The following is a 56,860-nucleotide window of genomic DNA, read 5'->3' as shown; positions in this document are numbered from 1 at the left end:
TTAAACCTAACTTACAAAAAGTTCGCGTATTGATTGACGGCAAACCTAAAAAAGTTTGGGTGTCAACTCGTGCGTTGAAATCAGGAAAAGTTGAACGCGTATAATTGAATGAAATGATTTGAACCGTTCAACAAAATGAACGGTTTTTATTTTTTGCGAATCATTATCAAATGAGAGACATTTCCTCAACTACATGAAACTTAAGAAGAAAAAATAAAAAAGGCTTAAAACAATCAATCACCCAGATAATTGTTTTAAGTCTTCTTTTATGTGCCACTATCCCTCAGATAGTGATAGGTATATGTTTTTTTATAATTGTTACAAATAAAACATAACGTATTTGCAAACGCCTGTCAACACTTTATTTTAAAGTAGAAAGTGTTTTCTTATTTTGTGTTATTTTCTTAATGTAAATGTAATTTAAACTCACGAATGTTATTTAATTTCAAATGTAATTTTTTTATGAATTTGGTTGTATTTTCAGCAAGTAAAATCATGAATGTGATAAACTAATGATAACTTCAAATAGAAATTTGGTGACTGAATTGTAATGAAAACAACATTGAAAAAATTCTTAAAAGAAAACGGCCGCTATGCAGCTGCTAGCTTCTTTATCCCTTTGCTGATTCTTTTATTGGTTTATTTAAGTATCGGTATTTATCCAGGAAGTGATCGGAGCATCTTGGCTAGTGATGCTTTCTCACAATTTTCAAACTTTCATGCAAGCTTCCGTAATATGTTGTTAGGGAAACAAAGCATTTTTTACACGTGGAATGCCTCACTTGGCTTAAATTATCTATCATTGATTTCTTATTATTTAGGTGGACTTTTCACACCACTCGTTTTATTGTTCCCGAATCAATTGATGCCAGATGCCTTGTATCTCATCACCTTACTAAAGGTTGGTTCAGCAGGTTTATCCTTCTGGTTTCTAGCGCGTACCTATCGCATTCCACATTGGGGGCAAGTCGCATTAAGTGTCAGTTATGCGTCGATTTCATTTATCACTGCCCATTCAGAGATCATCATGTGGTTAGACACCTTCGTCTATCTTCCTCTGATCATTTTAGGTATCCATCGTGTGATGGACCAAAAGAAACCTATTTTATTGTTTGTTAGTTACTTGCTTTTGTTCTTATCCAGTTTTTATATGGGCTTCATGGTCGGGGTCTTCTCCTTTTTATACTTTGTTACACGACTACTGACGAATTGGCGGAGGTACAAAGGAACGATTTTACCTTATGGGATCACCTCTTTATTAGCAGGAGGTGCATCGATGGTGATCATCCTGCCTGCCATTCTCGATCTACGTGCCAATGGCGAAGCGTTGACGCAGATCACTTCATTGAAGACGGAAGCAACTTCTTATTTAGATTTATTGATGAAAAACATGGTGGGTGTTTATGACACGACGAAATATGGATCGATCCCATTTATCTATGCTGGGTTGTTTCCTTTAGCATTATGCCTCTTGTATTTTGTCAGTCGCAAATTCCCCTTGAAAAATAAGTTGTTGTTCGGTGGGCTATTCGCGATCTTGATTGCTAGCTTCTATTTCGTTCCTTTGAATTTATTCTGGCATGGGATGCACGCACCAAATATGTTCTTATTCCGTTATGCCTATCTCTTTTCATTTCTCGTACTCTTGTTAGCGGCTCATAGTTGGGAACAGCTACAGGAGAAGGATCAGAAGCGATTGCTAGGCGTCATCATTGTACTAGCGACTGCTTTTGCTACAGCATGGGGAATCAAACCAGATGGCAGTTACACGTATGTCACGCTCACATCCTTTGTTTTGACGTTAGTCTTTTTAGCGCTCTACGCATTGACGATTGGTTTATTCCAACAACACCCATTTGATCTGAAACGTTTGAGTATTCTTCTGTTACTATTGATGACAGCAGAAGCCGCAGTCAATACCAACAGTATGATCCATGGCATTCTCGATGATTGGAATTATGCCTCAAGAAGTTTGTATACCGAACCTTATCCTGAAATCAAAACGTTAGTTGATGCCTCGAAAAAGGATTCCGATACGTTTTATCGATTAGAAAACCTTGATCCTGTTTCACCGAATGATTCGATCAATTATGGTTATAGTGGAATCAGTATGTTCTCCTCAATCAGAAATCGTAACTCTTCCTCTTACTTGGATACTTTAGGCTTCCGTTCTAGAGGAACAAATTTGAACATTCGCTACAATAATAACACCTTGTTGATGGATGGATTTACGGGAATCAAATACAATATTGCTAAAAACGACAGTAGCTTTAATAAATACGGCTTCCAATCCGTCGAACAAACGGACAACTATACTTTGTACGAAAATAGTAATGCTGTGCCATTAGCCTTTAAAGCACCTTTGACGATCAATAAGATCGAACAGCCGATAGGTGATAATCTAACTAGTCAAACAAATTTGATGAATGCTCTTTCTGGGTTGAATCAATCATTCTTTACGTTTTACAAACCAACCCTAAAAAGTCAACAGAACACGAAGATCACAACAACGACAAATGGGGTCACTTATAGTGAAACAGCGAATAATCAACCAAAAGAATTGACTTGGGAAGTCCAAGTACCTGCGAATACCCAAGCATATCTCAGCCTGTTTCCAACGAATTTCGCACAGTTAGAAAGCTCTACAGCAACTATTACCGTCAATGGCGTATCTAGAAAATCTCAAATTAACATTACTGGCCAATATTATGATTTAGGTTATTACCCACAAGACACAACAGTTACCTTCACTGCAAGCTTCTATGGGACCAAAGAAGTCAGCTTTATGGAACCACAAGTGGTCGGACTTGATGTCGTAGCGTATCAAGCCGCAATCAACCAAATCAGAAATAACGGTGTAGAGATGACTACTACCGGTCGAACAGCTACAGGAAAAGTAACCGCGACTGAAAAAACGATGATAGCCACGACTATCCCTTATGATGGTGGTTGGACCGCTAAAATCGATGGCGAAAAAGTTCCTGTGAAGAAATTCCAAGATGCCTTTTTGATGGTGGAAGTTCCTGAAGGTGAACATACGATTACTTTTAGTTACATGCCAAAAGGATTCATTCCTGGCTTACTTCTCTTTATTGGATGTATTGCCTTGTTTATCTTGTATCTATGGTACCTTCGTAAACGTCAGCCGTTTCGCGGCGTTATTGATCCTATAAACGAAAACGATGATCACCGTCCAAGACGTGAACGTCGTCGCGTAAGATAAAAAAAGCGTTTCGGTGATTGCCGAAACGCTTTTTTCTTGTATGCTATTCATATTTTACTTCGTATAGGTATAACCCTTCCGGATGAGCAGTCGGACCTGCTGCATTGCGGTCTTTTTTTGCAATGATTTCCGGCAGACAATCTTCTGGCAAACGATCGTTGCCTATTTTTAACAACGTTCCAACTAAAATGCGAATCATTTTATAAAGGAAGCCATCACCACGAAACGTAAACGTCAACTCATCGCCTGCTTCATTGACCTGTAAACTGGCTTCATAGATAGTCCGTACTTTATCTTCAATAGAACTTCCAGAAGCACAAAACGAAGTGAAATCATGCGTACCAAGTAAATCAGGCAATGCTCGTTCAATCTTTGCTACATCTATTGGATAAGGAAAATAGCTTGCATAATGTCTACGGAAGGGACTACGTGGTTTTCCGATATCTACTTTGAATTGATAGGTTTTTTCTTTCACTAGATAGCGTGCGTGAAAAGTTTCTGGCACAATCTCCACACTTTTTACAGCAATATCTTCTGGCGACTGCGTATCTAACCCAAAACGCATACGTTCCAAAGGTCGCTCTTCTGGATAATCAAAGTGGATGACTTGACCGATTGCATGAACCCCTGCATCTGTCCGTCCAGATCCAAAAATCGTGATTTCTTTTCCATTTGCCATCTTCTTTAAGGTTTTTTCCAGTTCTTCTTGGACCGTTCGTCCGTTAGGTTGTTTCTGAAAACCATTGAACTGGGTACCATCATAGGCAATGATTGCTTTATAGCGTACCATTCATCTTCCCCTGTTCTCATTCATCTTTGATAAGTTTAGCTACGGATAAACACCAGTACGATGGTCATAAGCCCAAAAGCAACCATAACAATAGTATCTTGTAAGTGCCAGTGAAGGATACGGTATTTTGTCCGACCTTCCCCACCTTGGTAGCCTCTTGCTTCCATCGCTGTAGCTAGATCTTCCGCACGATTGAAACTGCTGACAAATAGCGGAATCAGTAAAGGAATCACCGCTTTCATTTTTTGCACTAGACTTCCTTCGCCAAAGTCAACACCACGCGCGCGCTGTGCATTCATGATTTTTTCGGTTTCGTCCATCAATGTCGGCACAAAACGTAAAGCGATCGAAAGCATCAACGATACTTCATGTACTGGAAAGCGAACAACTTTCAATGGTCGTAACAAATATTCGATCGCATCGGATAATTCTAAAGGCGGCGTTGTCAGTGTCAATAAAGTGGACATAAAGATGATCAAAACAAACCGACAAAAAATAAATAGTCCGTTCATGACACCAAATTGAGTGATATTGAAAATCCCCCAACTCCAATACGTTTCTCCACCACTTGTAAACAGTACTTGTAAGCCTACAGTGAATAGGATCAACCAGATCAATGGACGGATACCTCGAATAAAGAATTTGATATCTACTTTTGACAAGAAAACAGCAAATAAGGTAAACGCCGCTAATAAGGCATATGTCTGCCAGTTATTGGCTAAGAAGATAATGCCGATAAAATAGAAACTTGCCAATAACTTTGCACGTGGATCTAACCGATGGATAAATGAGTCTCCAGGCATATAACGACCAAAAATCAATTTATTCATCATGAGCAGTACCTCCCACCAGTTTGACCAATTGGTCCGCTAATGCGTCTGCAGTAATCGGCAATTCATCAAAATGGATGCCTTTTACACGTAGTTCCTCTGCAAACTCAGTGGCTGTTGGTACCCCTAACTGCCGTTCTTTTAACCATTCAAGATGTTGGAAGACTTCTTTTGGTTCTCCGCACTTAACAATGCGACCTTTCTCCAATACATAAACAAAATCGGCATAGTTTGCCACATCATCCATCAAATGGGTGACTAATACAATCGTGATTTGCTGTTCTTTATGCAAACGCCAGAACATATCCATCATTTCTTTTCTTCCTTGTGGATCTAACCCAGCTGTTGGCTCATCTAAGACGAGAACTTCGGGTTTCATAGCTAGAACACCGGCAATCGCTACACGTCGCATTTGACCACCTGACAGCTCGAAAGGCGAGCGTTCTAAATACGTCTCATCTAAGCCGACTTGTTCTAAGGTTTCCTTTGCCAGTAGAGTCGCCTCTTCCTCACTTACACCAAAGTTTTTTGGGCCAAACGCAATATCTCTTGCGACCGTTTCTTCAAACAACTGTGCCTCTGGAAATTGAAAAACAATACCGACTTTTTTTCGAATCGGTTTCAAATTTTTATTATCTGTATCGGGTTTGATCTGACGATCGCCGATTTGGACGGTTCCTTCCGTCGGTTTGATCAACGCATTCAAATGCTGAAGCAAGGTGGATTTCCCACTTCCAGTATGACCCACTAATGCAGTGTAGCTGTTTTCTTTGATCAACAAGTCAATATCAAATAAAGCTCGTTGCTCGAATGGTGTGTTCGGTTGGTACGTAAAGTTTACTTTTTCAAAACGGATGTCCATAACCAATCCACCATCCTTTCTTCTGTCATGTATTCTTTAGGCACTTCAATGCCACGTTCTTTCAAGGCACTTTTTAGTTTTTCAGGAAAAGGCAAATCTAACCCTAGATTGATTAGTTCAGGTCCGGCAGAGAAAATCTCCTTCGGTGTTCCTTCATTCACTAGTTCGCCTTCTTTCATCACGAAAATACGATTTGCATTAGCTGCTTCATCAATATCATGCGTGATTGAAATAACGGTCAGTTGACTTTCCTCTTTGATTTCTTTGATCGTTGTGATGACTTCTTCACGACCTTCAGGATCTAACATACTTGTTGCTTCATCCAAGATGATGATTTCTGGTCGGAGGGCTACAACACCGGCAATCGCCACACGTTGTTTCTGTCCACCGGAAAGACGAACCGGTTCTCTTGTCGCAAAATCAGACATTCGAACTTTTTCAAGAGCATCTTTCACTCGAACGATCATTTCTTCTCGAGGAATTCCTTGATTCTCTAAACCAAAGGCCACATCATCCTCTACTGTTGATCCAACAAATTGATTGTCCGGATTTTGAAAGACCATGCCGACTTTTTGGCGGATCGTCCATATATTCTCTTCATTTAGTATTTGATTACCAACTTTGACCGTCCCAGACTCAGGAAGGAGTAAGCCATTGATCGTTTTTGCAAGCGTTGATTTACCAGAACCATTGTGCCCGATAATCGCGATCCATTCTCCTTTATTGATCGTGAAAGAAACATCTTTCAATGCTGGTCGTAAATCTTCTGGTTGGTATTTGTAATTAATCTTTCCTAATTCAATAATCGGCTCCATAAGTACTCCCTCTTCATCCTAAAGTTCCTATTAACCCTATCAAAAAACTGCTTAGTTTTCAATCATTTCTGATTTTTAAAATGTTTTTTTATACCTTCAAGACTGTCTTGACAGTTAATTGAAGGTACAAAAAAACACTTTATGATGAGTGCATACTCCCCAAACGAATCGCTTGGGGAGCAGCGCTGAGCTAGACTCGGAATAAGTAACTTCCAACATCATAACACTCTAAAAGAATCATCCATAAAGTGATGTTATTAGTGTGATTTTAGACAAGTTCTAAGACAACCATTGGTGCTCCGTCTCCGCGTCTTGGTTCTGTCTTCAAGATACGAGTGTAGCCACCTTGACGTTCAGCATAACGAGGTGCAATATCGTTGAATAACTTTTGTAAAGCTGATTCGATAACGATTTCCTCATTTTCTTCACGCACGCTAGCAACTTCATTACGTACGAAAGCCGCAGCTTGACGACGTGCATGTAAGTCTCCGCGTTTGCCTAAAGTGATCATTTTTTCAGCAGTTGAGCGAACTTCTTTCGCACGAGCTTCTGTAGTCACAATACGTTCATTAATTAATAAGTCAGTTGTTAAATCACGCAACATCGCTTTACGTTGGCTAGATGTGCGTCCTAGTTTACGATAACTCACGTTGGTTTCCCTCCTTCGTAAAAGGTTTAATCTTCTTTACGTAAACCTAAACCTAAGTCATGCAATTTTGCTTTAACTTCTTCCAATGATTTACGTCCTAAGTTACGGACTTTGATCATTTCTGGCTCAGATTTATTCGTAAGTTCTTGTACAGTATTGATTCCTGCACGTTTTAAGCAATTATAAGAGCGAACAGATAAGTCTAATTCTTCAATCGTCATTTCTAACATTTTTTCTTTTTGTGTTTCTTCTTTTTCGACCATGATTTCAGCGTTTTTCGCTTCATCAGTTAGGTTGACAAAGATGTCTAAATGTTCAGTCATGATTTTTGCAGATAAACTCATTGCTTCCAATGGTTCGATTGAACCATCTGTCCAGATCTCCATTGTCAATTTATCAAAATCTTCACGATGTCCAACACGTGTGTTTTCTACTTGGTAGTTGACACGACGTACAGGCGTGTAGATTGAATCGACTGGAAGAACACCAATTGGCATATCTTCTTTTTTGTTTTCATCTGCTTGAACATAACCACGTCCTGGTTTCACCGTTAGGCGAGCATGGAACGTAGCACCTTCAGATACACTGCAGATGTACATATCTTTGTTAAGAATTTCTACCTCACTATCAACGATAATATCGCCAGCAGTTACTGTAGCAGGTCCGGTAATATCGATCTCAAGGGTTTTTTCTTCTTGACCATACATTTTCAGTGCTAAACCTTTAATGTTCAAGATGATTTGAGTGACGTCTTCTCTAACACCTTTGATGGTAGAGAATTCATGCAGTACACCATCGATTTGAATATTAGTGATGGCAGCACCTGGCAAAGAAGATAATAAAATACGACGTAGGGAATTCCCTAAAGTAGTCCCATACCCTCTTTCAAGAGGTTCAACGATGAACTTGCCATAATCTTTTTCTTCATCAATTTTTGCGATTCTTGGTTTTTCGAACTCAATCATTCTTATCTTTACCCCTTTCAAAACGAAAAGTGTCTTGTTCAATGACGTTACTAATAGAACTCAAAATGAGAGGCACTCATTAAACACGACGGCGTTTTGGAGGGCGGGCACCATTATGAGGAACTGGAGTCACGTCACGAATTGCAGTCACTTCTAAACCTGTTGCTTGTAATGAACGAATTGCTGCTTCACGTCCAGAACCAGGTCCCTTAACTGTTACTTCAACAGTTTTTAATCCGTGTTCCATTGCTGCTTTTGTAGCTGTTTCTGCTGCCATTTGAGCGGCAAAAGGAGTTGATTTTTTGCTTCCTTTGAAACCTAATGAACCAGCTGATGACCACGCTAAAGCATTTCCGTGAGTATCAGTGATCATGATGATTGTGTTGTTGAATGTAGAGTGGATATGTGCAATCCCAGCTTCTATATTCTTTTTCACACGGCGTTTACGATTCACTTTTTTTGCTACCATGAAGATTTAACCTCCTTCACTTAAGAATTATTTTTTCTTGCCAGCGATAGCGCGAGCTGGGCCTTTACGAGTACGTGCATTGTTTTTCGTGTTTTGTCCACGAACAGGCAATCCACGACGGTGACGGATTCCACGGTAAGAACCGATTTCCATCAAGCGTTTGATGTTTAAGTTCACTTCACGACGAAGATCCCCTTCAACTTTTAATTTATCTACTTCTGCACGGATAGCATCTGTTTGTTCATTCGTTAATTCACGAACGCGAACATCTTCAGATACGCCAGCATTAGCTAAGATTTGTTTCGCAGTAGTGTTACCAATACCATAGATATAAGTAAGTGAAACTACTACACGTTTATCACGAGGAATATCTACTCCTGCAATACGAGCCATATTTAGTGCACCTCCATTTATCCTTGACGTTGTTTATGTTTTGGATTTGCTGGGCAAATCACCATAACGCGTCCTTTACGACGAATTACTTTACAATGTTCACACATTGGTTTTACTGATGGTCTTACTTTCATGATAATACCTCCTGTAGTTTTACGGAGTACAATTATTTAAAGCGATAAGTAATACGGCCACGGTTTAAATCATATGGAGACAATTCAACCGTCACTTTGTCACCAGGTAGAATACGAATGTAGTGCATACGAATTTTACCTGAAACAGTAGCAAGAACTTGGTGTCCGTTTTCTAGTTCAACTTTAAACATTGCATTCGGCAAAGTTTCGACGACTGTACCTTCGACTTCAATCATATCTTCTTTTGCCACGCACAGTACCTCCTTGTACTTGTTTCGCATTTTCACACGATAAAATGGCGGAAACTGCAGTTCCCACCTCAAAATTCTCAAAATGGATCATCTAGAGGATTCTCTAGAAGTCGGACTGACATATTCTATCATAATTTATTGAACTTGACAAGAGTAACTGCTTAATGCAAGTCGGCTACGGGCAATCGTGCTATTTTTCAATGATTTTTTGGACATCAGTAAATACAGCATCGATTTCACGATCACCATCGATAGTGTGTAGCAAACCTTGTTCTTTATAATAAGCCAAGATTGGTTCACTATTTTTGATGTTGATAGCCAGACGATTTTTAACCGTCTCAGGTTTATCATCTTCTCTTTGATAGAATTCATGCCCACCACAACGATCACATGTGTCTTCAACTTTTGTAGGGTTGAAAATTTTATGGTAAGTTGCTCCACAGTTACGGCAAATGAAGCGGCCTGCTAAACGCTCAACCAAAACTTCTTCACCCACGTGGATATCGATGACAGCATCAATTTGTTTATTTAAATCTTTTAACATTGCATTTAGAGCTTCTGCTTGCTCGATTGTACGAGGAAAGCCATCTAATAAGAAGCCTTTCTCTGTATCGGGTTCTGCTAAACGCTCTTTTACGATTCCATTTGTTACTTCATCAGGAACTAATGCACCTTTATCCATATAAGACTTTGCTTCCAAGCCAAGAGCTGTTTCATTTTTGATAGCTGCACGAAACATATCTCCTGTTGAGATGTGAGGAATCCCATAAGCGTCAATGATTTTTTCAGCTTGTGTTCCTTTACCTGCACCTGGCAGCCCCATTAAAATGAGGTTCATTGCTTTCCCTCCTAATAAATGTGAGAACGTGTGTTGAGGAAAAACCTCAACACGCTTTCTTACTCAATAAAGCCAACATATTTACGTTTCAGCATTAAGCCTTCTAACTGTTTCGCAGTTTCTAAAGCCACACCGATCACGATCAACAGACTTGTACCACCTAACCCGATTGATTGTGGCAGATCCCAAATCATTTGTGCAATGATTGGTAATAACGCCACTAAACCAAGGAATAGTGCTCCGACTGTACTTAATCGCATCAATAAGCTTGAGACATACTCTTCAGTTCCCTTACCAGGGCGTACACTTGGTATATAGCTTCCTTGCTTTTGTAAGTTCTCCGCTAATTTCTCAGGGTTTACTTGAACAAAGGCATAGAAGAATGTAAATGCGACGATCAATACCGTATAAATCGTTGCGCCAGGCACCGTATTATAGTTAAAGATCTCCATCATTATTTTATACCAATTTTCAGATCCGAATCGGCCACTTAACGCTTGTAACACAGCATTTGGTGTCGCAATAAATGAACTTGCAAAGATAACCGGAATTACCCCAGCAGCATTTACTTTCAACGGTAGATAACTACTTGTTGGCGCACCTGCTATACGTTTTGTGTACTGAATCGGGATCTTACGTTCAGCTTGTTGGAAAAATGTTACGAATGTCACGATTGCTAGAACCGCAACTAGTAAGATGGCAACGAAAATTGCAGATCTCCAGATATCGGAAGAATTGATATTTACGAAGTAATCTTCATAAATTTCACGTACACTTTCCGGTAATCTCGAAATGATCCCTGCAAAGATGATCATTGACACACCGTTACCGATACCTTTTTCAGTGATTTGTTCACCCAACCAAGTAACAAACATCGTTCCTGCAGTTAAGATCAAACCGATCGTTACATAAGTAGAGACATTTGGATTGTTGACAAAACCTAATTGAGCGTATTGGTTAAATCCTGCTGTGATACCGACAGATTGGATAAATGCCAATACTAACGTCAAATATCTTGTTGCCTGATTCAACTTTTTACGACCAACTTCACCTTGTTTCGACCATTCCACAAAACGTGGCACGATATCCATTTGTAATAATTGGATAACGATCGAAGCAGTAATGTAAGGCGAAACCCCCATCGAAAAGATCGAGAAGTTTTGCATTGCACTACCACTTACCAAGTTCAACATGTTGAAAAACGGTAAGCTAGATAGGTCTTGTAATGAGCTTGCATTTACGCCGGGAACAGTGATATGTGCCCCTAAACGAAAAACAAAGAGAACAAATACAGTAAAAAGGATTTTCGATCTAATATCTTTGACCTTAAAAGCGTCTTTTAATAGTTTAAGCATTAGATCACCTCAACAGAGCCACCAGCCGCTTCGATTGCTTCTTGTGCTGCTTTTGAGAATTTAGCTGCTTTCACAGTTAACTTTTTGTTCAATTCTCCGTTAGCTAAAACTTTGATTCCAGCTTTTTCGTTTTTCACGATTCCAGCTTCTACTAAAGCAACAGGAGTTACTTCAGCTCCGTCTTCAAAGCGATTCAAGACATCTAAATTAACGACTGCGTAGTCCTTACGGTTAACATTTGTAAATCCACGTTTTGGTAAACGACGGAACAATGGTGTTTGTCCCCCTTCGAATCCTAGACGTACACCACCGCCTGAACGAGCTTTTTGTCCTTTTTGACCACGTCCGGCAGTTTTTCCGTTACCTGAAGAAGTACCACGACCAACACGGTTACGTACTTGGCGTGAACCTTCAGCGGGTTTTAATTCATGAAGTTTCATAGGTTTGGCACCTCCTTAATTGTCCTAGTTCTTATTTTATTTGTTTAATTAAACTTCTTCAACGTCCACTAAGTGAGAAACAGTGTTGATCATGCCTTTGATTGCTTCATTAGCAGGCTTAACCACAGAACTGTTAATCTTTGTAAGACCTAACGCTTTAACAGTATCGCGTTGGTTTTGAGGACGTCCGATAATACTGCGTTTTAAAGTTACTTTTAATTCAGCCATTATGTTTGTCCTCCTTATCCGATTAATTCTTCCACTGATTTGCCGCGTAGAGCTGCAACTTCTTCAGCACGTTTTAATTGTTTCAAACCTTCAACAGTTGCGCGAACAACGTTGATTGGTGTGTTTGAGCCTAAAGATTTAGAAGTGATATCTGCTACCCCTGCTAATTCTAATACGGCACGAACTGGTCCACCAGCAGCAACCCCAGAACCTTCAACAGCAGGTTTCATTAGGATTCTACCACCACTAAAAGCACCGATTACTTCGTGTGGGATTGTTGAACCAACCATAGGTACTTCAACTAAGTTTTTCTTCGCATCTTCAATTGCTTTACGGATCGCTTCAGGTACTTCTTGTGCTTTACCAGTACCAAATCCTACGTGTCCGTTTTTGTCACCGACAACAACTAAAGCAGCAAAACGTAGACGACGTCCACCTTTAACAACTTTTGTTACACGGTTAATTGCAACAACGCGGTCTTCTAATTCCAAATGTTTTGGATCGATATAAACCATGAATGGTATTCCTCCTTCTTCTAAAATTCTAGTCCATTTTCGCGAGCAGCTTCAGCTAAAGCTTGCACACGGCCATGGTAAAGGTATCCACCACGGTCAAAGACTACGACTTTAATGCCTTTTTCAGTTGCGCGTTCAGCAACTAATTTACCGACAGCTTGTGCTGCTTCTGTTTTTGTTCCACCTGAAATTTCTTTATCCAAGGTAGAGGCACTTGCTAGCGTTACACCCGCTACGTCATCAATAAGTTGCGCGTAGATGTTTTTGTTAGAACGAAAAACGTTCAAGCGTGGGCGCTCAGCAGTACCAGAGATAGTGTTACGTACACGACGGTGTCTCTTTTGACGTGTTTTGTTCTTATCTGGTTTTGTAATCACAATTGTCACCTCTTTATTTTTATTTTTTCTACTGTCAGACAGTAGAAATGATCAGTTTTGAAAAAATAGAAGCTGCGGCACAAGTAAACTCTCTCTTAATGAAGAAATACTTCAGCAAAATCCTTTTTTCCTGCTGCTGGCTTCTATGAAATTTTTCGAAACGATTATTTACCAGTTTTACCTTCTTTACGGCGTACGAATTCGCCAACATAACGAATACCTTTACCTTTATAAGGTTCTGGAGGACGAGTACCACGGATGTTCGCAGCTAATTCGCCAACTTCTTCTTTGTTCGCACCCTTCACAATTACTTGTGTGTTAGATGGGACTTCAACAGTCACGCCAGCTGGTGGTGTGATTTCTACTGGATGTGAGTAACCAACGTTCAATACAAGTTTTGTTCCTTGCATTTGCGCACGGTACCCAACCCCGATTAATTCTAATCCTTTTTGGAAACCTTCACTAACACCTACAACCATGTTGTTGAAGTTAGCACGAGTTGTTCCATGGATAGTTTTCATTTCTTTACTGTCATTTGGACGAGTGAATGTCACTTCATTTCCTTCGATATTCATTTTGATATCAGCAGAAAATGTACGAGTCAATTCCCCTTTTGGTCCTTTAACTGTAACGTTGTTTCCATCTTGAGTGATAGTTACACCTTCAGGGATCACAACGATCTTATTTCCAATACGGCTCACTTAAAGACACCTCCTTGTAGATTCTACTTGATTACCATACGTAAGCGATAACTTCGCCGCCGATGTTTTTCTCACGAGCTTCTTTATCAGTGACAACACCTTCAGAAGTCGAAATAATAGCGATACCTAAGCCATTTAAAACTTTTGGCACTTCGCCAGCTTTAACATAAACACGTAAGCCTGGTTTAGAAATACGTTTTAAGTTTGTAATAACACGTTCGCCGCTTTTACCAAATTTTAGGAAAACGCGGATCACGCCTTGCTTGTCATCTTCGATATATTCAACATCACGGACGAAACCTTCACGTTTCAAGATTTCAGCGATGTCACGTTTAATTTTTGATGCAGGAACTTCTAAAGCCTCATGTTTAACCATGTTTGCATTACGGATACGAGTTAGAAAATCTGCAATTGGATCTGTCATGACCATTGAACTTTTACCTCCTTCTTATGCGAATTTACTTTTTTACCAGCTAGCTTTCTTCACGCCGGGAATTTGACCTTTATAGGCAAGTTCGCGGAAGCAAATACGGCAAAGATGGAACTTACGATAAACTGAATGTGGACGTCCGCAACGTTCGCAACGAGTGTAAGCTTGTGTTGAGTGTTTTGCAGGACGTTTGTTTTTAGCAATCATTGATTTTTTAGCCACGTAGTTCGCCTCCTTTAATTATTTTTGGAATGGCATGCCTAATTGTGTCAACAACTCACGAGATTCTTCATCTGTGTTCGCTGTCGTTACAATGACGATGTCCATACCACGTACTTTATCTACTAAATCATAATCTACTTCTGGGAAGATCAATTGTTCTTTAATACCTAAAGTGTAGTTTCCACGACCATCAAAGGCTTTTTTACTTACACCATGGAAGTCACGTACACGTGGTAGAGAAACTGATACTAATTTATCTAAAAATTCGTACATTCTTTCTCCGCGTAAGGTAACTTTTGCTCCAATTGGCATTCCTTCACGTAAACGGAATCCAGCGATTGATTTTTTAGCTTTTGTGATCATTGGTTTTTGTCCAGTGATCAAAGTTAGTTCTTCAACTGCTTTGTCTAAGTTTTTAGCGTTTGATACCGCATCACCAACACCCATGTTGATGACGATCTTTTCAACTTTAGGTGTTTGCATAACAGAGCTATAGTCAAATTTTTCCATCAATGATGGAGTTACTTCTTTAAGATATTTTTCTTTTAGGCGGTTCATTCAGTAAGACCCTCCTTCCTTAAACTTTTTATTTATCTAAAACTTCACCGGTTTTTTTAGAAACACGGACTTTTTTTCCGTCTACTTCTTTGTAGCCAACTCGGCCAGCTACACCAGTAGAGTCGATGACCATCACGTTAGAAACGTGAAGTGGCGCTTCCATCTCAACAATTCCACCTTGAGGAGCAGCTTGAGAAGGTTTTTGGTGTTTTTTGATCATGTTCACACCTTCGACAACCACTTTATCCTGTTTAGGAAACGCTGCTAATACAACGCCTTCTTTGTTTTTGTCTTTACCGGTGATCACTTTAACTTTATCGCCTTTTTTAACAAACATAACTGTTTCGCACCTCCTTTGTTAAGTGTCTCAAGATTATAAAACTTCTGGTGCTAGAGAAACGATCTTCATGAAGTTGTTTTCACGTAGTTCACGTGCAACTGGCCCAAAGATACGTGTTCCACGAGGGCTTTTATCATCACGAATAATCACTGCAGCATTTTCATCAAACTTGATATATGAACCGTCTGCACGACGAGCTCCTGATTTTGTACGAACGATAACGGCTTTAACGACGTCACCTTTTTTGACAACCCCACCTGGCGTTGCTTGTTTAACCGTAGCAACGATCACATCACCGATATTCGCAGTTTTGCGACCAGATCCGCCAAGGACTTTGATCGTCAAAATTTCACGTGCGCCTGAATTATCAGCGATTCTTAAACGACTTTCTGCTTGGATCACGTTGTGTATCCTCCTTTCAGATTTTGCATTCAATCTATATAGGAAAATCTCGTGTTATTAGATAATAACTGCTTCTTCGACTATTTCCAACAAACGGAAACGTTTTGTAGCTGATAATGGACGAGTTTCCATAATTCTCACGATGTCGCCAACTTTTGCTGTGTTGTTTTCATCATGTACTTTGTACTTCTTAGAATAGTTCATACGTTTACCGTAGATAGGGTGGTTTTTCTTTGTTTCGACAGCAACGGTAATTGTTTTATCCATTTTGTCTGATACCACGCGACCTTGATAAACTTTGCGTTGATTTCTTTCTTCAGTCATACGCTTAATGGCCTCCTTCCATAATTACTTAGCTTGTTCACGCAAAACTGTTTTGATGCGTGCAATCGATTTACGTACTTCTTTAATACGTGCAGTGTTTTCTAATTGACCTGTTGCTAATTGGAATCTAAGATTAAACAATTCTTCTTTTAATTGTTTTTCTTGATCAAGCATTTCGGCAGTGGTTAATTCTCTGATTTCTTTAACCTTCATTCGATTCACCACCCATTTCCTCACGTTTTACGATCTTAGTTTTCATTGGTAATTTGTGGGAAGCTAAACGTAATGCTTCACGAGCTACTTCTTCAGAAACGCCTGCAATTTCAAACATGATTTTACCACGTTTTACTGGTGCAACCCATCCTTCAGGAGCCCCTTTACCTTTACCCATACGAACGCCGATCGCTTTAGATGTATATGATTTATGAGGGAAAATTTTGATCCATACTTTCCCGCCACGTTTCATGTAACGAGTCATAGCAATACGAGAAGCTTCGATCTGACGGTTTGTGATCCAGTGTGATTCAACAGCTTGTAAGCCGTATTCACCGAATGCTACTTCTTTTCCGCCTTTTGCTTCACCGCGCATTTTTCCGCGGAATTCACGACGGTGTTTTACACGTTTAGGTACTAACATGTTTATTTCCCTCCTTTCTCAGTGTTTTTTTTAGTTGGAAGAATTTCTCCACGATAGATCCACACTTTAACTCCTAGTTTTCCGTATGTTGTATCTGCTTCTTCCCATGCGTAATCAATATCCGCACGCAAAGTGTGAAGAGGAACTGTTCCTTCTGAGTATCCTTCTGAACGAGCGATATCCGCACCGTTTAGACGTCCAGATACTTGAGTTTTGATCCCTTTAGCGCCAGAACGCATTGAACGTTGGATCGCTTGTTTTTGAGCGCGACGGAATGCAACACGGTTTTCTAATTGACGTGCAATTCCTTCACCTACTAATTTAGCATCTAAATCTGGTTTTTTGATTTCCACGATGTTGATATGGATTCTTTTACCAGTTAATTTGTTTAATTCTTTTCTTAGGTTTTCGACTTCAGATCCGCCTTTACCAATAACCATACCTGGTTTAGCTGTGTGGATTGAAATGTTTACGCGGCCAGTTGCGCGTTCGATTTCAATTGTTGATACAGCAGCATCAGCAAGTCTAGTTGAAATAAATTTACGGATTCTTAAATCTTCGTGTAAGAACTCTGCATACTCTTTTTCAGCAAACCATTTTGCATCCCAGTCGCGGATGATGCCTACACGCATTCCAATTGGATGTACTTTTTGACCCACAGATTATCCCTCCTTATTTTTCTGATACGACTACCGTGATATGACTTGTACGTTTGTTGATTGGTGAAGCTGAACCTTTTGCACGTGGACGGAAACGTTTCATTGTTGGTCCTTCGTTAACAAATGCTTCAGATACTACCAAGTTCTCAACATCTAAGTCAAAGTTGTTTTCTGCATTTGCAATTGCTGACATCAATACTTTCTCGATGATCCCAGCAGATTTGTTTGGTGTGAATTTCAAAATTGAAATTGCATCCGCAACACTTTTACCTCTGATAAGGTCAATTACTAGACGCGCTTTACGAGGTGAAGTGCGAACTGTTTTTGCAGTTGCTTTAGCTGATGTGATTTGTTCTGCCATTTGCTTTTATCCTCCCCTCGAATTAGCGTCTCGTTTTCTTGTCGTCAGCGACATGCCCACGATAAGTTCTAGTTGGTGCGAATTCACCTAATTTGTGTCCTACCATATCTTCTTGGATGTAAACTGGTACGTGTTTACGTCCATCGTATACTGCGATGGTATATCCAACAAAACTTGGGAAAATTGTCGAACGACGAGACCAAGTTTTGATTACTTTTTTCTTTTCGGCCCCTGCTTGAGCTTCAACTTTACTCATTAAATGCTCATCAACGAAAGGCCCTTTCTTTAAACTACGACCCATGGTGAACCTCCTCTCAAAATGTGCGACACATGGTCAAAGTAATTATTTATTTTTACGACGAACGATAAGTTTGTCTGATTTAGCTTTCTTGTTACGAGTTTTGTAACCAAGAGCTGGTTGACCCCAAGGAGAAACTGGAGCTTTACGTCCGATTGGAGCTTTACCTTCACCACCACCGTGTGGGTGATCGTTAGGGTTCATTACGCTACCACGTACAGTTGGGCGTTTACGCATCCAACGAGAGCGGCCAGCTTTACCAATATTGATAAGTTCGTGTTGTTCGTTACCTACAGAACCGATTGTTGCACGGCATGCAGCTAAGATCATGCGAACTTCACCAGAGTTCAAGCGGATCAATACGTATTTGCCTTCTTTACCAAGTACTTGAGCACTTGTACCAGCAGAACGGATCAATTGTCCACCTTTACCAGGTTTCATTTCAATATTGTGGATCACAGTACCAACTGGAATGTTTTCTAAAGGAAGAGCATTTCCGACTTTGATATCTGCTTCAGGACCTGAAACAAGTTTCATTCCAACTTGTAGTCCTTTTGGTGCTAAGATGTAAGCTTTCACTCCATCTTCATAATGTACTAACGCGATGTTAGCTGAACGGTTTGGATCATATTCGATCGTTTGAACAGTAGCAACAACGTTGTCTTTGTTACGTTTGAAATCGATCACGCGGTATTGGCGTTTGTGTCCGCCACCTTGATGACGTACAGTGATGCGGCCGTTGTTATTACGTCCAGCATGGTTTTTCAATGGCTGTAACAATGTTTTTTCAGGTGTTGATGTTGTGATTTCAGCAAAATCAGAACCTGTCATGTTACGACGGCCATTTGTGGTAGGTTTGTACTTTTTAATCGCCACGTTTTCCCCTCCTAATTTAATCAGTTATCGAGTGTTGCTTATTCAGCAGCTTCGAATAATTGGATTTCTTTTGAATCTTCAGTCAATGTAACGATCGCTTTGCGACGTTTTTTTGTATATCCTGCATATTTGCCCATACGTTTGAATTTCGCACGTACGTTCACGATGTTCACGTTTTTGACTTTCACGTCAAAAGCAGCTTCAACCGCTTGTTTTACTAAAGTTTTGTTTGCGCGAGTGTCTACTTCGAAAGTATATTTCTTGTCATCCATGGCAAGCATTGATTTCTCAGTGATCACTGGGCGTTTGATTACGTCTAGTAAGTTCATTATGCAAGCACCTCCTCAATTTGAGTAAGAGCAGTTTGTGTTGCTAAAACTTTTGTATTTGATACAACATCTAGAACGCTAACGTTGTCAGAAGTTACTACAGAAACGTTTGATAAGTTACGTGCAGATAAAGCTGCAAAGTCGTTACCAGGTTCTAGTACAACCAATACTTTAGAGTCAATAGATAATTTAGCAAGAACTTCTTTGAATTCTTTTGTTTTTGGTGCATCAAAGCTTAATCCTTCGATTGCTACCAAGTTGTTTTCTGCAACTTTTTCTGATAATACAGATTTCATTGCTAAACGACGAACTTTTTTAGGAAGTTTGTAGCTGTAAGAACGTGGTGTTGGTCCGAAGACTACGCCACCTCCACGCCATTGCGGTGAACGGATTGATCCTTGACGAGCACGACCAGTTCCTTTTTGACGCCATGGTTTACGGCCACCGCCTCGAACAGCGCTACGGTTTTTAACCGCATGTGTTCCTTGTCTTAATGATGCGCGTTGCATAACGATTGCGTCGTAAACAACACTTTCATTTGGTTCAATTCCGAAGATTTCTTCGTTAAGAGTGATTTCACCGTTTTGGCTTCCATCTTGTTTGAATAATGCTACATTCGGCATTCCTTAGTTCCTCCTTTCTTCCTACTATTATTTAGCTTTCACAGCTGATTTGATAGTGATTAATGATTTTTTCGCTCCAGGAACGTTACCTTTGATCAAGATTACGTTTCTTTCAGCATCTACACGTACAACTTCCAAGTTTTGGATAGTTACGCGGTTGCCACCCATACGGCCAGCAAGACGTTTGTTTTTGAATACACGGTTAGGTGCAACTGGACCCATTGACCCAGGACGACGATGGTAGCGAGAACCGTGAGCCATTGGTCCGCGGCTTTGGCCGTGACGTTTGATAACCCCTTGGAATCCTTTACCTTTCGTAGTACCTGTTACATCAATAATGTCTCCTGCTTGGAAAACATCAACTGTAATTTCTTTTCCTACTTCATATTCTCCTAGCTCAACATTTTTGAATTCACGAATGAAGCGCTTAGGAGCCGTGTTTGCTTTTGCAACATGACCTTTCGCAGGTTTGTTTGATAAAACTTCACGTTTGTCTTGGTAACCAACTTGAATAGCTTCGTAGCCATCAGTTTCCATTGTTTTTACTTGTAGTACTACGTTTGGCGTAGCTTCTACAACAGTAACTGGAATTAATTCGCCAGATTCAGTGAAGATTTGTGTCATTCCCACTTTTTTCCCTAAGATTCCTTTGGTCATGAGTACACCTCCATTATTATTAGTTTAGTTTTTATAGTTTGATTTCGATGTTAACACCTGATGGTAAGTCAAGCTTCATTAAAGCATCAACTGTTTTTGGTGTTGGGTTCACAATGTCGATAAGACGTTTGTGTGTACGCATTTCGAATTGTTCGCGTGAATCTTTGTATTTGTGAGTCGCACGAATAACTGTGTAAAGACTGCGTTCAGTTGGTAATGGAATTGGACCAGAAACGCCAGCTCCAGTTCTTTTTGCAGTTTCCACGATTTTATCCGCTGATTGATCTAAAATACGGTGTTCATACGCTTTTAAACGGATACGAATTTTTTGTTTTGCCATCTTGTTCCCTCCTTCGCCTATTTTGAAAAGTAGACATAGCTCCACGAAAATTTCCGTCACGCTCGTTCGTGGCAAAGCGTCCGGGCGTGTCGCAACCTCTCGTTTCTTAGCCGACAAAATCATTTTGATTTCGTCTGTGCCATTCACCTAAGGTAAACGCACCTTTGTCATTATAATATATCTAAATTCACAACGCAAGGTTTTTTTGCTGTAAAAAACAATTTATTTTCATAAATTTTCATTCAATTAAAAAAAGAGAAATCCTCCTCTTTTTTATAGAAGGATTTGTGGTTTTTCCTTCCAATTTCCATTCTCCTATTTAGAGGAAAAAGGCAATTCACTACATATTAAGAATATTTTTGGATATTCCTCTCTTTCATAGCCTCTCCTCTAATCAATTGTTTGCTGAAATAAAAAAAGTTCGAGGCAAAGGATCAAGATCCTTACCTCGAACTTCAACGTCCGAATAAATGTTACTTTGTTAGGCTTAAAATGAATTAAGCTTTGATTTCTGTAACGACACCGGCACCAACTGTACGTCCGCCTTCACGGATTGAGAATTTAGTACCGTTTTCGATAGCGATTGGGTGGATTAATTCAACTTCCATTGTTACGTTGTCGCCAGGCATAACCATTTCAGTTCCTTCTGGTAATTCAACAACACCAGTTACGTCAGTCGTACGGAAGTAGAATTGTGGACGGTAGTTAGTGAAGAATGGAGTGTGACGTCCACCTTCTTCTTTAGTCAACACGTATACTTCTGCAGAGAATTTTGTATGAGGTGTGATTGTACCTGGTTTAGCTAAAACTTGACCACGTTGGATGTCTTCACGTGAAACACCACGTAATAACGCACCAATGTTATCGCCTGCTTCAGCGTAGTCTAATAATTTACGGAACATTTCAACACCAGTTACAGTTGTTTGAGCTGTTTCTTCTGCGATACCAACGATATCGATAACGTCACCAACACGAACTTGTCCACGTTCAACACGTCCTGTAGCAACAGTACCACGACCAGTGATTGAGAATACGTCCTCAACTGGCATCATGAATGGTTTGTCGTTATCACGTTCTGGAGTTGGGATATATTCGTCAACTGCAGCCATCAATTCAAGAATTTTTTCTTCGTATGAAGCGTCGCCTTCTAAAGCTCTTAAAGCTGAACCAGCGATTACAGGAACATCGTCACCAGGGAATTCGTATTCTGTTAATAGGTCACGAACTTCCATTTCAACTAATTCAAGTAATTCTTCGTCATCAACCATATCTACTTTGTTCAAGAATACAACGATGTATGGTACACCAACTTGACGAGATAATAGGATGTGTTCACGAGTTTGAGGCATAGGGCCGTCAGCAGCAGAAACAACTAAGATTGCTCCGTCCATTTGAGCAGCACCAGTGATCATGTTTTTAACGTAGTCCGCGTGTCCTGGGCAGTCAACGTGAGCATAGTGACGTGCGTCAGTTTCGTACTCAACGTGAGCTGTTGAGATAGTGATTCCGCGTTCGCGTTCTTCAGGAGCACCATCGATTTGATCGTAAGCCATTGCTTGGCCGCCGTTTTTCTTAGATAGTACAGTTGTGATTGCAGCTGTTAAAGTTGTTTTACCATGGTCAACGTGTCCGATAGTACCAATGTTAACGTGTGGTTTCGAACGGTCAAATTTTTCTTTTGCCATTTTAAAATATCCTCCCTAAAATTACAGTTTAATTTTTATTTGTCTGATAGGTATGTGATAGACAAAATTGCCGATCACATGCCCGTATCATCAAAAGTTATTTTACACGAAACTGCATAAAAAATACAGTCTCTAGATAAATCTCTTCACGAGACTACCTTGCTTTAAGAAATTATTCAGCTTTTCCGCCGTTTTTCTTAATGATTTCTTCTTGAACAGATTTCGGTACGTCTTCGTAGTGGTCAAATACCATCATGAATGTACCACGACCTTGAGTTGCTGAACGCAATGTAGTCGCGTATCCGAACATTTCTGCCAATGGAACGATTGCATTAACGATTTGTGAATTACCGTGTGCTTCCATTCCTTCGACACGTCCGCGTCGGCTTGTTACGTGTCCCATGATATCACCTAAGTAATCTTCTGGTACAGTAATCGTAACTTTCATCATTGGTTCAAGGATCACAGGACGTGCGTGTTTTGCAGCAGCTCTTAGAGCCATTGATGCAGCAACACGGAACGCTGTTTCATTTGAATCGACGTCATGGTATGAACCATCGTAAAGTTTTGCTTTGATATCCACTAATGGGTATCCAGCAAGAACACCGTTATTCATTGATTCTTCTAATCCTTTTTCAACTGCTGGGATGTATTCACGTGGAACCACACCACCAACGATTGCGTTTTCGAATTCGAAGCCTTTTCCTTCTTCGTTTGGTGTAAATTCAACCCATACGTGACCGTATTGACCTTTACCACCAGACTGACGTACAAATTTACCTTCCGCTTTTGTTGCTTCACGGAATGTTTCGCGGTAAGAAACTTGAGGCGCACCAACGTTTGCTTCAACTTTAAATTCGCGTTTCATACGGTCTACTAATACGTCCAAGTGCAACTCACCCATACCTGAGATAACTGTTTCACCTGTTTCAACGTTTGTTTCAACACGGAATGAAGGATCTTCTTCTGCAAGTTTTTGCAACGCAACACCCATTTTATCTTGGTCAGCTTTTGATTTAGGCTCAACAGCGACTTGGATAACTGGTTCTGGGAATTCGATTGATTCAAGGATAACTGGTGCATCTAATGCACACAATGTGTCCCCTGTTGTTGTATCTTTCAATCCAACAGCAGCGGCGATATCACCTGAATACACTTTGTCGATTTCTTGACGTGTGTTTGCGTGCATTTGTAGGATACGACCGATACGCTCTTTTTTGCCTTTTGATGCGTTCAATACGTATGAACCACTTTCAAGGACACCAGAGTAGACACGGAAGAAAGTTAGACGACCTACGAATGGGTCAGTCATTACTTTAAATGCTAATGAAGCAAAAGGAGCTTCGTCATCTGCAGGACGAGTTGTTTCTTCGTCTGTTTTTGAGTCAATACCTTTGATTGCTTCAATATCAAGTGGTGATGGCAAGTAATCAAGAACAGCATCCAACATCAATTGGACCCCTTTATTCTTGAATGCTGAACCAGCTAACACAGGGAAGAACTCAACGTTGATTGTTGCACGACGGATACCGGCAATCAATTCTTCTTGAGTGATTTCTTCACCTTCAAGATATTTCATCATTAGTTCTTCGTCTGTTTCAGCAACAGCTTCGACTAATTTTTCACGCCATTCTTGTGCTTGTTCTGCATATTCTTCAGGAATTTCAGTTTCTTGGATGTCTGTGCCTAGATCGTTTGTGTAGATCTCTGCTTTCATCGTTACCAAGTCAATGATACCTGTGAAGTTATCTTCAGAACCGATTGGCAATTGGATTGGATGCGCGTTCGCTTGTAAACGATCGTGCAATGATTTTACTGAGTATAAGAAGTCTGCACCGATTTTATCCATTTTGTTACAGAATACGATACGAGGTACTCGGTACTCAGTTGCTTGACGCCAAACAGTTTCAGTTTGAGGTTCAACACCTGATTGTGCATCAAGTACAGTTACAGCACCATCCAATACACGTAGAGAACGTTGAACTTCGATTGTGAAGTCTACGTGTCCTGGTGTATCGATGATATTTACGCGGTAACCTTTCCACTGCGCAGTAGTGGCAGCAGATGTAATCGTGATACCACGTTCTTGTTCTTGTTCCATCCAGTCCATCTGTGAAGCTCCTTCGTGAGTTTCACCGATTTTATGGATTTTACCAGTATAGTACAAGATACGCTCTGTTGTTGTAGTTTTACCTGCATCAACGTGAGCCATGATACCAATATTACGAGTTTTTTCTAGCGAAAATTCTCTTGCCATTTTCTTACTCCTCTCTTTGTTTAAATCGATTGTAAATTGACTTTCTGCTGTGGGATTAGCCGACAGACAGAGAGGATCTTACCAACGATAATGAGCAAATGCGCGGTTCGCGTCTGCCATTTTGTGTGTGTCTTCGCGTTTTTTAACAGAAGCTCCAGTATTGTTTGCAGCGTCCATGATTTCTTTCGCTAAGCGTTCTTCCATTGTGTGTTCACCGCGCAAGCGAGCGTAGTTAACTACCCAACGTAGCGCTAAAGTCGTACGACGTTCAGGGCGAACTTCAACTGGTACTTGATAGTTTGAACCCCCAACACGACGTGCTTTAACTTCAAGAACAGGCATAACATTGTTCATTGCTTGTTCAAACACTTCTAATGGATCGTTACCTGTAGATTCTTTGATCAAATCAAAGGCATTATAGATAATATTAGCAGCAACACCGCGTTTTCCGTCAACCATTACACGGTTGATCAAGCGAGTTACTAATTTTGAGTTATAAATAGGATCTGGTAAAACATCACGTTTTGCAACAGGACCTTTACGTGGCATCCGTAACTCCTCCTTCCGAAATATTCTTCATAGTTGATCGAACGACTATTATATAGTAGGTTCGATTTTCATTTGTAGTAAATAATTAAAATTAAGCTTTAGGTCTTTTCGTACCGTATTTAGAACGGCTTTGTTTACGGTCGTTCACACCAGCAGTATCTAGTGCACCACGAACGATATGATAACGTACCCCTGGTAAGTCTTTTACACGTCCACCGCGTAATAGTACCACGCTATGCTCTTGTAAATTGTGACCAATCCCTGGGATATAAGCAGTAACTTCAATTAAGTTTGACAAACGAACACGAGCATATTTACGTAAAGCTGAGTTCGGTTTTTTAGGTGTCATTGTTCCCACACGTGTAGCTACCCCACGTTTTTGAGGAGAGTTCACGTTTGTTTGAGTTTTCTTAAAGCTGTTATATCCTTTGTTCAAAGCAGGTGAATTAGATTTTTCCACCTTTGATTTACGAGGTTTACGTACTAATTGGTTAATTGTAGGCATTCCTAGTTCCTCCTTCCCACGATTCACATCTAGTTCCACACATCCAGGTGGTTCTTTTTTTGCGATAAAAAATAAATGCAGTTATGCATCTTTATCAAATATGCTTTGATAAACAGTCAGCACGTCTCTTAACAGAGACCTGTAGATAAAGCACCTTGGTTAGAATATCACGGATAAAAAAGAATGTCAACCAAACATATACATTTTTTTCTATCCTATAAAAATTGTGTTATGCTCTCTATCTTTTTCGATTAAATCAAGCTAAAATAGCAGTTAAAGAGCTATAAAAATGCTGGAGGGATAGAAATGAACTTAAAGCAATTAGTAGGCATTAAAGCTGCAGAATTTGTTGAAGATGGCATGATCGTTGGACTTGGAACTGGTTCTACTGCCTATTATATGGTAGAAGAAATTGGCCGACGCATGCGCGAAGAAGGATTGAAAATCACTGGTGTCACTACTTCTAGCGGTACAAAAGCACAAGCAGAAAGCTTAGGTATCCCTTTGAAAAGTATTGATGAAGTCCCAGTCGTCGATTTGACGATCGATGGTGCCGATGAAATCAGTGCCGATTTTCAGGGGATCAAAGGTGGCGGTGCTGCTCTTTTATTTGAAAAGATCGTTGCATCTTATTCAAAACAAACGATCTGGATCGTCGATGGATCAAAAATGGTGGATCAACTTGGGCGCTTTCCACTCCCTGTCGAAGTCATCCCCTATGGTTCTCAACAACTGATGCGTCTTTTTAAAGAAAAAAACTATCAGCCTGTATTACGTCAAACAGAAACTGGTGAGACCGTCGTAACAGATAGTGGGCACTATATTATTGACCTTCATTTAGAACGAATCGAAGATCCCGAAAAATTAGCGACTTATTTGGATCAATTAGTCGGTGTCGTCGAACACGGCTTGTTTTTAAATATGGTTTCAAAGGTTGTCGTTGCCTCTGAAAATGGCGTGTCTGTACTCGATACTCCCTTTCAAAAATAATGCGAAAGAGATTCGTTGAAAATGCCTAAAAAAACTATCTTTTTCAGTTACTTTATGCTACATTTTTACTTGTCTCAAACACTTAGAAAACTTTGCTAGAAAGGAATCACCATGAAGATTATCGGTTATGCACGTACAACTATTAATGATGTCGATTCGACGGCTCAAATGCAAAAACTCTCTGATTTTGGTTGTCACGAAATTTTTCACGAAACGTATGGTCAAAAAGACAGTTTATCTGACGCCATTTGTTTAGAAAAAGTCATCGAAAAAATGGAGCAAGGCGATACATTAGTGATTTGCCAGCTTCATCATCTAGGAAAATCGACAAGACAACTAACAGAATTCACGAAATTATTTAAAGACCGTGGGTTACATCTAGTCAGCATCACAGAAAAAATCGATACTCGCGAACCTATGGGGACGGTCTACTTCCAATTGATGGAAGGATTAGCTGAGATGGAGTGTGCATTGATCAAAGAACGCACGCTGATTGGATTAGATGAAGCACGCAAAAAAGGAAAAATCGGCGGACGACCAAAAATCGATGCCAAAACAATCAAAAAAATTCGTCGTCTCTACTATGAAAAGAAAGAAACGATCCAATTTATTTCTTCAAAATGTGGCGTTTCAGTCGGCACTTGCTACAAATATATCAACCTACCTGAAAAAGAGCTTCAGCAATTATTCAATTAATTAGCAAGTACAAACCCGTTGATTTCAATAATTGATCGAAAGAACCCACACTAAACAAACAGAAATTATTTTACTTAATAGATAAAAAGGTTGTCAAACAAGTTTTTTGAGTGAAAGCTCTGTAATAACGCTTGTTTACAGCCTTTTTTTTAGTTCGTCTGTGGTCTTTTAAACAAACAGCTTTCATTTTACAATGGAAATCTTATGAAAAACATTGTACAATAAGGCAGAACTGAAATTTTCAGAAATAACACTTATTTTAAAGGAGAGTTAAACATGCCAAAATTAGTTTTTTCTCGTCACGGTCTTAGCGAATGGAATGCATTGAACCAATTTACTGGTTGGGCAGATGTAAACCTAGCACCAGAAGGAATCGAAGAAGCAAAAGAAGGCGGACGTAAAATCAAAGAAGCTGGAATCGAATTTGATGTTGCTTATACTTCTGTATTAACTCGTGCCATCAAAACTTGTAACTTGATTTTAGAATACTCAGATCAACTTTGGGTACCACAAATCAAATCATGGCGCTTGAACGAACGTCATTATGGTAAATTACAAGGATTAAATAAAAAAGAAACAGCAGAAAAATATGGTGACGAACAAGTTCACATCTGGCGTCGTTCATACGACACTCTTCCTCCATTAATGGAAGCAACTGATGAAGGTTCAGCAGCAAACGATCGTCGTTATGCAATGTTAGACAAACGCGACGTACCTGGTGGAGAAAACTTGAAAGTTACTTTAGAACGCGCATTGCCATTCTGGCAAGACGAAATTGCACCAGCTTTGTTAGACAACAAAACTGTCTTAGTTGCTGCACATGGTAACTCTTTGCGTGCATTAGCAAAACACATCGAAGGAATCTCTGATGAAGACATCATGGATCTTGAAATCCCAACAGGTCAACCACTTGTTTATGAATTAAACGACGACTTGACTGTCATCAAAAAATACTACTTATAATAGATATTCTATTGTAAGTATGACAGCCTCCTCACCTCCTATTATTGTAAGAGATGAAGGGGCTGTTTTTTTAGACATTGGATAAACTGTAGTCTTAGCTCTTTAATGCTCAGAGTATCAATGTTACTAGGTAAAGAATCTTATTCTTCATATACAAGTAATGACTAAAAAATAATATAGACACTACCCACATTATTCCCCAAGCGATAGTGTCCACTTTCTTTAATGTTTTATTGTTAATACTCATCTAACTAAACGAATAAATAGTAAGATTGACATCTAAACTTATATACTACTTAATGTGAAATTGTCTATTCAATAAAGTAGATGAAGATGATTATGTAAAAAATATGCTCATACTTTTAAATAAGAACTACATCTCAATTGTAATAATTCCTAACTCAATCCCACGTACTACAGCTGTAACGGTAGAGTGAACATTTAACTTGTTGAAAATGTGTTGCATATGAGTTGAAACCGTCCGTCAACTACTATAAATAATTTCAGCAATTTCTTGTTGGCTCTTACCTTGAGCTACCAACTGCAAAATTTTTTTTTCCGTTTTTGTTAAACTTACATATATTTTTTCATATTCTGGAAAAATAGTATCTCCCCCATTTACTAGATGAATCTTCGTCACGAGATCTTCCACTGAACTTGTTTTATTGACAAATGCTTTTGCCCCCATGTTTATTGCTTCTTCATAATTTCTTATCAATGTGCTACCTGAAAGAAACATTAGTTTTGTTTCTGGAAACAACTTGAGTATTTTTTCCCCTTCTTCTAATCCATTTTTCTCACCTAACCGAATATCCATCAACACAATATCTGGTTTTTCTTGCTTGACTACTTCAAGACAATCTTTACGGTGATTACATGTAACAAAGTGATCAAAATACTTCCTTAAATATAATTCAAGGCTTTGTAAAAAAAGTTCATGGTCATCAAATAAGATAATTTTCATTACTATCTGTCATCCCTTTCGATTTAAATCGATGAAATACTCCGATAATTCTAAATAAAAACACAGTGCTATTTCTAAAGAGCATTGGTAATTTATATAAGGTGTGGAGAATAGCTAAGAAGATAAGCCAATAAATTCCCTTGAAAACTTTTTCTCAAGTTTCCTCTGTTGATTCAGTGACTATATTTATACCAAACTGTATCTCCCTGATAGTTCTCTATTACACAATAATTGAACACAAAAGCTTACAAAAAAACTCTCTATTTTTATTATATTTCATGCCTACTCGTTTTTAAATAGGTAAAACGAGAAATAAAATAACTCACATTGCTTATTTTAAAAAGCATTTTTTTATTCTACAATTAATGTTGTCAAGAGATAGAACAACTCAGCATTTTAAAATAGTGGATACTTTTACATACAAGAAATGCATACTTTGATACAAAAAACACTATTATAAAATAAATAATTTTTTTGGAAAGAAGGAATAATTGATCATGAAAAAAATGTTAAAGAAGTATTTTATTGCTAATTTGGGACTACTCTGTATTTTATCCGTCATATTCCCCTCAACCTTAACCGCTTATGCTTCCGAGCTTCCAGAAGAACAAAAAGCTACTGTAACACGTGTTTCAAATGATACGTGGCTAGCGTTTGAACAAGAGTTCAATCAAATGATTCAATCAAAAAAACAATTAACCGGAAATACTTCACTTTCTGAAGAAGAAGCATTTTACTTAATAAACAAATACGATGGGGCGCAATCAACTGTCTATATTTCAGGCAGAGCTTCCTACTCAGAAATGTTTAAAACAGGGGGTTATAATGCTTTTGCTTCTTCAAAATCTTCCATGGCTAATCTTCGCGACGACTATGGAACCTGTGCAACGTTACTACAATCTGTAGGGGTTCTCGGAGGAGCAATGGCTGGAGGACCAGCAGGCGCATTACTTGGATTAATTGGCTCTACAATATTAGGTACTCGCTTTAGAGATGCAAATTCTGATATGAAGAAATGGATCAATGTTGGATCATCAAAAGGTGGCTGTCGCATCACAGCTACAGATGAGTTCCCTATTGCAAGTTTGAATACACTAACACAAAGTCCAATTCAAAAGCTATGATCTTAGGAAAGATTTTAATAGTGGTAGTCTATCTCTTCTCGCTATACAGCTATTACTATTACAAGATCAAGAAAGGTAAGGAGACAAAATTAAGTAGAATCGGATTAGTTCTGTATACCTTGTTTGTTATGATTTGTCTTTGTATACTTTAAATTTCCTTTTTTAGGTTATGAATCAATCAGTAATCCATTCTGAATAACTCGAAAGATCCATAATATTAGACATTTTACTGATAGCCCAGCCTAGCTATTCTTTCTAAGCTGGGCTATTTATTAGCTCATAAATAGCGAGAGGACAAATAGATTATATAAGCTATGTAACATAATAGCAGGTAATATATTGTTGGTTTTCACGTATAGATATGTTGTAGCTAAAGTCAAAAATAGAATTTGGACCATTGCTAATAAATTTCCGCCATATGTAAAGCTATGCCCATAGAAAAACAATCCTGTTGAAACCAACCCATACACTATTTTTAACCAATTAGAATCAGTTATACTCAAAAATAGGTAACGGTAAACTATTCACTTATTAGGGCAATCACTATGACAGAAAATAGAACAACACTATCGTAATTTTGTGAGACTACTTCAAAACTACCAAATACAAGTACCATATATATAAAATTCATCACTAACAAAAGTAGCAAAGTGAATCCTACTTGTTTCATCATTGACATATTCAGACCTTGTAATGCTCGATTTAATTCGGACATGCAAAGTAAGTAAGTAAATAAATAAAATCATTATCAGATTTAGAATCAATTGGTTATTTTCTAATAATATGAGAATGGTCTTACTTCTTATTATTCCGAAGTTTGTTATACAAAAAATGGTTATCCAGACAGTTAGAATGATACTTTTATTTAGAGTTAACCGAATGTGATCTACCTTCATCTTGACCACCAATTAATCGAACGATGAGTCATCTTGTCCCCCTTCTCACCGTCTCCTGAAAAAGCAAGCAGTAATCGCATAGATAGTTAAAACACTGTCATTCTCTTTCTTATCGCATTCCTAACATATAATGCTTATATTTATTAAACAAACAATATCTTCTTATATCTCCCCTCCAATTTATCAACTTACTATGTAAAAGTACTGTTTGTTGTTTTCATCCTACTTTTCTCAATTATCTAAAAACATTAAGTATTACTTATTTTCATTATACCCCTTCCTTTTTTTGTATAGCAAGGTGCAGAGAAAGAAACCTATTAGTAAAATCTTGTACAGATAACATTTGTATTTTTTATCTACTAGTAACCTACAGTAACACTTACGCAAAAAGCGTAAAAGCCAAAATAGTTCCCTATTATGACTTTTACGTTTAATCAAATTCTTTCATTACAATTACTACCCTTGAATCGCCGTTTCCAATCCTACTTCAATCATGTCATTGAATGTTGTCTGACGTTCGCTGGCAGTTGTTTCTTCACCGGTGATCAGATGGTCACTGACCGTCATGATCGCTAATGTTTGCACTTGGTATTTTGCACCTAGATAATACAACGCAGCAGCTTCCATTTCCACGCCCATCACACCAAGTTCTGCTAACTTGAATGTCTCTGTCAAATCGTCTTTGTAGAAAGAATCTTCTGATAGTACATTGCCAACGTGTGTAGTAAAACCTTTTTCTTTCGCTACTTCGTATGCTTTCAACAACAAGTCAAAATCACAGATTGGTGGAAAATGGAACGCGTTGAAATTCTTTTCGATCATAGAAGAACTTGTCGCGGCTCCTTGTGCTAAGACCAAGTCACGAACGTGTACGTCTTTTGACAAGGCACCGCATGTGCCAACACGAATCAATTTTTTTACGTCATAGGAATTGACCAACTCATGCGCATAGATCATCGCTGAGGGCATACCCATTCCTGTTCCTTGAACAGAGACTCTTTCCCCTTTATACGTTCCAGTATAACCAAGCATACCGCGTACTTGGTTATAGCAAACGGGATTCTCTAAAAAAGTTTCTGCAATATACTTCGCTCTTAGTGGATCGCCAGGAAGTAAAATCTTGTCTGCGATTTCTCCTGGTTTTGCTTCAATATGAACACTCATTTCCGGACCTCTCAATCAATTTTTTATAGTAAAGAAAGTGTTTCTTTGATCAATGATTTAAATGTTTGTTTGACTCTCTCAGTTGTTTCAACGACTTCTTCGTGATTCAAGTTTGCTTGCATACCAGCAGCCAAGTTAGTGATACAAGAAATCCCTAAGACCTTCAATCCGCTATGAGCTGCAACAATGACTTCTGGTACAGTCGACATGCCCACTGCATCTGCACCCATCACGCGAGACATGCGAATCTCAGCTGGTGTTTCGTACGTTGGACCGGAATAGCCCATATACACGCCTTCTTTTAATTCTACGTCCAATGATGTCGCTGCTGCTTTTGCCATTTCGCGATACGCTTTTGTATAAGCTTCACTCATATCAGGGAAACGAGGCCCCATTTCTTCGTCATTAGGCCCAATCAATGGATTTTGACCTGTAAAGTTGATATGATCCGTGATCAGCATCAAATCACCTGGTGCAAATGATTCATTCACGCCACCACACGCATTGGTCACAACAACTGAATGCGCGCCTAGCGCAGCCATCACTCGCACAGGATAAGTGACTGTTTGCATCGAATGACCTTCATAAAAATGGAAACGTCCTTGCATCGCCAATACTTTTTTGCCTGAAAGTGTTCCGTAAACAAGTTGACCTGCATGTCCAACGACTGTCGAAGTTGGAAAGAACGGAATCTTATCATAAGGAATCACGATTGCTTCTTCGATCTCCTCTGCTAATTCACCTAAACCTGAACCTAAGATCATGCCAAAATCGATCGTTCCGACACCTTTGCTTTTGATAAACGCAGTCGTCTCTTGTAACATCTCATTTAATTTCATTGTTTTTCTCCTATATATAAAATTTTGATTATTCTATCTTACATAATAAAGCCAATGATGATTCATTGATGGATGATGCACGTCGTTATTTCAATAGTTTTAAAAAACTTTCGCCATTTTCAGTTGCTGCTACGTTAAAGTTTTCGGCAATCGTTGCAGAGATATCCGCATAATAACCTTGTGGTAAACTACCTTGCCCACTCATTTGTTTACTATAAGCAAGTAATGGCACGTATTCGCGAGTATGGTCAGTACCAGTGAAAGTTGGATCATTCCCATGGTCAGCGGTGATTAATAATAGATCATCGTCAGCCATTGCATCTAATAATTCTGGAATACGCAAATCAAAATCTTCGATAGCACGCGCATAACCAACCACATCGCGACGATGACCGTATAACGCATCAAAATCGACTAAGTTTGTAAAACTCAACCCAGTGAAGTCTTGTTTCATCACATTCAATAATTGATCTACACCGTCCATATTGCTCTTTGTACGAACAGAATCGGTGATGCCTTGGCCATTGAAAATATCATTGATCTTACCGACTGCAATAACATCTTTGCCGGCTTCTTTCAATGAGTCTAAAACCGTATGTCCAAATGGATCTAATGCGTAATCGTGACGGTTGCTTGTTCGCGTAAAGTTACCTGGCTCACCAAGATATGGACGGGCAATGATCCGACCGATCATATAAGGATCATCTTTTGTAATTTCACGAACATATTCGCAAATCCGATAAAGTTCTTCTAAAGGAATAATTTCTTCATGTGCAGCAATTTGTAACACTGGATCAGCTGACGTATAAACGATCAAGTCGCCGGTGTTCATTTGATGTTCACCAAAGTCGTCAATGACTGCTGTTCCGCTATAAGGTTCGTTACAAACAATTTTACGTCCAGAGAATTCTTCGATTTTCTTCAATAATTCATCCGGGAAGCCGTTTGGAAAAACACGAAATGGTGTTTTGATATTCAAGCCCATGATTTCCCAATGTCCTGTCATTGTATCTTTGCCGACAGAAACTTCTTCCAATTTGGTCGCATACCCTTGATGATCTTGCACTGCTTCGACCCCTTCTAAAGGACGAATCGTTCCTAATCCAAGTTGCTCCAAATTCGGTACCGTCAACCCAGCTTCTTTAGCAATATGACCTAATGTATCCGAACCTTTATCTCCGAATTTTTCAGCATCAGGTGCTTCTCCGATTCCGACTGAATCCATGACGATCAAATGTACGCGTTTAAACATGAGTATTCCTTCTTTCTATTTATTTTCTTTATAAAGTAAAAAGGGCGAGCCGAAAAAAACTTCCCGTAACCCGCCCTTTTTAATCACTAAACGATTATTTGGATTTTATATAATTCTTACCGTTGGCTTTTGGTCCAGATGCTTTACCTAAGAACGCCACTAAAACGATAATCGTTAATAGATAAGGCGCAATTTGTAGTAAAACTGGTGGAATTGAAGAAATCACTGGTAATTGCGCGCCGATGATACTCAAACTTTGTGCAAAACCAAAGAATAAGGATGCACCCATCGCACCTAGTGGATTCCACTTACCAAAAATCATTGCAGCCATTGAGATGAACCCTTGACCGACAATCGTTCCTGCTGAAAAGTTCCCAGAGATCGATTGAGCGAACACAGCTCCACCCATGCCTCCAAGAAGACCAGAAATCAAGACACCTGAATAGCGCATCGCATATACATTGATCCCTAGTGTATCTGCAGCTTGAGGATTTTCCCCAACAGAACGTAAACGTAAACCAAATTTAGTTTTGAAGATGACGAACCATGCGATAACAGCAATTAAAATCGCACAATACGCTGGTAAAAATGTATTTCTAAAGAAAATTTGACCAATCACTGGAATCTCAGATAATCCAGGAAATGAAAAGTAACCTAAGTTTTGTGAGATATTGTCTGTTTGTCCTTTACCATACCATGCTTTGATCAAAAATACACCTAAAGCAGGTGCCATCAAATTGATGACCGTTCCGCTGATGATATGGTCTGCTCGCAAGCTGATTGTTGCGACTGCATGGATCAAGGAAAAGAGAACACCAACTACGCCACCGACTAAAATAGCAATCCAAGGAGTCATTGAGCCTAATGTGTCACTCATCGTCAAGTTGAAGACGACCGCACTAAACGCCCCCATCACCATGATGCCTTCTAACCCAACGTTGACGATCCCGCTTCGTTCAGAAAACGTTCCGCCTAAGGAGGTTAAAATCAACGGTGTTGAATAAACAAGTGTTGATGTAAGGATCAAGGAAATCAGTTCTACTGTTGACATTACAGCTCTCCTCCTTCTTGATTTTGTTGATTTGGTTTCGTTTCAATCGTTGCGACGATTTCCTCTTGTTTTTTCCCTTGGAAGAATTTCGCCATAAGGAAACGAATCAAGAAGTTGATCCCCACGAAGAAGATGATCAAGGCAATCGATACATTGACGATTTCAAATGGTACTCCAGCACCAGTCTGCATTCCTAATCCACCGATTTTTAGGACACTGAATAATAGCGCAGATAACAAAATCCCAATCGCAGAACCAGAACCTAATAATGACACGGCCATACCATCAAACCCGATGGATAATGAGGTTGTCTGTACGAAGAAGTTTTGATATGTTCCTAGTCCTTCGACCACACCACCTAGTCCGGCTAATCCACCAGAGATAACCATAGATAAGACAATTGTTCGTTTACTACTCATTCCCGCATATTCAGAGGCATATGGATTCAATCCAACAGAACGGATCTCAAAGCCTAAGGTTGTTTTCTTCATGACGATCCATACAACCACTAACGCAATCAGCGCCAAGAAGAGTCCGCCATTCACACGAGAGCCTCCAAACATCTGGGTCAGCCAAGGAATACGTAAAGATGCATTCTCACTGATCATATTTGAAGAGTCTAAACTTGAACGATAAGATTCAGGCATTATTTCATGAAGTGTATACGTACTTAAATAGAGCAAAATATAATTCATCATGATCGTTACGATAACTTCACTTGTTCCAAAGAACGCACGTAACAATCCTGGAATAGCTGCGGCCATTGCCCCAGCAAGTGCACCTAAAATCACGCACATTGGCAAGAGAATGATTTTTGGTAGATCTGGAAAAGCTAACGCGGTCCAAATGCTTATGATCCAGCCACACAGTGCTTGTCCAGAAAGCCCGATATTAAAGAATCCGGCTGAATTTGCAACAGAAAAACCTAAGGCTGTAAAAATCAAAGGTGTTGCTTGTCTTAATGTTTCACCGATACTTCGTTGTGAACCTAACGAAGCATTCAACATGGAAGAATATCCTTGGATTGGATGGTAACCAAAGGCAACCATCAAAATAGCACCTAGAATCAACCCTAAAATAACCGAAAATATAGGCACTAGCAGATTACGGAACCTTTCGCTACGATCATTCATGTGTGTCACCAACCTTTTCTAACTCTCTACGTGCTTCTTCTAAAGTATACCCCGCCATCAATAGACCTAGCTCGTTTTCAGATGTTTCTTTTGGATCAACGATCCCCACGATTTTTCCTTGATGGATTACCGCAATACGATCGGACACATTTAAAATTTCTTCTAATTCAAAACTAATCAATAAAACTGCTTTGAACTTATCACGTTGCTCAATCAAACGTTTATGGATAAACTCGATTGCACCAACATCTAATCCACGTGTTGGATTCGCAACGATCAGTAGATCAGGGTCACGATCGATCTCGCGAGCAATGATGGCTTTTTGTTGGTTCCCACCAGATAAAGCTTTCGCTGGTACTAATTCGTTCGTTGTCCGCACATCATACTCATCGATTAAATCTCTAGCATGTTCATTCATCACACCATAGTTCAACAGACCATTTTTACTATACGGTTTTTGATAGTAGGTTTGCATGGCAATATTTTCAGATAAAGTCATATCAAGGACCAAACCATATTTATGTCGATCTTCTGGCACATGTCCTAGCCCAGATTCGGTGATTTTACGTGGTTTTTTATTCGTGATCTCTTCGTCTTTCAAACGAATCGTTCCACTTTCTACTTTACGTAAACCGGTTAACGCTTGAATCAACTCCGATTGTCCATTTCCATCGATTCCAGCAATACCTAAGACTTCACCTGCTCGGACTTCCAGACTCAAATCTTTCACTGCTTCTAATCCGCGGTTTTCTTTAACTACAAGATTTTCAACAGAAAGCACCACTTCTTGTGGACGTGCTTCTTTTTTCATTGTTTTGAATGAGACGGTTCTTCCGACCATCATATCGGCTAACTGTTGCGAAGAAACATCTTTCACATTGACCGTTCCAATCCCTTGACCACGACGAATGACCGTACAACGATCGGCAACTGCTTTGATCTCATCTAATTTATGTGTGATCAAAATGATTGACTTTCCTTCTTTGACTAACTCTTTCATGATCACGATCAATTCATCGATTTCTTGCGGCGTCAGTACGGCTGTTGGCTCATCAAAAATCAAGACATCTGCACCACGATAGAGTGTTTTTAAAATCTCCACACGTTGTTCCATACCGACAGAAATATCACGAACGTACGCATCCGGATTCACTGCTAAGCCATATTGCTCAGATAATCGTTTGATTTCTTCCCGGGCTTTCTTACGGTTCAAGATACCGCCTGTACTTGGCTCACTACCTAGTACGATATTTTCTGTTACTGTGAATGCATCGACTAACATAAAGTGTTGATGCACCATTCCGATCCCTAATTGATTGGCTTTCGTCGGGCTCGTGATGTTTACTTCTTTGCCGTGCATCAAAATCTCACCTGATGTTGGCTCTAAAAGACCGGATAAAACATTCATTAACGTTGATTTACCTGCACCATTTTCACCAAGCAAGGCATGGATTTCTCCTGCTTTCACTTGAAGGTTGATGTTGTCATTTGCTTTGAAAGTACCGAATTGTTTCGTGATATTTCGCATTTCGATGACAATATTTTCTTGATCCACATTTTTCACATCCTAACAATTTATATCCAGACGACATTGTTTAAAAAATAAAAGGGACGATGACGATCGTTCACAAAACGTCGCTCATCGAGTAACCAAAATCCAAGGAGCTAAGCTACTTGTTACAAGTTGTTCCCTTATCCAAATCGGGATACCTAGCAACTTGCATAAAAAAACAACATTAAGTAGATAACTAAACGATAGCCCTGTTAAACAATTGTCCAACAAGGCTATAGAAATGGTATTTATTAGCTTTCAGGAGTTTCAGGAACTTCGATGTCACCTGAAATGATTTTTTCTTTTGCTTCATCTACTGCTTTTTTCGCTTCATCAGAAAGTTGGCCTTCAGTGATACCTACACCGTCTTCTTTCAAACCATAAACAGTGTGTTCGCCACCAGGGAAGTCACCCTCTGCTGATTGTTGTGCTAAATCTTTTACAACTGTTCCTACACCTTTAAGTGTTGATGTCAATGTGAAGTTTTTGTCTTCACCATTCAATGTGTAGTTTCCTTCGTCAGATTGGTCACGGTCAACACCGATTACCCAAACTTTTTTGTCGCCTGATTCATTTAATGATTTTGCTTCTTGGAAGACACCGTTACCTGTACCACCTGAAGCATGGAAAATGATGTCAGCGTTTTGTGCGTACATACCTTGTGCGATTGAACGTCCTTTATCTGGAGCTGAGAAATCACCTGCGTATTGGTTCAATACTTCGATGTCTTTATTCAACGCTTCAGCGCCTGCTTTAACTCCGGCATTGAAACCAGCTTCAAAACGGTCGATTACTTCCCCTTTAACGCCACCGATAAATCCAACCACATTTGTTTCAGTTGTGTAAGCTGCTGCAACTCCAGCAAGATAAGAAGCTTCGTTATCTTTGAATGTTGCTGAAACGACGTTGTCTTTTCCTTCGATCACATCATCAATGATTGCAAAGTTTGTTTCAGGGTTACTTGTTGCTTGTTCTTCGATTGCAGGTTTCAATTTAAAACCAATCCCAAAAATTGTCTTGAAGCCAGCGTTTAACGCTTGATCGATATTTGGAATATAATCTGATTCATTGGCAGATTGGAAATATTGGAAGCCATCGTTTCCACGTGACAAGCCTTCCTCTTTACCCCAATCTTCTAACCCTTCCCAAGCTGACTGGTTGAATGAACGGTCGTCGACGCCACCTGTATCTGTAATCAATGCTGCAGTTGCTGTTCCTGATGCACTGTTTCCACCGGTTGAATCAGTAGAATCTGAACCGCCGTTACCGCATGCGCTTAAAAGTAAGCCTGCTGATAGTGCGATAGCACCTAAACCAAATAATTTTGCTTTTTTCATTTCTGTAAAGCCTCCTAAAAGTAGTTGTTTTTTCAACAGTCAGCTGACTGAATTGAACATAATTTATAAATCTTTTTCTGAAAATGCGTAAGGTAATAACTCTCTTACGGTCATCGTTTTCGTCACACCATTGTCGCCAACCAACGTGACTGGCATCTCTGGCTCACAAAATTCTGCCATTACTTGGCGACAAGCACCACATGGAGAAATCGGCTCAGGTGTATGACCTGCAACGACTAGATGTGTAAAGTCCATTTTTTTTTCAGATACTGCTTTAAAAAACGCAGTACGTTCTGCGCAATTCGTTAAGCCAAATGACGCATTTTCGATATTCAATCCTTGATAGGTTTTCCCAGATGCTGTCACTAAACAAGCACCTACTGGAAATTTGGAATAAGGCACATACGCTTTATCCAAAGCGTCGATAGCGATATCGATCCATTCTTGTTTGATTTCTGACATCTTTTTCTCCTTAGAATATTAATAGCCTTCGCCAGTTGAACCGGACATGATTGATACACCAGCACTTGTACCGATTCGTGTTGCACCGGCTTCGATCATTGCCAGGGCTTCCGCTTCATTGTGGATACCTCCTGAAGCTTTGACGCCCATTTCTGGACCAACCGTTTCACGCATCAAGCGGATATCTTCCACTTTCGCGCCACCTGTTGAGAAACCAGTAGATGTTTTCACAAAATCAGCTCCTGCAGCTTTCGCTAATTCACAAGCTTTGATGATTTCCGCTTGTTCTAACAAGGCTGTTTCAATGATTACTTTAACTAACGCGCGATCTTTAGCAGCTTCGACTACGGCTTCGATATCTTTTTTCACGACATCGTCTTGTTCAGATTTCAAGGCACCGATATTGATGACCATATCCACTTCATCTGCGCCATTTTCGATCGCATTCTTTGTTTCAAATGCCTTTGTTTCGGCCGTATTTGCTCCTAATGGGAAACCAATAACGGTACAAACAGCGACTGGCTCACCTTGTAATTCCTCTTTCGCCAAGGCAACCCATGTTGGATTGATACATACTGAATAGAAATGATGTTTTTTTGCTTCCTCAATAATGCGCATCACATCTGCTTTTGTTGCATCTGCTTTTAGAATTGTGTGGTCGATCATTCGATTTAATTCCATGTCTCTTCTCCTTCTACTCTGTAATGATGTCATGAATCAGGATAGGCTTCTCCGCCGTATCACCGATTTCAATATTTTTATATAACAAGTCGATCACTGGCGAAATGTCTTCTTCATTACTATAGATCGTCAATAGCGATTCGCCAGCTTCTACTTTATCACCGATTTTCTTATTCAATCGTAAACCAACAGCATGATCAATCGAATCTTCTTTCGTTTTACGTCCTGCACCAAGCATCATTGCTGCGATCCCTAATTCGTTCGCAACGATTTTTGTCACGACACCTGTTGTCTTCGCTGGCAGTTCATAAATATAACGAGCAGTTAATAACCGCGCAGGTTCATCGACAACTGTTGGGTCGCCCCCTTGGTTCTGGATCATTTCTTTGAATTTAGCTAAAGCTTTCCCTGATTCAAGGGCTTCTTTTAGCATTTCGCGCGCTTCTTCGATCGATTCCGCTTTTTTGGCTAAAACGACCATTTGACTACCTAAAGCATAGCACATTTCAACTAAATCTTCCGGTCCGTTCCCTTGAAGTGTTTCAATGGCTTCAACGACTTCTAAGCTGTTGCCGATTGCTTCACCCAACGGTTCAGACATATCAGAGATCACTGCTACTGTTTGGCGACCGGCTAATTTGCCGATCCGTGTCATGGTCTTCGCCAAGCGTCTCGCGTCATCGATATTTTTCATGAAGGCACCGTCACCCGTCGTCACATCTAGCACGATCGCATCCGCTCCTGCGGCGATTTTCTTACTCATGATCGAACTAGCAATCAATGGGATCGAGTTGACCGTTGCCGTCACATCACGCAAGGCATACAATTTTTTATCTGCTGGAGCGAGATTGCCCGATTGGCCGATCACCGCTACTTTACTTTCGTTCACGGTGCGGATGAATTCTTCATCTGATAGTTCGATCCGAAATCCAGGAATAGCTTCTAACTTATCTAATGTGCCACCTGTGTAGCCAAGACCACGCCCTGACATTTTTGCCACAGTTGCACCTACACTTGCTACTAAAGGTGCTAAAATCAGGGTAGTTGTATCCCCCACGCCTCCGGTAGAATGCTTGTCGACTTTGATCCCATCTAAGGAACTTAAATCGATCACATCGCCAGAATGAGCGATTGCCAACGTTAGATCAGTGATTTCTTCATCGGTCATATCCTGATAGAAAATAGCCATCAATAATGCGCTGATTTGGTAATCAGGAATGTTATCATTTGTGTAGTTCGTAACAATGTACGAAATCTCTTCCTTTGATAATTGGTGTCCATCTCTCTTTTTTTCGATCAAATCGACCATCCGCATGCCGTAATCCTCCTCGTTCTTCATTCGGTATTATACAGGAATTTCGAAAAAGGTAAACCACTTTAGTAAACCGGTTTACTATTTCCCCGCAATGTATCTTACCAACTTTGTAAACACTTACATAAGCAATATAACGCCCTACTAGACCTTTGTCAATGTTTTTACGCTCTCACGAATAATTAATTTTGTTTCAAAGACTTTGTTCGGAACTTTTCTTTGTGGAAATTCAATCGTGTCAATCAAAAAGCGAGCTGCATAAAAACCGATATCGAAACTCGGTTGCTTGACCGTTGTCAACTTAGGGATCATATACTCAGACAATTTTAATCCATCAAAGCCGATGACCGAAATATCCTCTGGAATACGCTTGCCCATTTCATCGATTGCTTGGTAACAACCAATCGCCATGGCATCATTCCCACAAAATACCGCCGTTACATCTTTATGACGTAACAAGCGCTTACTTGCTTCGTACCCTCCTTGGACAGTCAGGTCTCCTTCTTCTACAAACTTACCGTTGAACGCCAGTCCATGATCTTTTAGTGCATGACGATAACCATTGAATCGCTCTTCTAACTGATAATAGCCAGTTGTCTCTTTTAGCATACCAATTTTAGTATGACCATTTTTGATCAATAACGAGACAGCTTGATAAGCGCCTTCATATTCTTTCACGATCAAGCGACCGTTATCTCGACGATTCAACCCACGATCGATCAGGATGATCGGCATGTTGTTATAAAAACTACTATCAAGTGCATACTCTTGAGGCAACACATTCGGCGTCGCTAACAATAAACCATCTACGGATCGATGAGAAAGCTCCCTTAAATACTTCAGTTCATTGTCTTGACTATGTCTGGAGTTACAAAGAATGATGACATATCCTAAGGGGTTTAAATAACTTTCAACCCCTTCGATCACTTTAGAAAAGAAGAAATCCGTCACATCTGGCACGATCATGCCAATCGTTTTTGAGTGACGATTGATCACATTGGAAGCAAAATAATCTGGCTTGTAATGATGTTCATTTACGATCGACAACACTTTTTTTCGTGTCTTTTCACTAAAACGGCTGCCTTTATTATTTAAAATCTGTGACACAGTCGTCACTGAAACACCTGCCATCTCAGCAATATCTCGAATTGTCAGTTTCACTTTTGTTCCCCCTTTATATATGTAAATTCCCTAACAGTGTACCAAATGGTTTTCGAAATGGATAGAGGGAAAAAAGGCTTGGTCAAAAGTAAATGAGTATCATATAGAGATTCACTAGATAAATTTTATAACAATGTCTTATGTTTCGTGGTTCACTCTCATTTCCCCTCATCCTACTTTATTTACCCATCACCGATGACGATTCGTTTATTTGATGTAGTAACATCTATACTCTAAAAATCGACCGCCCCACCCTAGTGTATGTAAATTGCTCTGATTTTATAGACTTTTAAAAAAGCTCGACGTGCTTTTTCACTGTTATTTTAGATATGTAAAAGCATTAAATAATATGTTATTTTTCTATCTTGCATTCCTTATTTTTCACTTTATTTGTCCTGTCATTTTCCTTCCACATCCATTGAGCAACTTCTTGTACAAACAAAAAAAGTCAAAGAAATACTGCTTATTTCTTCGACTGTTTCGTTGCTTTTATTCAGTTGCTTTCAGTCTTCTTTCACACTTCGGATAATATAATAGCCTTTATCTTTGATCACGATTTCTGCGTTCCCAAATGTTTCTTGCATTTTCTTTTGTGCGCTAGGTGCCCCTTGTTTTTTCTGAATGACGATCGTTAAAGTACCGCCCGTACGTAAACGAGGATACGCACCTGTCAAGATTTCATGTACGACTTTTTTGCCTGCACGAATCGGCGGATTGCTGACAATTGCAGCGTAATCTGTTTCTGTCACCTCTTCATAAATGTTTGACTGGTAAATCGCTACATTTTTGATTCGATTTCGCTTCGCATTTCCTTGGGCTAAATCAACCGCTCTAGCATTAATGTCTACCATCTCCACGAAACGTTCACTCGCATAGGCAAGAGAAAGTCCGATTGGACCATAACCACAGCCAACATCCAAAATTTTGCCATCTGGTAGCTGTGCCCATTCAAAGGCATCGATCAATACACGTGAGCCATAATCAACTGTTTCACGTGAAAACACACCCGAGTCCGTCACGAACTGAAAAGTTTTCCCTCTTAGCTCAAATGACCATTCGTCAAACTCATGAGCAATCTCTGGGTGTTCGGAATAATAATGATTCGTCATAGTTTCCATCCTTCTTATCTGTTAGTTGTTCATAGTCTAACGTGTTCCATGAGAAGGTGCAAGCGAAACTGTATGTCTTCGATTGTCTTTTACAAAATCAAGCGAATTAATGCAATACAGAAGGAAAAATCACATCCCTTAACATTTCTCTATTTGTCCTTTTTCGGTATTTGCGTAATCTGTTTCGTGAAAGTAGGAACAGGGTACATCGAACGAGCATAACCCTTGATATTATCGCCTTTATGATGACAAATCGTGAGAGAATCATCCAATTAAACAAATGAGCATTATTGACTCTTACTTCCGCTGACCGATATGATGTGGATGAAAAAATAATCATATTAGGTGAGGTTACTCTGAAGAACATAGGTTATCGCTCGGAAATGTCGAGAGACAGTAACGAGTAAAGCAGGGATTGTCGAATTAAGGCTTTTCCAAGATAACTAGAACTTGTTTCTTACGTCTCAGAAAGCCAAAGCTCAATCAACGTGATTACAATTTCGCACTACAATTGCAAATTACACGTTCCAATGTTTATTTGAGTACGCCGACCTTTATGTATTAAGGAGGCTTTTTTAGGTTGTCAGCAAAAATCGCACCACCGAGAAAACGATGACCATCGCTTGACGTAAAAATGGCTGTCTTGGTATCCTATTGCTATTTTCAACTATTTCGATTTCCTTACTTGGTTGAGATTCGCTTCATCCACTACAACAAATCAATGACTGTCCTCCCAGCAAAAAACTTATTAATGACCAACTCACATCCAATCTCATAGTGATTTATTTCACAGAATATTAAGGATTGTTTAATCTCTATGTGTGCTTCACGATAACTATTGTTTTTTTAAGAGGCCCATGAGACATTTAAAAGGAGAATAAAATGATAAAGGAGGCATAGCTGTATGTCGATCGAAAAATTAGAATATTTCTATATGATTGCCCGTTTCAACAGCCTCTCGCAAGCTTCAAAAGAGCTACATGTTAGTATTTCTTCGTTAAGTAGTTCTTTAAAAAGTTTAGAACAAGAAATCGGGACAGATTTGTTTGAACGTCACGGGAAAAAGATCATATTGAGTACCCATGGAAAATCAATCCTTCCTTCCGTAGAATTGATTTTGGCGGAAGCGAAGAAATTGAATATCTCATTAAATGAATCAGTAGACTATCCTTCTTTGCGTGTCGGTACAAGCGATGCTTCGTTTATCTTTGAAGCAAACAAATATCCAATCCGGCATCAAAACTTTACGATCGACTACCGTTATATTCCTTCATTGGATCTGCTAAATAAACTAAGCCAGAAAGAAATCGACTTTGCCATTACTTCTGCTACCTTAGATCACCCCAAATTTATTCAAAAAAGGTTAGCCACTTTGGAACTTAAAGTAGCAATCAGTAACTATTTTGTAAAACCAGATGGGATATTATCCGCGGAAGTACTAGAAGAGTTACCTTTTATCTTTTTACTCGACCATGTAGAACATCAAGTGATTACGAAAAAAGTAGTCAAGCAGCTGATCAATGAACCAAAATATGTCGTCTGTCCAGATAGTTTAGGGGCAGCGAAAATGATTACAGAAGGAAAAGGAATGCTATTAGCCAATACCTTTGTGCAAGAACTTTTAGCTATTGAACCTGTTTGTTTTGTCTCTCTACCAACATTTCCAACCATTCATTTTTATCTTTATAAAAACAGTGAATCAGAAAATTTTTACTTCTATCCAGAGGTTGAAAAAGAAATCCAAGCGATTTTTAATCAAACATGTCACACTACACAAATGATGGACTCTGCTGATACTGGCACCTATTACTGCCAAAACGATAAATACTGAAATCAAAATAAAACAAGTATTTCAATGTCGTAAATGAACACCGATAAGAGATCCCAGAGAGATTAATCTTCGAAAGTAAGGCGGCATCCACTGAATTTGTTCTTCAAATTTTGGTGGGTGTCTATTTACTTCCCAAAATGTTACTTCTATTCCTGCCATTTCAGCTAACTTTGAGTTAAACTGTTACTTTTTTCTTACACAATCCTCTATTCTCCTCGCCTCTTTTCAGTTATCAAAAAAGAAAGAACGCCTATTCTTCCATCCTCTGATATGAGAAAAAACCAATTAGTTTCTCGCCTAAGTGGTAGGGTTTGACACGCATTTATGTTAAAATAGGTCCATTGATGGGAGAATCCAGGAGGCTATGTATGAATGATCCAATGAATTATTACCGTGTGGCAAGAGAAGAGTGGCGCGAATTTTACCGAAATGGTCAAGCTCCATTGACACAAGATGAACTAGATAGTATAAAAAGTTTGAATGACCGTATTTCCATGCAAGATGTTCGCGACATTTATGTACCACTTGCGCACTTGATTTTTCTGCATATGAAAGAGTTTGAATCCCTCTCTCTGAGCAAAGGATTATTCCTTCATAAATATACTCAAGTCCCACCTTTTATTATCGGGATTGCCGGAAGTGTCGCAGTTGGTAAAAGCACCACCGCGCGCTTATTGCAAATGATTTTGTCTCGGACATTCAAACGAAGAAATGTCCAGCTGATCACCACAGATGGTTTTTTATATCCGAATAAAGTCTTAAAAGAACGTGGTATTATGGACCGGAAAGGATTTCCGGAAAGCTATGACATGGAAAGGTTGATCGATTTTCTTAATCAAGTGAAATCCGGTCAAGAAACAACCAAAGTTCCCGTCTACTCTCACGATGTCTATGATATTATTCCCGATGAATATGAACTGATCCAACAACCGGACATTTTGATCGTCGAAGGAATCAACACGCTTCAACTACCAGCTAATCAACAGATTTACGTCAGTGACTTTTTTGATTTCTCTGTCTACGTTGATGCAGATTCTGAATTGATCGAAAAATGGTATTTGGATCGCTTTGGTGCGTTACTTGATACAGCTTTTCAACATCCACAAAACTATTACTACCAATTTGCCATTGGTAATCGTGAAGATGCATTTAAAATGGCAAGAGATGTATGGAAAAATGTGAATTTGAAGAATTTAAACGAATATATCTTGCCTACTCGTGGAAGAGCCGATATAATTCTCCATAAAACTGAAAATCATATTATCGATTCGATTTTCATGCGAAAATATTAGCATTTTAAAATAGTTCAACTATTTTGAGATAAATTTTAAAGGGATAGGGGTAATAAATGTGACGAACGTTGCCGATATGACAAACGTTGAAAAAATCATCGTACTAGATTACGGTAGTCAATATAATCAATTGATTACACGACGCATCCGTGATTTAGGTGTTTTTTCTGAATTATTGAGCCACCGTATTACAGCTGAAGAAGTGAAAGCCATGAATCCGAAAGGGATCATCCTTTCTGGAGGACCAAACAGTGTCTATGATGAGAATGCTTTTGGCATTGATCCTGAAATCTTCAATTTAGGCATTCCAGTGTTGGGTATTTGTTATGGTATGCAATTGATCACGTACAAACTTGGCGGTTCTGTTGAGCCTGCAAAAAACCGTGAATACGGCAAAGCATTGCTTGAAGTAACAGCCGATGATGCGGCACTATTCAGCCAAACACCGAAACAACAAACCGTTTGGATGAGCCATGGGGATCTAGTAACCAAAGTACCAGAAGGTTTTGAAACTGTTGCTACAAGTAGCGATTGCCCAATTGCATCGATCCAAGACAAAGAACGTAACTTCTACGGTATCCAATTCCACGCAGAAGTCCGTCATTCAGAATATGGGATCGAATTATTACGTCATTTTGCTTTTGACATCTGTCACTGTGAAGGCAATTGGACAATGAACAATTTCATCGACATGCAGATCGAAAAAATCCGTGAACAAGTTGGCGATAAAAAAGTCTTACTTGGTTTGTCTGGCGGAGTGGATTCAAGTGTCGTTGGTGTCCTTTTACAAAAAGCCATCGGTGATCAATTAACATCGATTTTCGTTGACCATGGTCTATTGCGTAAAGGCGAAGCGGATCAAGTCATGGAAAGCTTAGGCGGAAAATTCGGCTTGAACATCATCAAAGTAGATGCAAGAGAACGTTTCTTAAATAAACTTGCAGGTGTCTCTGATCCTGAAGAAAAACGTAAAATCATCGGTAACGAATTCGTATACTTATTTGACGATGAAGCAACAAAGCTTGCCGGCGAAGAAGGTGTGTCTTTCTTAGCACAAGGAACACTTTACACCGACGTAATCGAAAGTGGAACAGAAACTGCCCAAACGATCAAATCACACCACAACGTAGGTGGCTTGCCTGAGGACATGCAATTTGAATTGATCGAACCATTGAACACATTATTCAAAGACGAAGTCCGCGAACTAGGGACACAGCTTGGTATGCCTGACTCAATCGTTTGGCGCCAACCATTCCCTGGACCAGGTCTTGGTATCCGTGTCTTAGGTGAAATCACTGAAGAAAAATTGGAGATCGTCCGTGAATCAGATATGATCTTACGCGAAGAAATCGCCGCTGCCGGTCTTGACCGTGACATCTGGCAATACTTCACTGTTTTACCTGGTATCCGTTCTGTTGGTGTCATGGGCGACGGTCGTACGTATGACTACACAGTCGGTATCCGTGCGGTCACATCGATCGATGGTATGACAGCTGACTTTGCACGTATCCCATGGGATGTGCTACAAAAAATCTCTGTACGTATCGTCAATGAAGTCGCACACGTGAACCGTATCGTGTACGATATTACCTCTAAACCACCAGCAACTGTGGAGTGGGAATAATAACAAACAGCCAACAAACTCTTTTAAATCAGTGTTTGTCGGCTGTTTGTTTTTTCATTATCACACTTTTATCACAGTTAATCGTTATTTCATTTCTTACATCTTTGGCAAAACTCTTTTTGATAATTCAGTATTTATATGATTATCCAGAAGTACCTAAAGTAAATTGAATGTCTTTATAGTCCCAGTGATCCTCAATTAATACTTAAGACTAATGAGTAGTTAATGTACTAATAAATTTAGTGAGAAAAAATTTCACTACTTTTCTAAATGATAGTGCAGTGCATGTTCCAGAATTGTTCCCGTTTTCACCCACGCTTGTAATGATTAATCCACAAAAAATATTGGTGTAATATTGTAAATAAGTTCAAACTTCCTTAAATCGCTTTTAAAACGTCTGGATAAGCTATGAGAACCTATCATTTTTAACCCTTGAAAATACTGTAACAAGTCAGCAACTCGTCCAGATTCTTCTGTTAAATGATTGAAAAGTAATTTATAAAAATTATAGTAAACTCCTGTATCTCCAAAAAATAAAAGACTATGACGAACATCACTTATCTTCTCTAAATATTTTTTAGCTAAATTTGATTCTTTGCGTTCGAGCATTAATAAAAAAGCATTGTTATACATACCAAGTAATATTGAATGAAAAATCTCAAAATCTTTATTTTTTTCTATTTTCCTTTCAATATCTGCTAACCGACCTTTTATATAAGTTGTTTCAAATACAAATAAAAGTGTACTAAAGGTTGCTATTTCAAATCTACCCCATTCATCAACAGCTTCCAAATAATTTTTTAGCTTCAATAAATATTTTTTATCAGAATTACTTAATTTTCTTTCGCTATCTACTAATTGGTACCACTCCACTGTCTTAACAACTAAATAATTCCTAATATCTACTATATCATTTGTATCTCTAGCTTTCTCTCGAAGTACTCGCAATGTACGTTGGAAATTTAGTTCATCTTTCCTAATATTCTTTACTAATTTCTTTAAGCTCCAATTCTTTTCTCTTACACTATCCTTGTCTAGGTAAAAAATAAACTCATCTAAATTTAAATTCATTTTTTCCAGTAATCCAATTAAAATAACAAACGGAATATTTGTTTTGCCATTTTCGTATTTCACATAAGTTTCTCTGGTTGTTATTTTATCGGATAAATATTTTTGAGAAATACCTCTTTCTACACGAAGTTTTCTCAATAGCTCATAAACCTCCATACACCCTCCGTTATTTTATTTTTTTTGATGTGAAAATTTTGACCATAATTTAAATTCCTTTTTCTTTGCTACTATAATACCATATGTGAAGAATAAAATAATAAGGTGGTGAAAATATGTTTGATTTTTTAATGCAACTATTCAGAGAGTGGTTCATTGATGTTCAATAATCAATGAATTACCTTGTAAAACAGAAGAATTTGAACTGATGACTGATGGATTAATATATCGATAATTTTCAGGAAATTAAGAGCAACTCCAATGGTTATGTAAATTCAATTTGTAAGTAGAATATTTATATGAAAAAATTCAAGTTCCTAACATTATTACTGACAGTTATTACGTTAGCTTCTTTTATAGTACCTTCAATGACAAGTATTGCTAAAGCATCAGAAATCAAAAATACTAATGAATTATCTAAAACCAAAGAATCAATCATGCAAGAGATTAAAAAAATGGGAGTTGACTTAACCTCACTTACTGATGAACAGAATACATTAGTAGATAAAATGGTAGAAACCTCTCAAAATACTTTTGAAGTAAGCCAAATCGAAAAAGAAAATGTAACCAACTATTTTTCAAAAGATTTAGCGAACAATAAAGTACAGCTGCACATCGATAACACCTACCTAGACAAAGCAAAAATAGTTGTTGTACAAACGATAGATAAAATAACAAATGAAGAATATTATGTAATTACTCTCCCTGTTGCTAGTGAAGACTATAGTTTCATTAGTAATGTTACTGCAACTTATTCTTCAAATGGAGAATTGAAAGCACTTCAAGAAACTTTGATTACTAAGTCACAAAAAAATACATTTGAAATTCATTCTTATTCAAACAATAACTTGGTAAATCATGAAATTTTAGATGATACATTCGTTTCTAACGAACAAATCAAAAATGACATTCAAAATGTTACAAATGAAGTACTAGAAAATTCCAACAAAAGAGGAGCTGTGCAGATAATCGCTTGTCTTGTTGTTGTTTTGGGTGTTAGTTATTATTTAGCAGGAGTTATTCTTGCAGCTTGTAGCGCTTTATGTATTGCCACTTTAGGCACTGCTTGTGCAGCTTGTATCGGTGGATTTTGTGCATTTGCTGGTGTATCGTTGACAACAATCGGCGGTTGTTTCAAACTCTAAATATATGAGCAAAAGAAGAAAGAGTTTCATTATAAGTGTTTTTATTATTGTAATATCGTTAATATCTGTATTTTCTTATCGAAGTTTTGCTAGTTTATCAGATGTATTGCCACTAATTACATCCGAAGAATTACAGAACAAGCTGAATATGCACGAGGATATTATGGTTTACATCGGACGCCCCACTTGTCCAGATTGTCACGAATTTGAACCGGTACTCAGAGATGTTCTTAATGATGCTTCTGAAAAAATATTCTATTATAATACTGATGAAGCTAGGAAAATTGATTCAAAGAAATTAGATGACATTGCTGAAAACTTATCTATTGATGCAGTGCCCACTCTTATAAAAATTTCTGACGGAGAAGTTATTTACAAAAAAAGCGGGAAACAAACGAAAGCGTCAATATTGGAATTTCTTCATTTCGGAGATAATGGAAAGGAGCATGAAAGTGGATAATATTGTTTTTTTCGTTGTTATTTCAATTGTTATCTTGATGTTAATTTCTTGTATTGTCCAAATTCAAACTTTAATTTTGCAGAATAGAAAAGACTTTGACGATGTACTTCACAAATTAAATGAAATGCGTGACGAATTAAATAAGCTTAAGAATTGATATAGCCCCAGAGTGTGTCATACGTTCATTAGTTACACTCTCTCCCCAAACAAGGAGCACTCGAAAATCATGTGATTTTTCGAGTGCTCCTTGTTTTTCTTTTCATTTTGGGTAGATAAGGCACTGCTTTTTTTCAATTTCATCATGTTGATTGCTATAATGAGCAAGCCTAACTGTTGTATGCCGGGGAAGTTCTTCCTCCAAATAGCGGTAATTGCTTTCTGAACCATGGTCTGCATTGGCGACCAGATAATGTGGTGCCTTTTGTGCGATCTTCATTTTTTTAATCAACATTTGTCGGCTCTTTGTCTTTTCATTATCACACTTTTATCACAGCTACTCCTTTTATTTCTTAAATTGGTTCTTAACATCTTTTACTAAACTTTCTTTTGGCATCTCAGTCTTTATATAATTATTTAAAGATTCCGCAACTGTAAAATTCGTATTGGGATATAAATGCCCGTAAGTTCCTAAAGTAGTTTGAATGTCTTCATGACCCAAACGATCTTTTACCAAAAGAGCATTCATACCCATACTAATAAGGAGAGATGCATGAGAGTGTCTTAAACCATGTATTCGTATACTGTGTACTTTTGCAATGTCAGCATGTCTTCTTATAGTATGCCGAATCGTATGTTTTTGTGTTGGAACGCTATTATATGACAATACGAATGTAATTCCACCTTGTTCATCTTGCCGTTGTTTCCTTTCATGTAAATATTTAATTGTTACATCATCTAAAGCAATCACTCGTTTACTAGCTTTAGTTTTAAGCTCAACAAATTCATAAGTAATACTATTTTCATAGTGGAGTGGGAATAGAATAATCAAAATAACTGTGAATCCTTTGTTAATGAATGGATTCACAGTTTTTTGTTTTGTAACTAATGGAATACGAAACAGGCTCTTTGTCAATAAAAGTTGGAATGAATAACAAAAAGACTGAGAGGTATCTAGGCTTCCAGTCTTAAATCATTTTTAAAGTTTCTCACTAAGCATCCCAATCACTTCAACTACCTATTTTTTTACATAAAAGGTGAATCTATACGTATCAGAACCACATTTATATCTTCTAATACTTCATAGACTTTGACCAAAACCGTGTACGAAACCGAACCTGTCACGTCATGGTGATGGGAGAGTAATTTCTCTCTTTCGATTTCCCATTCATTCGGAACCACCATTGATAGCTAGACAAGACAGACGAAACAGCACGCACACTCTACCTACTCCCATTGGTTGATGTGAAAGTGTCGTTTCGTCTTTTTGGTTGTCTCAAATCAAACGACTCTTCTAGTGTTCAACGAGGATGGAACAGCCTAGTGGATGTTCCGTCCATCCTTGTACTTTCCGATTTCTAAGCACGACTTGAACATGTGATAACCCTTCTATCTTGACCTGATAGCTATCATCTTCAGGGGTAACAGTGATCGTACCAACTGGAAACCCCCGTTGATCTACCACTTGTTGCGTCACTGTGTCAGTCAGCTCAAAGACATGTACGGTCAAGTCTTTCGTGTAGTCATATGCAGCGGTCGTATCCACGGAACCTTCAATAATCAATGAATTAGGACGGACCATGAGGGGTAAGTGGAAGTAATCATAGGTCTGTGTGTGCCATTGTTGTCCTTCATATACATGATTATCTAAATAATTCGTCCAACGTCCCTCTGGTAAATAAAAAGTGACCTTTCCTTGCTCATTGAAAATCGGTGCAATCAACAACCGTTCACCGAACATATACTGTTTATCGATCGTATGCGTCGTATAGTCTTCTGGAAATTCCAGCATAACCGGGCGCATCATCGGGATACCTGTTTGCGCTGTTTCTACCGCTTGCTCATAGATATAAGGCATCAAGCGGTTTTTTAATTTAGAAAATCGTTGACTGACCAACACAGCTTCTTCCCCAAAGTTCCATGGCACTCGATACTCAATGTTGCCGTGGTAGCGACTATGAGTAGATAGTAATCCGAATTGTGTCCAACGTTTATAAATATCCGCTGTCGCATTCTCTTCAAATCCACCAATGTCATGGCTCCAGAAGCCAAAGCCGGATAACACAAATGAGAGTCCACCCCTTAATGATTCTGCCATGGACGGGTATTCCGATAAGTTGTCCCCACCCCAATGAACTGGGAATTTTTGTGAACCAACCGAAGCAGAACGAGCAAATACGACCGCTTCATCTGGGCGTAATTCTGCTAATAATTCAAAGACGACTTCGTTATAAAGATACGCATAATAGTTGTGCATTTTTTGCGGATCAGACCCATCGTGATAATTCACATCCGTAGGTATACGTTCACCAAAATCCGTCTTGAAGGAATCGACACCGATTTCTATGAGTTTCTTCAGCCTTTCTTTGTACCAATGACGCGCTTCTGGATTTGTAAAGTCAATGATTCCTTGACCCGCTTGCCAAAGATCCCATTGCCAAACTTCGCCATGTTTATCTTTGATGAAATAGCCTTTCTCTTTACACTCTTGAAAGGCCGCCGCTTTTTGTCCGATATACGGGTTGATCCATACGCAGACCTTCAAGCCCTTCTGATGGATTTTTTCAATCAGTTGTTGCGGATCTGGAAACAGCTCGCGATTCCATTCAAAACCGCACCACTCGAATTCTTTCATCCAAAAACAATCAAAATGAAAGACATCAAACGGAATCTCTCGTGTCTGCATTTCTTCAATAAATCCCATGACTGTTTCTTCACGATAGTCCGTCGTAAAGGAAGTTGATAACCACAAACCAAACGACCATGCAGGTGGCAATGCGGGTTTACCCGTTAAATCAGTGTATTTTCTTAAGACCGTTTTCATATCGGGTCCATAGATGACATAGTATTCCAATCGTTCACCTACTACACTAAATTGTGTGCGTGAAACATTCTCCGAACCAACTTCAAATGAGACATTTTCAGGATGATTGACAAAGACACCATACCCTTGGTTCGTTAAATAAAATGGGATATTTTTATACGCTTGTTCACTACCAGTACCGCCATCTTGATTCCAACAGTCAATGATTTGCCCATTTTTGATGAATGGGGTGAATCGTTCACCTAAGCCATAGACATATTCATACGGATCTAATGACAACTGTTCCCGCATATAATGGATACCGTCACTACTTTGAATCGTGGCTTGTGCTTTTGGCATAGAAGACGTCAAAAGCTTCCCTTCCGCGAGAAAATCAATTTGGAATGTGGCGTTTTTCGCCACTCGTGCGACTAATTTTCCTGATTGAAACGTATAAAATTCTTCATTTTCTATATCGATCATGACAGAAGATGACTGTCTGTTTAGTTGAAAATGAGGGCCGATTTGTGCTTTGTCATGATGCACCAGTTGTACTTTGATAATATCTTCTCTTGGTGATTCAAAAGACAAGGTCGTCATCCCTAGGTTCAAGGTATCTCCTCTTGTCTGGATCGGTTTATAAGGCAAGAAAAGAGTTAAGTTATCCTCCTTCACTTGAGCTTCATAGACATGATTCGGGTGTTCAAGATGAAATCCTTCTTTTGCCAACCAATAGCCGTTTGTAAACTTCATTTATTTTCCTCCTACTTCACTGCGCCATCTGAAATGCCTTTTACGACATGTTTTTGCAAGACAACAAATAAAATAATAATCGGTAAGACGACGATCACTAGCGCAGCCAGTGCTAAGTGCCACTGCTTATTGAATTCGCCGAAGAAATAAAACATCTGTAAAGGAATTGTATACATCCCTGCTTTGTTGATGCTTAATGAAGGTAACAGATAATCATTCCAAAACCATAAGGCGTTCAACACGATCACTGTCACTGTCGTAGGCTTCAGCAAAGGAAAAATGACTTGCCAATAGATTTGGAAGGTATTTGCCCCATCGATCAATGCCGCTTCATCTAATGATTTCGGAATCCCTCGTAAAGCACCGTAATATAAAAAGGTCGACATACTTGTTGCTAATCCTAGATACATCACCATCAAGCCTGGTTGATTCAGCATACTGACTTGCCCAAAAAGTGAAATCAAGGGAATCATGATTCCCTGAAAAGGAATCAATAAGCCAATTGCGACAATAAAATAAAGAAATGAACTTAAGCGACTCGTGTTTCTCGATAACGCATAGGCCGCCATTGAAGAAACGAACACGATCAACACTAGTGATCCGATCGTTATCAGTAACGAATTAGCTGCACTTTTGAAAAAATCCAATCGCTCGAACGACTCGATATAGTTATCAAGTGTTAGCCCAGTTGGTAAAGTGAGTGTGTTTTGGAATATCTCTGCTTTAGTTTTGAATGAATTGATCACCACTAAGAAAAATGGATAAAACCACAGACTAGCAAGTAACAATCCGCTAAAAATCAGTAGAGACTTCTTAACCTGTCGTGGATGTTTCACTTTTGATTGCTTCATGCGCTGACCTCCTTTTTCCGTGTCAGTGAGATTTGAACCACTGAGATAATCACGATAATGACCAGAAAAATCATCGCTTTCGCCTGTGCATACCCCATTTTTCGCATTCCAAATGCTTCATTGTAGATGTTCATCGCCACCATTT

68 protein-coding genes, 1 pseudogene and 1 riboswitch (2 of these 70 only partly in view) are annotated in these 56,860 nt (G+C 39.0%); of the genes and pseudogenes, 12 read left to right on the top strand and 57 right to left on the bottom strand.

Features of this window, described 5'->3' with window-relative positions; translation table 11 throughout:
• Together rpmB and IGJ99_RS00585 are read left to right on the top strand one after the other, a co-directional pair.
• Positions 1-104, top strand: partial view of a 50S ribosomal protein L28 gene (rpmB, locus tag IGJ99_RS00590; protein ID WP_010734442.1) — the 3' portion only. 85 nt of this gene lie to the left of the window's left edge; 104 of the gene's 189 nt are visible here — the last part of the coding sequence; the start codon falls outside the window, past its left edge; its stop codon occupies positions 102-104.
• A 446-nt stretch (positions 105-550) separates the two neighbouring features.
• Positions 551-3,223: a YfhO family protein gene (locus tag IGJ99_RS00585; protein ID WP_137071905.1), complete on the top strand. Its 2,673-nt coding sequence runs from the start codon at positions 551-553 to the stop codon at positions 3,221-3,223.
• Positions 3,224-3,266: 43 nt separating this feature from the next.
• On the opposite strand, the gene truA is transcribed toward IGJ99_RS00585, so the two are convergent.
• The 37 genes from truA to rpsL form a co-directional block, all read right to left on the bottom strand.
• On the bottom strand, positions 3,267-4,013 hold the full coding sequence (gene truA, locus IGJ99_RS00580) for a tRNA pseudouridine(38-40) synthase TruA (protein ID WP_010734445.1): 747 nt from the start codon (positions 4,011-4,013) through the stop codon (positions 3,267-3,269).
• Positions 4,014-4,048: 35 nt separating this feature from the next.
• Positions 4,049-4,846, bottom strand: coding sequence for an energy-coupling factor transporter transmembrane component T family protein (locus IGJ99_RS00575; RefSeq protein WP_010734446.1), 798 nt, complete (start codon positions 4,844-4,846; stop codon positions 4,049-4,051).
• Positions 4,836-5,705 carry an energy-coupling factor ABC transporter ATP-binding protein gene (locus IGJ99_RS00570; protein WP_010734447.1) on the bottom strand — a complete coding sequence of 290 codons (870 nt, stop codon included), beginning with the start codon at positions 5,703-5,705 and terminating at the stop codon, positions 4,836-4,838. Before IGJ99_RS00570 ends, IGJ99_RS00575 begins: the two co-directional genes overlap by 11 nt.
• Positions 5,681-6,520 carry an energy-coupling factor ABC transporter ATP-binding protein gene (locus IGJ99_RS00565; protein WP_010734448.1) on the bottom strand — a complete coding sequence of 280 codons (840 nt, stop codon included), beginning with the start codon at positions 6,518-6,520 and terminating at the stop codon, positions 5,681-5,683. Before IGJ99_RS00565 ends, IGJ99_RS00570 begins: the two co-directional genes overlap by 25 nt.
• 268 nt (positions 6,521-6,788) lie before the next feature.
• A complete protein-coding gene (rplQ, locus tag IGJ99_RS00560) occupies positions 6,789-7,169 on the bottom strand; it encodes a 50S ribosomal protein L17 (protein ID WP_010734449.1) in 381 nt (126 codons plus the stop codon).
• 26 nt (positions 7,170-7,195) lie between these two features.
• Positions 7,196-8,134, bottom strand: a complete 939-nt coding sequence (locus tag IGJ99_RS00555) for a DNA-directed RNA polymerase subunit alpha (protein ID WP_005880735.1) — start codon at positions 8,132-8,134, stop codon at positions 7,196-7,198.
• 79 nt (positions 8,135-8,213) lie between these two features.
• Positions 8,214-8,603, bottom strand: coding sequence for a 30S ribosomal protein S11 (rpsK, locus tag IGJ99_RS00550; protein ID WP_010734450.1), 390 nt, complete (start codon positions 8,601-8,603; stop codon positions 8,214-8,216).
• 27 nt (positions 8,604-8,630) lie between these two features.
• Entirely contained in the window at positions 8,631-8,996 is a 366-nt protein-coding gene (gene rpsM / locus IGJ99_RS00545; protein WP_010734451.1) for a 30S ribosomal protein S13, read from the bottom strand.
• Between the two features lie 17 nt (positions 8,997-9,013).
• Positions 9,014-9,130 carry a 50S ribosomal protein L36 gene (gene rpmJ, locus IGJ99_RS00540; RefSeq protein WP_002288710.1) on the bottom strand — a complete coding sequence of 39 codons (117 nt, stop codon included), beginning with the start codon at positions 9,128-9,130 and terminating at the stop codon, positions 9,014-9,016.
• A 32-nt stretch (positions 9,131-9,162) separates the two neighbouring features.
• A complete protein-coding gene (gene infA, locus IGJ99_RS00535; protein ID WP_002288695.1) occupies positions 9,163-9,381 on the bottom strand; it encodes a translation initiation factor IF-1 in 219 nt (72 codons plus the stop codon).
• A 190-nt stretch (positions 9,382-9,571) separates the two neighbouring features.
• Positions 9,572-10,219, bottom strand: a complete 648-nt coding sequence (locus IGJ99_RS00530) for an adenylate kinase (RefSeq protein WP_023518902.1) — start codon at positions 10,217-10,219, stop codon at positions 9,572-9,574.
• Between the two features lie 59 nt (positions 10,220-10,278).
• Positions 10,279-11,574: a preprotein translocase subunit SecY gene (gene secY, locus IGJ99_RS00525; RefSeq protein WP_023518901.1), complete on the bottom strand. Its 1,296-nt coding sequence runs from the start codon at positions 11,572-11,574 to the stop codon at positions 10,279-10,281.
• Positions 11,574-12,014, bottom strand: coding sequence for a 50S ribosomal protein L15 (gene rplO, locus IGJ99_RS00520; protein WP_010734454.1), 441 nt, complete (start codon positions 12,012-12,014; stop codon positions 11,574-11,576). Before rplO ends, secY begins: the two co-directional genes overlap by 1 nt.
• Before the next feature lie 48 nt (positions 12,015-12,062).
• The gene (gene rpmD, locus IGJ99_RS00515; RefSeq protein ID WP_010734455.1) at positions 12,063-12,242 is read right to left on the bottom strand and encodes a 50S ribosomal protein L30; all 180 of its coding nucleotides are present in this window, start codon (positions 12,240-12,242) and stop codon (positions 12,063-12,065) included.
• Between the two features lie 14 nt (positions 12,243-12,256).
• Positions 12,257-12,757, bottom strand: a complete 501-nt coding sequence (gene rpsE / locus IGJ99_RS00510; protein ID WP_010734456.1) for a 30S ribosomal protein S5 — start codon at positions 12,755-12,757, stop codon at positions 12,257-12,259.
• Positions 12,758-12,777: 20 nt separating this feature from the next.
• Positions 12,778-13,134, bottom strand: a complete 357-nt coding sequence (gene rplR, locus IGJ99_RS00505) for a 50S ribosomal protein L18 (RefSeq protein ID WP_010734457.1) — start codon at positions 13,132-13,134, stop codon at positions 12,778-12,780.
• Between the two features lie 164 nt (positions 13,135-13,298).
• Positions 13,299-13,835, bottom strand: a complete 537-nt coding sequence (rplF, locus tag IGJ99_RS00500) for a 50S ribosomal protein L6 (protein ID WP_010734458.1) — start codon at positions 13,833-13,835, stop codon at positions 13,299-13,301.
• A gap of 31 nt (positions 13,836-13,866) precedes the next feature.
• Entirely contained in the window at positions 13,867-14,265 is a 399-nt protein-coding gene (gene rpsH / locus IGJ99_RS00495) for a 30S ribosomal protein S8 (protein WP_010734459.1), read from the bottom strand.
• A gap of 36 nt (positions 14,266-14,301) precedes the next feature.
• Complete coding sequence (locus IGJ99_RS00490; RefSeq protein WP_002356214.1) at positions 14,302-14,487, bottom strand: type Z 30S ribosomal protein S14; 186 nt, start codon at positions 14,485-14,487, stop codon at positions 14,302-14,304.
• An 18-nt stretch (positions 14,488-14,505) separates the two neighbouring features.
• Entirely contained in the window at positions 14,506-15,045 is a 540-nt protein-coding gene (gene rplE / locus IGJ99_RS00485; protein WP_010734460.1) for a 50S ribosomal protein L5, read from the bottom strand.
• Between the two features lie 28 nt (positions 15,046-15,073).
• A complete protein-coding gene (gene rplX / locus IGJ99_RS00480; RefSeq protein WP_010734461.1) occupies positions 15,074-15,382 on the bottom strand; it encodes a 50S ribosomal protein L24 in 309 nt (102 codons plus the stop codon).
• 36 nt (positions 15,383-15,418) lie between these two features.
• Entirely contained in the window at positions 15,419-15,787 is a 369-nt protein-coding gene (gene rplN / locus IGJ99_RS00475) for a 50S ribosomal protein L14 (protein WP_010734462.1), read from the bottom strand.
• A 57-nt stretch (positions 15,788-15,844) separates the two neighbouring features.
• Entirely contained in the window at positions 15,845-16,111 is a 267-nt protein-coding gene (gene rpsQ, locus IGJ99_RS00470; protein ID WP_010734463.1) for a 30S ribosomal protein S17, read from the bottom strand.
• Between the two features lie 24 nt (positions 16,112-16,135).
• Entirely contained in the window at positions 16,136-16,324 is a 189-nt protein-coding gene (rpmC, locus tag IGJ99_RS00465) for a 50S ribosomal protein L29 (RefSeq protein WP_002288664.1), read from the bottom strand.
• Positions 16,314-16,748 carry a 50S ribosomal protein L16 gene (gene rplP / locus IGJ99_RS00460; protein WP_010734464.1) on the bottom strand — a complete coding sequence of 145 codons (435 nt, stop codon included), beginning with the start codon at positions 16,746-16,748 and terminating at the stop codon, positions 16,314-16,316. Before rplP ends, rpmC begins: the two co-directional genes overlap by 11 nt.
• Before the next feature lie 2 nt (positions 16,749-16,750).
• Positions 16,751-17,407: a 30S ribosomal protein S3 gene (gene rpsC / locus IGJ99_RS00455; protein WP_010734465.1), complete on the bottom strand. Its 657-nt coding sequence runs from the start codon at positions 17,405-17,407 to the stop codon at positions 16,751-16,753.
• A 13-nt stretch (positions 17,408-17,420) separates the two neighbouring features.
• Positions 17,421-17,768: a 50S ribosomal protein L22 gene (gene rplV, locus IGJ99_RS00450; RefSeq protein ID WP_010734466.1), complete on the bottom strand. Its 348-nt coding sequence runs from the start codon at positions 17,766-17,768 to the stop codon at positions 17,421-17,423.
• Positions 17,769-17,790: 22 nt separating this feature from the next.
• The gene (gene rpsS, locus IGJ99_RS00445) at positions 17,791-18,069 is read right to left on the bottom strand and encodes a 30S ribosomal protein S19 (RefSeq protein ID WP_010734467.1); all 279 of its coding nucleotides are present in this window, start codon (positions 18,067-18,069) and stop codon (positions 17,791-17,793) included.
• A gap of 42 nt (positions 18,070-18,111) precedes the next feature.
• Positions 18,112-18,942 (bottom strand): 50S ribosomal protein L2, encoded by an 831-nt coding sequence (gene rplB / locus IGJ99_RS00440; protein WP_010734468.1) that lies wholly within the window; start codon positions 18,940-18,942, stop codon positions 18,112-18,114.
• 38 nt (positions 18,943-18,980) lie between these two features.
• Positions 18,981-19,271: a 50S ribosomal protein L23 gene (gene rplW, locus IGJ99_RS00435; protein ID WP_002290449.1), complete on the bottom strand. Its 291-nt coding sequence runs from the start codon at positions 19,269-19,271 to the stop codon at positions 18,981-18,983.
• A complete protein-coding gene (gene rplD / locus IGJ99_RS00430; RefSeq protein ID WP_010734469.1) occupies positions 19,271-19,894 on the bottom strand; it encodes a 50S ribosomal protein L4 in 624 nt (207 codons plus the stop codon). Before rplD ends, rplW begins: the two co-directional genes overlap by 1 nt.
• A gap of 27 nt (positions 19,895-19,921) precedes the next feature.
• Positions 19,922-20,551 carry a 50S ribosomal protein L3 gene (rplC, locus tag IGJ99_RS00425; RefSeq protein WP_010734470.1) on the bottom strand — a complete coding sequence of 210 codons (630 nt, stop codon included), beginning with the start codon at positions 20,549-20,551 and terminating at the stop codon, positions 19,922-19,924.
• A 31-nt stretch (positions 20,552-20,582) separates the two neighbouring features.
• Positions 20,583-20,891, bottom strand: a complete 309-nt coding sequence (gene rpsJ, locus IGJ99_RS00420) for a 30S ribosomal protein S10 (protein WP_010734471.1) — start codon at positions 20,889-20,891, stop codon at positions 20,583-20,585.
• A 497-nt stretch (positions 20,892-21,388) separates the two neighbouring features.
• Positions 21,389-22,576, bottom strand: a complete 1,188-nt coding sequence (tuf, locus tag IGJ99_RS00415) for an elongation factor Tu (RefSeq protein ID WP_010734472.1) — start codon at positions 22,574-22,576, stop codon at positions 21,389-21,391.
• A gap of 172 nt (positions 22,577-22,748) precedes the next feature.
• Entirely contained in the window at positions 22,749-24,833 is a 2,085-nt protein-coding gene (gene fusA / locus IGJ99_RS00410) for an elongation factor G (RefSeq protein WP_010734473.1), read from the bottom strand.
• A 78-nt stretch (positions 24,834-24,911) separates the two neighbouring features.
• On the bottom strand, positions 24,912-25,382 hold the full coding sequence (rpsG, locus tag IGJ99_RS00405) for a 30S ribosomal protein S7 (RefSeq protein ID WP_010734474.1): 471 nt from the start codon (positions 25,380-25,382) through the stop codon (positions 24,912-24,914).
• A 91-nt stretch (positions 25,383-25,473) separates the two neighbouring features.
• The gene (rpsL, locus tag IGJ99_RS00400; protein WP_010734475.1) at positions 25,474-25,887 is read right to left on the bottom strand and encodes a 30S ribosomal protein S12; all 414 of its coding nucleotides are present in this window, start codon (positions 25,885-25,887) and stop codon (positions 25,474-25,476) included.
• Positions 25,888-26,193: 306 nt separating this feature from the next.
• On the opposite strand from rpsL, the gene rpiA reads away from it, so the two are divergent.
• From rpiA to IGJ99_RS00385, 3 genes are all read left to right on the top strand, one after another.
• A complete protein-coding gene (rpiA, locus tag IGJ99_RS00395) occupies positions 26,194-26,877 on the top strand; it encodes a ribose-5-phosphate isomerase RpiA (RefSeq protein ID WP_010734476.1) in 684 nt (227 codons plus the stop codon).
• Positions 26,878-26,988: 111 nt separating this feature from the next.
• Positions 26,989-27,573: a recombinase family protein gene (locus IGJ99_RS00390; RefSeq protein ID WP_010734477.1), complete on the top strand. Its 585-nt coding sequence runs from the start codon at positions 26,989-26,991 to the stop codon at positions 27,571-27,573.
• A 276-nt stretch (positions 27,574-27,849) separates the two neighbouring features.
• Positions 27,850-28,536 carry a 2,3-diphosphoglycerate-dependent phosphoglycerate mutase gene (locus tag IGJ99_RS00385; RefSeq protein WP_010734478.1) on the top strand — a complete coding sequence of 229 codons (687 nt, stop codon included), beginning with the start codon at positions 27,850-27,852 and terminating at the stop codon, positions 28,534-28,536.
• Positions 28,537-28,909: 373 nt separating this feature from the next.
• Here IGJ99_RS00385 and IGJ99_RS00380 read toward each other — a convergent pair.
• A pseudogene (locus tag IGJ99_RS00380) lies at positions 28,910-29,500 on the bottom strand (response regulator transcription factor).
• Between the two features lie 497 nt (positions 29,501-29,997).
• Here IGJ99_RS00380 and IGJ99_RS00375 point away from each other — a divergent pair.
• Positions 29,998-30,624, top strand: coding sequence for a hypothetical protein (locus IGJ99_RS00375; RefSeq protein ID WP_041684161.1), 627 nt, complete (start codon positions 29,998-30,000; stop codon positions 30,622-30,624).
• Positions 30,625-30,896: 272 nt separating this feature from the next.
• Here the strand turns inward: IGJ99_RS00375 and IGJ99_RS00370 are convergent, their stop codons facing one another.
• From IGJ99_RS00370 to IGJ99_RS00310, 13 genes are all read right to left on the bottom strand, one after another.
• Complete coding sequence (locus tag IGJ99_RS00370) at positions 30,897-31,148, bottom strand: CPBP family glutamic-type intramembrane protease (RefSeq protein WP_080637952.1); 252 nt, start codon at positions 31,146-31,148, stop codon at positions 30,897-30,899.
• Between the two features lie 828 nt (positions 31,149-31,976).
• The gene (gene deoD, locus IGJ99_RS00365; RefSeq protein WP_010734481.1) at positions 31,977-32,684 is read right to left on the bottom strand and encodes a purine-nucleoside phosphorylase; all 708 of its coding nucleotides are present in this window, start codon (positions 32,682-32,684) and stop codon (positions 31,977-31,979) included.
• 23 nt (positions 32,685-32,707) lie between these two features.
• Positions 32,708-33,523 carry a purine-nucleoside phosphorylase gene (locus IGJ99_RS00360; RefSeq protein ID WP_010734482.1) on the bottom strand — a complete coding sequence of 272 codons (816 nt, stop codon included), beginning with the start codon at positions 33,521-33,523 and terminating at the stop codon, positions 32,708-32,710.
• Positions 33,524-33,608: 85 nt separating this feature from the next.
• Complete coding sequence (gene deoB / locus IGJ99_RS00355; RefSeq protein ID WP_224434398.1) at positions 33,609-34,775, bottom strand: phosphopentomutase; 1,167 nt, start codon at positions 34,773-34,775, stop codon at positions 33,609-33,611.
• Positions 34,776-34,869: 94 nt separating this feature from the next.
• Complete coding sequence (locus tag IGJ99_RS00350; protein ID WP_010734484.1) at positions 34,870-35,826, bottom strand: ABC transporter permease; 957 nt, start codon at positions 35,824-35,826, stop codon at positions 34,870-34,872.
• Positions 35,826-36,959 carry an ABC transporter permease gene (locus IGJ99_RS00345; RefSeq protein WP_010734485.1) on the bottom strand — a complete coding sequence of 378 codons (1,134 nt, stop codon included), beginning with the start codon at positions 36,957-36,959 and terminating at the stop codon, positions 35,826-35,828. Before IGJ99_RS00345 ends, IGJ99_RS00350 begins: the two co-directional genes overlap by 1 nt.
• Positions 36,952-38,514 carry an ABC transporter ATP-binding protein gene (locus tag IGJ99_RS00340; protein ID WP_019723072.1) on the bottom strand — a complete coding sequence of 521 codons (1,563 nt, stop codon included), beginning with the start codon at positions 38,512-38,514 and terminating at the stop codon, positions 36,952-36,954. The genes IGJ99_RS00345 and IGJ99_RS00340 overlap by 8 nt, the downstream gene beginning before the upstream one ends.
• A gap of 248 nt (positions 38,515-38,762) precedes the next feature.
• Positions 38,763-39,848, bottom strand: a complete 1,086-nt coding sequence (locus tag IGJ99_RS00335) for a BMP family lipoprotein (protein ID WP_010734487.1) — start codon at positions 39,846-39,848, stop codon at positions 38,763-38,765.
• A gap of 63 nt (positions 39,849-39,911) precedes the next feature.
• Entirely contained in the window at positions 39,912-40,310 is a 399-nt protein-coding gene (locus IGJ99_RS00330) for a cytidine deaminase (RefSeq protein ID WP_010734488.1), read from the bottom strand.
• 18 nt (positions 40,311-40,328) lie between these two features.
• Positions 40,329-40,991 carry a deoxyribose-phosphate aldolase gene (gene deoC, locus IGJ99_RS00325; protein WP_023518895.1) on the bottom strand — a complete coding sequence of 221 codons (663 nt, stop codon included), beginning with the start codon at positions 40,989-40,991 and terminating at the stop codon, positions 40,329-40,331.
• 13 nt (positions 40,992-41,004) lie between these two features.
• Positions 41,005-42,306, bottom strand: coding sequence for a pyrimidine-nucleoside phosphorylase (locus IGJ99_RS00320; RefSeq protein WP_010734490.1), 1,302 nt, complete (start codon positions 42,304-42,306; stop codon positions 41,005-41,007).
• 141 nt (positions 42,307-42,447) lie between these two features.
• On the bottom strand, positions 42,448-43,464 hold the full coding sequence (locus IGJ99_RS00315) for a LacI family DNA-binding transcriptional regulator (RefSeq protein ID WP_010734491.1): 1,017 nt from the start codon (positions 43,462-43,464) through the stop codon (positions 42,448-42,450).
• Between the two features lie 503 nt (positions 43,465-43,967).
• On the bottom strand, positions 43,968-44,573 hold the full coding sequence (locus IGJ99_RS00310) for a class I SAM-dependent methyltransferase (RefSeq protein WP_023518893.1): 606 nt from the start codon (positions 44,571-44,573) through the stop codon (positions 43,968-43,970).
• A 330-nt stretch (positions 44,574-44,903) separates the two neighbouring features.
• Positions 44,904-45,071: riboswitch (M-box (ykoK) riboswitch) on the top strand.
• Positions 45,072-45,477: 406 nt separating this feature from the next.
• Here IGJ99_RS00310 and IGJ99_RS00305 point away from each other — a divergent pair.
• The 3 genes from IGJ99_RS00305 (at position 45,478) to guaA (ending at position 49,320) form a co-directional block, all read left to right on the top strand.
• Entirely contained in the window at positions 45,478-46,404 is a 927-nt protein-coding gene (locus IGJ99_RS00305; protein ID WP_409173696.1) for a LysR family transcriptional regulator, read from the top strand.
• Between the two features lie 368 nt (positions 46,405-46,772).
• Positions 46,773-47,696 carry a type I pantothenate kinase gene (gene coaA, locus IGJ99_RS00300; RefSeq protein WP_019723173.1) on the top strand — a complete coding sequence of 308 codons (924 nt, stop codon included), beginning with the start codon at positions 46,773-46,775 and terminating at the stop codon, positions 47,694-47,696.
• A 58-nt stretch (positions 47,697-47,754) separates the two neighbouring features.
• On the top strand, positions 47,755-49,320 hold the full coding sequence (guaA, locus tag IGJ99_RS00295; protein WP_019723174.1) for a glutamine-hydrolyzing GMP synthase: 1,566 nt from the start codon (positions 47,755-47,757) through the stop codon (positions 49,318-49,320).
• Positions 49,321-49,647: 327 nt separating this feature from the next.
• Here the strand turns inward: guaA and IGJ99_RS00290 are convergent, their stop codons facing one another.
• Complete coding sequence (locus tag IGJ99_RS00290; RefSeq protein ID WP_349520685.1) at positions 49,648-50,547, bottom strand: helix-turn-helix domain-containing protein; 900 nt, start codon at positions 50,545-50,547, stop codon at positions 49,648-49,650.
• 299 nt (positions 50,548-50,846) lie between these two features.
• On the opposite strand from IGJ99_RS00290, the gene IGJ99_RS00285 reads away from it, so the two are divergent.
• The 3 genes from IGJ99_RS00285 to IGJ99_RS00275 are packed head-to-tail and all read left to right on the top strand — an operon-like array spanning position 50,847 to position 52,309.
• Positions 50,847-51,692 carry a hypothetical protein gene (locus IGJ99_RS00285; RefSeq protein ID WP_226075949.1) on the top strand — a complete coding sequence of 282 codons (846 nt, stop codon included), beginning with the start codon at positions 50,847-50,849 and terminating at the stop codon, positions 51,690-51,692.
• 4 nt (positions 51,693-51,696) lie between these two features.
• A complete protein-coding gene (locus IGJ99_RS00280) occupies positions 51,697-52,152 on the top strand; it encodes a thioredoxin family protein (protein ID WP_080674300.1) in 456 nt (151 codons plus the stop codon).
• Positions 52,145-52,309, top strand: coding sequence for a hypothetical protein (locus tag IGJ99_RS00275; protein WP_023518887.1), 165 nt, complete (start codon positions 52,145-52,147; stop codon positions 52,307-52,309). Before IGJ99_RS00280 ends, IGJ99_RS00275 begins: the two co-directional genes overlap by 8 nt.
• A 102-nt stretch (positions 52,310-52,411) precedes the next feature.
• Here the strand turns inward: IGJ99_RS00275 and IGJ99_RS00270 are convergent, their stop codons facing one another.
• From IGJ99_RS00270 to IGJ99_RS00250, 5 genes are all read right to left on the bottom strand, one after another.
• Positions 52,412-52,603, bottom strand: a complete 192-nt coding sequence (locus IGJ99_RS00270; RefSeq protein WP_153829991.1) for a hypothetical protein — start codon at positions 52,601-52,603, stop codon at positions 52,412-52,414.
• A 51-nt stretch (positions 52,604-52,654) separates the two neighbouring features.
• On the bottom strand, positions 52,655-53,224 hold the full coding sequence (locus tag IGJ99_RS00265) for a tyrosine-type recombinase/integrase (RefSeq protein WP_080674299.1): 570 nt from the start codon (positions 53,222-53,224) through the stop codon (positions 52,655-52,657).
• 378 nt (positions 53,225-53,602) lie between these two features.
• Positions 53,603-55,864 (bottom strand): alpha-xylosidase, encoded by a 2,262-nt coding sequence (gene yicI / locus IGJ99_RS00260; RefSeq protein WP_438770435.1) that lies wholly within the window; start codon positions 55,862-55,864, stop codon positions 53,603-53,605.
• Between the two features lie 11 nt (positions 55,865-55,875).
• Positions 55,876-56,715 carry a carbohydrate ABC transporter permease gene (locus tag IGJ99_RS00255; RefSeq protein ID WP_019722785.1) on the bottom strand — a complete coding sequence of 280 codons (840 nt, stop codon included), beginning with the start codon at positions 56,713-56,715 and terminating at the stop codon, positions 55,876-55,878.
• Positions 56,712-56,860 carry the 3' end of a carbohydrate ABC transporter permease gene (locus IGJ99_RS00250; protein WP_023518883.1) on the bottom strand. 718 nt of this gene lie beyond the right edge of the window, so 149 of the gene's 867 nt are visible here — the last part of the coding sequence; its start codon lies beyond the right edge, outside the window; the stop codon is at positions 56,712-56,714. Before IGJ99_RS00250 ends, IGJ99_RS00255 begins: the two co-directional genes overlap by 4 nt.

It is taken from the genome of Enterococcus sp. AZ095b (assembly GCF_051714725.1).
Taxonomy (GTDB): Bacteria; Bacillota; Bacilli; order Lactobacillales; family Enterococcaceae; genus Enterococcus_B; species Enterococcus_B pernyi.
The sequence above is the reverse complement of the archived record's forward strand: the minus strand, read 5'-3'. Positions and strand labels throughout refer to the sequence as shown.

Excerpts from the sequence above, each read along its gene's own strand:
- IGJ99_RS00585 (WP_137071905.1), top strand. The coding sequence starts at position 551 with ATGAAAACAACATTGAAAAAATTCTTAAAAGAAAACGGCCGCTATGCA.
- truA (WP_010734445.1), bottom strand. The coding sequence starts at position 4,013 with ATGGTACGCTATAAAGCAATCATTGCCTATGATGGTACCCAGTTCAAT.
- IGJ99_RS00575 (WP_010734446.1), bottom strand. The coding sequence starts at position 4,846 with ATGATGAATAAATTGATTTTTGGTCGTTATATGCCTGGAGACTCATTT.
- IGJ99_RS00570 (WP_010734447.1), bottom strand. The coding sequence starts at position 5,705 with ATGGACATCCGTTTTGAAAAAGTAAACTTTACGTACCAACCGAACACA.
- IGJ99_RS00565 (WP_010734448.1), bottom strand. The coding sequence starts at position 6,520 with ATGGAGCCGATTATTGAATTAGGAAAGATTAATTACAAATACCAACCA.
- IGJ99_RS00555 (WP_005880735.1), bottom strand. The coding sequence starts at position 8,134 with ATGATTGAGTTCGAAAAACCAAGAATCGCAAAAATTGATGAAGAAAAA.
- rpsK (WP_010734450.1), bottom strand. The coding sequence starts at position 8,603 with ATGGTAGCAAAAAAAGTGAATCGTAAACGCCGTGTGAAAAAGAATATA.
- rpsM (WP_010734451.1), bottom strand. The coding sequence starts at position 8,996 with ATGGCTCGTATTGCAGGAGTAGATATTCCTCGTGATAAACGTGTAGTA.
- rpmJ (WP_002288710.1), bottom strand. The coding sequence starts at position 9,130 with ATGAAAGTAAGACCATCAGTAAAACCAATGTGTGAACATTGTAAAGTA.
- IGJ99_RS00530 (WP_023518902.1), bottom strand. The coding sequence starts at position 10,219 with ATGAACCTCATTTTAATGGGGCTGCCAGGTGCAGGTAAAGGAACACAA.
- secY (WP_023518901.1), bottom strand. The coding sequence starts at position 11,574 with ATGCTTAAACTATTAAAAGACGCTTTTAAGGTCAAAGATATTAGATCG.
- rplO (WP_010734454.1), bottom strand. The coding sequence starts at position 12,014 with ATGAAACTTCATGAATTAAAACCCGCTGAAGGTTCACGCCAAGTACGT.
- rpmD (WP_010734455.1), bottom strand. The coding sequence starts at position 12,242 with ATGGCTGAATTAAAAGTAACTTTAAAACGCAGTATTATCGGACGTCCT.
- rpsE (WP_010734456.1), bottom strand. The coding sequence starts at position 12,757 with ATGGTTTATATCGATCCAAAACATTTGGAATTAGAAGACCGCGTTGTT.
- rpsH (WP_010734459.1), bottom strand. The coding sequence starts at position 14,265 with ATGGTCATGACAGATCCAATTGCAGATTTTCTAACTCGTATCCGTAAT.
- rplE (WP_010734460.1), bottom strand. The coding sequence starts at position 15,045 with ATGAACCGCCTAAAAGAAAAATATCTTAAAGAAGTAACTCCATCATTG.
- rplX (WP_010734461.1), bottom strand. The coding sequence starts at position 15,382 with ATGTTTGTTAAAAAAGGCGATAAAGTTAAAGTGATCACCGGTAAAGAC.
- rpsQ (WP_010734463.1), bottom strand. The coding sequence starts at position 16,111 with ATGACTGAAGAAAGAAATCAACGCAAAGTTTATCAAGGTCGCGTGGTA.
- rpmC (WP_002288664.1), bottom strand. The coding sequence starts at position 16,324 with ATGAAGGTTAAAGAAATCAGAGAATTAACCACTGCCGAAATGCTTGAT.
- rplP (WP_010734464.1), bottom strand. The coding sequence starts at position 16,748 with ATGTTAGTACCTAAACGTGTAAAACACCGTCGTGAATTCCGCGGAAAA.
- rplV (WP_010734466.1), bottom strand. The coding sequence starts at position 17,768 with ATGGCAGAACAAATCACATCAGCTAAAGCAACTGCAAAAACAGTTCGC.
- rpsS (WP_010734467.1), bottom strand. The coding sequence starts at position 18,069 with ATGGGTCGTAGTTTAAAGAAAGGGCCTTTCGTTGATGAGCATTTAATG.
- rplW (WP_002290449.1), bottom strand. The coding sequence starts at position 19,271 with ATGAACTTACTAGACGTAATCAAACGCCCAGTGATCACTGAGAAATCA.
- rplD (WP_010734469.1), bottom strand. The coding sequence starts at position 19,894 with ATGCCGAATGTAGCATTATTCAAACAAGATGGAAGCCAAAACGGTGAA.
- rplC (WP_010734470.1), bottom strand. The coding sequence starts at position 20,551 with ATGACCAAAGGAATCTTAGGGAAAAAAGTGGGAATGACACAAATCTTC.
- rpsJ (WP_010734471.1), bottom strand. The coding sequence starts at position 20,891 with ATGGCAAAACAAAAAATTCGTATCCGTTTAAAAGCGTATGAACACCGT.
- tuf (WP_010734472.1), bottom strand. The coding sequence starts at position 22,576 with ATGGCAAAAGAAAAATTTGACCGTTCGAAACCACACGTTAACATTGGT.
- fusA (WP_010734473.1), bottom strand. The coding sequence starts at position 24,833 with ATGGCAAGAGAATTTTCGCTAGAAAAAACTCGTAATATTGGTATCATG.
- rpsG (WP_010734474.1), bottom strand. The coding sequence starts at position 25,382 with ATGCCACGTAAAGGTCCTGTTGCAAAACGTGATGTTTTACCAGATCCT.
- rpsL (WP_010734475.1), bottom strand. The coding sequence starts at position 25,887 with ATGCCTACAATTAACCAATTAGTACGTAAACCTCGTAAATCAAAGGTG.
- rpiA (WP_010734476.1), top strand. The coding sequence starts at position 26,194 with ATGAACTTAAAGCAATTAGTAGGCATTAAAGCTGCAGAATTTGTTGAA.
- IGJ99_RS00390 (WP_010734477.1), top strand. The coding sequence starts at position 26,989 with ATGAAGATTATCGGTTATGCACGTACAACTATTAATGATGTCGATTCG.
- IGJ99_RS00385 (WP_010734478.1), top strand. The coding sequence starts at position 27,850 with ATGCCAAAATTAGTTTTTTCTCGTCACGGTCTTAGCGAATGGAATGCA.
- IGJ99_RS00375 (WP_041684161.1), top strand. The coding sequence starts at position 29,998 with ATGAAAAAAATGTTAAAGAAGTATTTTATTGCTAATTTGGGACTACTC.
- deoD (WP_010734481.1), bottom strand. The coding sequence starts at position 32,684 with ATGAGTGTTCATATTGAAGCAAAACCAGGAGAAATCGCAGACAAGATT.
- IGJ99_RS00360 (WP_010734482.1), bottom strand. The coding sequence starts at position 33,523 with ATGAAATTAAATGAGATGTTACAAGAGACGACTGCGTTTATCAAAAGC.
- deoB (WP_224434398.1), bottom strand. The coding sequence starts at position 34,775 with ATGTTTAAACGCGTACATTTGATCGTCATGGATTCAGTCGGAATCGGA.
- IGJ99_RS00350 (WP_010734484.1), bottom strand. The coding sequence starts at position 35,826 with ATGTCAACAGTAGAACTGATTTCCTTGATCCTTACATCAACACTTGTT.
- IGJ99_RS00345 (WP_010734485.1), bottom strand. The coding sequence starts at position 36,959 with ATGAATGATCGTAGCGAAAGGTTCCGTAATCTGCTAGTGCCTATATTT.
- IGJ99_RS00335 (WP_010734487.1), bottom strand. The coding sequence starts at position 39,848 with ATGAAAAAAGCAAAATTATTTGGTTTAGGTGCTATCGCACTATCAGCA.
- IGJ99_RS00330 (WP_010734488.1), bottom strand. The coding sequence starts at position 40,310 with ATGTCAGAAATCAAACAAGAATGGATCGATATCGCTATCGACGCTTTG.
- deoC (WP_023518895.1), bottom strand. The coding sequence starts at position 40,991 with ATGGAATTAAATCGAATGATCGACCACACAATTCTAAAAGCAGATGCA.
- IGJ99_RS00320 (WP_010734490.1), bottom strand. The coding sequence starts at position 42,306 with ATGCGGATGGTCGATTTGATCGAAAAAAAGAGAGATGGACACCAATTA.
- IGJ99_RS00310 (WP_023518893.1), bottom strand. The coding sequence starts at position 44,573 with ATGACGAATCATTATTATTCCGAACACCCAGAGATTGCTCATGAGTTT.
- IGJ99_RS00305 (WP_409173696.1), top strand. The coding sequence starts at position 45,478 with ATGTCGATCGAAAAATTAGAATATTTCTATATGATTGCCCGTTTCAAC.
- coaA (WP_019723173.1), top strand. The coding sequence starts at position 46,773 with ATGAATGATCCAATGAATTATTACCGTGTGGCAAGAGAAGAGTGGCGC.
- IGJ99_RS00290 (WP_349520685.1), bottom strand. The coding sequence starts at position 50,547 with ATGGAGGTTTATGAGCTATTGAGAAAACTTCGTGTAGAAAGAGGTATT.
- IGJ99_RS00285 (WP_226075949.1), top strand. The coding sequence starts at position 50,847 with ATGAAAAAATTCAAGTTCCTAACATTATTACTGACAGTTATTACGTTA.
- IGJ99_RS00280 (WP_080674300.1), top strand. The coding sequence starts at position 51,697 with ATGAGCAAAAGAAGAAAGAGTTTCATTATAAGTGTTTTTATTATTGTA.
- IGJ99_RS00270 (WP_153829991.1), bottom strand. The coding sequence starts at position 52,603 with ATGTTGATTAAAAAAATGAAGATCGCACAAAAGGCACCACATTATCTG.
- yicI (WP_438770435.1), bottom strand. The coding sequence starts at position 55,864 with ATGAAGTTTACAAACGGCTATTGGTTGGCAAAAGAAGGATTTCATCTT.
- IGJ99_RS00255 (WP_019722785.1), bottom strand. The coding sequence starts at position 56,715 with ATGAAGCAATCAAAAGTGAAACATCCACGACAGGTTAAGAAGTCTCTA.